The organism is Roseobacter sp. HKCCA0434, assembly GCF_032464675.1.
GTDB lineage: Bacteria > Pseudomonadota > Alphaproteobacteria > Rhodobacterales > Rhodobacteraceae > Pontivivens.
Genome location: NZ_JAWDKL010000010.1, coordinates 1 through 56,305, shown reverse-complemented (window position 1 = coordinate 56,305; position 56,305 = coordinate 1). Strand labels below are relative to the sequence as shown.

Annotated in this window: 52 protein-coding genes, 1 tRNA gene and 1 pseudogene (1 of these 54 cut by a window edge); 31 read left to right on the top strand and 23 right to left on the bottom strand. The window is 68.0% G+C overall.

Going from position 1 to position 56,305, the window contains the following annotated elements; all coding sequences use genetic code 11:
- The 6 genes from RX333_RS08100 to RX333_RS08075 all read left to right on the top strand — a co-directional run.
- Positions 1–743, top strand: partial view of a C4-dicarboxylate ABC transporter substrate-binding protein gene (locus RX333_RS08100; protein ID WP_316014423.1) — the 3' portion only. 283 nt of this gene lie to the left of the window's left edge; 743 of the gene's 1,026 nt are visible here — the last part of the coding sequence; its start codon lies beyond the left edge, outside the window; it ends in the stop codon at positions 741–743.
- Between the two features lie 175 nt (positions 744–918).
- The gene (gene topA, locus RX333_RS08095; protein WP_316014422.1) at positions 919–3,657 is read left to right on the top strand and encodes a type I DNA topoisomerase; all 2,739 of its coding nucleotides are present in this window, start codon (positions 919–921) and stop codon (positions 3,655–3,657) included.
- A gap of 62 nt (positions 3,658–3,719) precedes the next feature.
- Positions 3,720–4,451, top strand: coding sequence for a hypothetical protein (locus RX333_RS08090; protein WP_316014421.1), 732 nt, complete (start codon positions 3,720–3,722; stop codon positions 4,449–4,451).
- 99 nt (positions 4,452–4,550) lie between these two features.
- Positions 4,551–5,042 (top strand): ferritin-like domain-containing protein, encoded by a 492-nt coding sequence (locus RX333_RS08085; RefSeq protein ID WP_316014420.1) that lies wholly within the window; start codon positions 4,551–4,553, stop codon positions 5,040–5,042.
- Between the two features lie 93 nt (positions 5,043–5,135).
- The gene (gene rnr / locus RX333_RS08080; protein ID WP_316014419.1) at positions 5,136–7,364 is read left to right on the top strand and encodes a ribonuclease R; all 2,229 of its coding nucleotides are present in this window, start codon (positions 5,136–5,138) and stop codon (positions 7,362–7,364) included.
- Positions 7,365–7,428: 64 nt separating this feature from the next.
- Positions 7,429–8,358 (top strand): hypothetical protein, encoded by a 930-nt coding sequence (locus tag RX333_RS08075; RefSeq protein WP_316014418.1) that lies wholly within the window; start codon positions 7,429–7,431, stop codon positions 8,356–8,358.
- Here RX333_RS08075 and RX333_RS08070 read toward each other — a convergent pair.
- Positions 8,355–8,699, bottom strand: coding sequence for a DUF2794 domain-containing protein (locus RX333_RS08070; protein ID WP_316014417.1), 345 nt, complete (start codon positions 8,697–8,699; stop codon positions 8,355–8,357). The two genes, RX333_RS08075 and RX333_RS08070, sit on opposite strands and share 4 nt — an antisense overlap.
- A gap of 266 nt (positions 8,700–8,965) precedes the next feature.
- On the opposite strand from RX333_RS08070, the gene RX333_RS08065 reads away from it, so the two are divergent.
- Positions 8,966–10,534, top strand: a complete 1,569-nt coding sequence (locus RX333_RS08065; protein ID WP_316014416.1) for a gamma-glutamyltransferase family protein — start codon at positions 8,966–8,968, stop codon at positions 10,532–10,534.
- Here the strand turns inward: RX333_RS08065 and hspQ are convergent.
- A complete protein-coding gene (hspQ, locus tag RX333_RS08060) occupies positions 10,531–10,857 on the bottom strand; it encodes a heat shock protein HspQ (RefSeq protein ID WP_316014415.1) in 327 nt (108 codons plus the stop codon). The genes RX333_RS08065 and hspQ overlap by 4 nt on opposite strands.
- Positions 10,858–11,055: 198 nt before the next feature.
- Here hspQ and RX333_RS08055 point away from each other — a divergent pair, with 198 nt between their 5' ends.
- Positions 11,056–11,643, top strand: coding sequence for a transglycosylase SLT domain-containing protein (locus RX333_RS08055; protein WP_316014414.1), 588 nt, complete (start codon positions 11,056–11,058; stop codon positions 11,641–11,643).
- A gap of 65 nt (positions 11,644–11,708) precedes the next feature.
- Entirely contained in the window at positions 11,709–12,614 is a 906-nt protein-coding gene (locus RX333_RS08050; RefSeq protein WP_316014413.1) for a LysR family transcriptional regulator, read from the top strand.
- Here the strand turns inward: RX333_RS08050 and RX333_RS08045 are convergent, their stop codons facing one another.
- Complete coding sequence (locus tag RX333_RS08045; RefSeq protein ID WP_316014412.1) at positions 12,615–13,433, bottom strand: ABC transporter permease; 819 nt, start codon at positions 13,431–13,433, stop codon at positions 12,615–12,617. It lies immediately after the preceding gene.
- Between the two features lie 80 nt (positions 13,434–13,513).
- Between RX333_RS08045 and cysQ the strand changes: the two genes are divergently transcribed.
- From cysQ to RX333_RS08005, 8 genes are read left to right on the top strand one after another with little or no spacing between them, the layout of a single operon-like run.
- Positions 13,514–14,302, top strand: coding sequence for a 3'(2'),5'-bisphosphate nucleotidase CysQ (gene cysQ, locus RX333_RS08040; protein WP_316014411.1), 789 nt, complete (start codon positions 13,514–13,516; stop codon positions 14,300–14,302).
- The gene (locus RX333_RS08035; RefSeq protein WP_316014410.1) at positions 14,302–15,102 is read left to right on the top strand and encodes a manno-octulosonate cytidylyltransferase; all 801 of its coding nucleotides are present in this window, start codon (positions 14,302–14,304) and stop codon (positions 15,100–15,102) included. Before cysQ ends, RX333_RS08035 begins: the two co-directional genes overlap by 1 nt.
- Before the next feature lie 4 nt (positions 15,103–15,106).
- On the top strand, positions 15,107–16,345 hold the full coding sequence (locus RX333_RS08030) for a glycosyltransferase family 2 protein (protein ID WP_316014409.1): 1,239 nt from the start codon (positions 15,107–15,109) through the stop codon (positions 16,343–16,345).
- A gap of 51 nt (positions 16,346–16,396) precedes the next feature.
- Positions 16,397–17,302, top strand: a complete 906-nt coding sequence (gene galU, locus RX333_RS08025; RefSeq protein WP_316014408.1) for a UTP--glucose-1-phosphate uridylyltransferase GalU — start codon at positions 16,397–16,399, stop codon at positions 17,300–17,302.
- A 4-nt stretch (positions 17,303–17,306) separates the two neighbouring features.
- Positions 17,307–18,431 carry a glycosyltransferase gene (locus RX333_RS08020; protein WP_316014407.1) on the top strand — a complete coding sequence of 375 codons (1,125 nt, stop codon included), beginning with the start codon at positions 17,307–17,309 and terminating at the stop codon, positions 18,429–18,431.
- Complete coding sequence (locus RX333_RS08015) at positions 18,425–19,444, top strand: glycosyltransferase family 2 protein (protein WP_316014406.1); 1,020 nt, start codon at positions 18,425–18,427, stop codon at positions 19,442–19,444. Before RX333_RS08020 ends, RX333_RS08015 begins: the two co-directional genes overlap by 7 nt.
- Positions 19,445–19,475: 31 nt before the next feature.
- Positions 19,476–21,131: a beta-1,6-N-acetylglucosaminyltransferase gene (locus RX333_RS08010; RefSeq protein ID WP_316014405.1), complete on the top strand. Its 1,656-nt coding sequence runs from the start codon at positions 19,476–19,478 to the stop codon at positions 21,129–21,131.
- Positions 21,131–22,630, top strand: a complete 1,500-nt coding sequence (locus RX333_RS08005; RefSeq protein ID WP_316014404.1) for a nodulation protein NodH — start codon at positions 21,131–21,133, stop codon at positions 22,628–22,630. The genes RX333_RS08010 and RX333_RS08005 overlap by 1 nt, the downstream gene beginning before the upstream one ends.
- Here RX333_RS08005 and ptsN read toward each other — a convergent pair.
- The 9 genes from ptsN to RX333_RS07960 all read right to left on the bottom strand — a co-directional run bounded on the left by ptsN (position 22,588) and on the right by RX333_RS07960 (position 28,722).
- A complete protein-coding gene (gene ptsN, locus RX333_RS08000; protein ID WP_316014403.1) occupies positions 22,588–23,055 on the bottom strand; it encodes a PTS IIA-like nitrogen regulatory protein PtsN in 468 nt (155 codons plus the stop codon). The two genes, RX333_RS08005 and ptsN, sit on opposite strands and share 43 nt — an antisense overlap.
- 33 nt (positions 23,056–23,088) lie before the next feature.
- Positions 23,089–23,664 (bottom strand): ribosome hibernation-promoting factor, HPF/YfiA family, encoded by a 576-nt coding sequence (gene hpf / locus RX333_RS07995; RefSeq protein WP_316014402.1) that lies wholly within the window; start codon positions 23,662–23,664, stop codon positions 23,089–23,091.
- A 103-nt stretch (positions 23,665–23,767) separates the two neighbouring features.
- Positions 23,768–25,081 (bottom strand): RNA polymerase factor sigma-54, encoded by a 1,314-nt coding sequence (gene rpoN, locus RX333_RS07990; RefSeq protein WP_316014401.1) that lies wholly within the window; start codon positions 25,079–25,081, stop codon positions 23,768–23,770.
- Between the two features lie 33 nt (positions 25,082–25,114).
- Entirely contained in the window at positions 25,115–25,858 is a 744-nt protein-coding gene (gene lptB, locus RX333_RS07985; RefSeq protein WP_316014400.1) for an LPS export ABC transporter ATP-binding protein, read from the bottom strand.
- Between the two features lie 6 nt (positions 25,859–25,864).
- Complete coding sequence (gene lptA / locus RX333_RS07980) at positions 25,865–26,347, bottom strand: lipopolysaccharide transport periplasmic protein LptA (protein ID WP_316014399.1); 483 nt, start codon at positions 26,345–26,347, stop codon at positions 25,865–25,867.
- A gap of 14 nt (positions 26,348–26,361) precedes the next feature.
- On the bottom strand, positions 26,362–26,946 hold the full coding sequence (locus RX333_RS07975) for a hypothetical protein (RefSeq protein ID WP_316014398.1): 585 nt from the start codon (positions 26,944–26,946) through the stop codon (positions 26,362–26,364).
- A gap of 3 nt (positions 26,947–26,949) precedes the next feature.
- Positions 26,950–27,903 carry a KpsF/GutQ family sugar-phosphate isomerase gene (locus RX333_RS07970; protein WP_316014473.1) on the bottom strand — a complete coding sequence of 318 codons (954 nt, stop codon included), beginning with the start codon at positions 27,901–27,903 and terminating at the stop codon, positions 26,950–26,952.
- Between the two features lie 37 nt (positions 27,904–27,940).
- Complete coding sequence (locus RX333_RS07965) at positions 27,941–28,552, bottom strand: ribonuclease D (RefSeq protein WP_316014397.1); 612 nt, start codon at positions 28,550–28,552, stop codon at positions 27,941–27,943.
- A gap of 83 nt (positions 28,553–28,635) precedes the next feature.
- A tRNA-Leu gene (locus RX333_RS07960) sits at positions 28,636–28,722 on the bottom strand.
- A gap of 173 nt (positions 28,723–28,895) precedes the next feature.
- Here RX333_RS07960 and RX333_RS07955 point away from each other — a divergent pair.
- Both RX333_RS07955 and RX333_RS07950 read left to right on the top strand, forming a co-directional pair.
- Positions 28,896–29,495, top strand: coding sequence for a LysE/ArgO family amino acid transporter (locus tag RX333_RS07955; RefSeq protein WP_316014396.1), 600 nt, complete (start codon positions 28,896–28,898; stop codon positions 29,493–29,495).
- Positions 29,496–29,584: 89 nt separating this feature from the next.
- Positions 29,585–30,583 (top strand): complex I NDUFA9 subunit family protein, encoded by a 999-nt coding sequence (locus RX333_RS07950; RefSeq protein WP_316014395.1) that lies wholly within the window; start codon positions 29,585–29,587, stop codon positions 30,581–30,583.
- Here the strand turns inward: RX333_RS07950 and RX333_RS07945 are convergent.
- Positions 30,574–31,371, bottom strand: coding sequence for an undecaprenyl-diphosphate phosphatase (locus RX333_RS07945; RefSeq protein ID WP_316014394.1), 798 nt, complete (start codon positions 31,369–31,371; stop codon positions 30,574–30,576). The two genes, RX333_RS07950 and RX333_RS07945, sit on opposite strands and share 10 nt — an antisense overlap.
- A gap of 272 nt (positions 31,372–31,643) precedes the next feature.
- Between RX333_RS07945 and RX333_RS07940 the strand changes: the two genes are divergently transcribed.
- The 4 genes from RX333_RS07940 (at position 31,644) to gltB (ending at position 38,668) form a co-directional block, all read left to right on the top strand.
- Entirely contained in the window at positions 31,644–33,086 is a 1,443-nt protein-coding gene (locus tag RX333_RS07940; protein WP_316014393.1) for an NAD(P)-dependent oxidoreductase, read from the top strand.
- A 187-nt stretch (positions 33,087–33,273) separates the two neighbouring features.
- Entirely contained in the window at positions 33,274–33,693 is a 420-nt protein-coding gene (locus tag RX333_RS07935) for a GFA family protein (protein WP_316014392.1), read from the top strand.
- On the top strand, positions 33,690–34,142 hold the full coding sequence (locus tag RX333_RS07930) for a GFA family protein (protein ID WP_316014391.1): 453 nt from the start codon (positions 33,690–33,692) through the stop codon (positions 34,140–34,142). Before RX333_RS07935 ends, RX333_RS07930 begins: the two co-directional genes overlap by 4 nt.
- Positions 34,142–38,668, top strand: coding sequence for a glutamate synthase large subunit (gltB, locus tag RX333_RS07925; protein ID WP_316014390.1), 4,527 nt, complete (start codon positions 34,142–34,144; stop codon positions 38,666–38,668). The genes RX333_RS07930 and gltB overlap by 1 nt, the downstream gene beginning before the upstream one ends.
- A gap of 34 nt (positions 38,669–38,702) precedes the next feature.
- Here the strand turns inward: gltB and RX333_RS07920 are convergent, their stop codons facing one another.
- From RX333_RS07920 to RX333_RS07890, 7 genes are all read right to left on the bottom strand, one after another.
- A complete protein-coding gene (locus RX333_RS07920; RefSeq protein ID WP_316014389.1) occupies positions 38,703–39,089 on the bottom strand; it encodes a DUF1761 domain-containing protein in 387 nt (128 codons plus the stop codon).
- A gap of 70 nt (positions 39,090–39,159) precedes the next feature.
- Positions 39,160–40,413: a serine protease gene (locus RX333_RS07915; protein ID WP_316014388.1), complete on the bottom strand. Its 1,254-nt coding sequence runs from the start codon at positions 40,411–40,413 to the stop codon at positions 39,160–39,162.
- A gap of 48 nt (positions 40,414–40,461) precedes the next feature.
- Positions 40,462–40,881, bottom strand: coding sequence for an EVE domain-containing protein (locus RX333_RS07910; RefSeq protein WP_316014387.1), 420 nt, complete (start codon positions 40,879–40,881; stop codon positions 40,462–40,464).
- Positions 40,882–40,884: 3 nt separating this feature from the next.
- Entirely contained in the window at positions 40,885–41,160 is a 276-nt protein-coding gene (locus tag RX333_RS07905; RefSeq protein WP_316014386.1) for a YciI family protein, read from the bottom strand.
- A gap of 47 nt (positions 41,161–41,207) precedes the next feature.
- Entirely contained in the window at positions 41,208–42,290 is a 1,083-nt protein-coding gene (tsaD, locus tag RX333_RS07900) for a tRNA (adenosine(37)-N6)-threonylcarbamoyltransferase complex transferase subunit TsaD (protein WP_316014385.1), read from the bottom strand.
- Between the two features lie 76 nt (positions 42,291–42,366).
- Entirely contained in the window at positions 42,367–43,821 is a 1,455-nt protein-coding gene (locus tag RX333_RS07895; protein WP_316014384.1) for an NAD-dependent succinate-semialdehyde dehydrogenase, read from the bottom strand.
- 29 nt (positions 43,822–43,850) lie between these two features.
- Positions 43,851–44,036, bottom strand: a complete 186-nt coding sequence (locus RX333_RS07890; protein ID WP_316014383.1) for a DUF1674 domain-containing protein — start codon at positions 44,034–44,036, stop codon at positions 43,851–43,853.
- A 78-nt stretch (positions 44,037–44,114) separates the two neighbouring features.
- Between RX333_RS07890 and htpX the strand changes: the two genes are divergently transcribed.
- The 8 genes from htpX (at position 44,115) to RX333_RS07850 (ending at position 53,525) form a co-directional block, all read left to right on the top strand.
- Positions 44,115–45,050 carry a zinc metalloprotease HtpX gene (gene htpX / locus RX333_RS07885; RefSeq protein ID WP_316014382.1) on the top strand — a complete coding sequence of 312 codons (936 nt, stop codon included), beginning with the start codon at positions 44,115–44,117 and terminating at the stop codon, positions 45,048–45,050.
- Positions 45,047–46,312 carry an RsmB/NOP family class I SAM-dependent RNA methyltransferase gene (locus RX333_RS07880; protein WP_316014381.1) on the top strand — a complete coding sequence of 422 codons (1,266 nt, stop codon included), beginning with the start codon at positions 45,047–45,049 and terminating at the stop codon, positions 46,310–46,312. The genes htpX and RX333_RS07880 overlap by 4 nt, the downstream gene beginning before the upstream one ends.
- A 31-nt stretch (positions 46,313–46,343) precedes the next feature.
- Positions 46,344–48,059, top strand: coding sequence for a heparinase II/III family protein (locus RX333_RS07875; protein ID WP_316014380.1), 1,716 nt, complete (start codon positions 46,344–46,346; stop codon positions 48,057–48,059).
- A gap of 15 nt (positions 48,060–48,074) precedes the next feature.
- Positions 48,075–49,664: a bifunctional phosphoribosylaminoimidazolecarboxamide formyltransferase/IMP cyclohydrolase gene (gene purH, locus RX333_RS07870; protein ID WP_316014379.1), complete on the top strand. Its 1,590-nt coding sequence runs from the start codon at positions 48,075–48,077 to the stop codon at positions 49,662–49,664.
- 22 nt (positions 49,665–49,686) lie between these two features.
- Positions 49,687–50,184, top strand: coding sequence for a signal peptidase II (lspA, locus tag RX333_RS07865; protein WP_316014378.1), 498 nt, complete (start codon positions 49,687–49,689; stop codon positions 50,182–50,184).
- A 5-nt stretch (positions 50,185–50,189) separates the two neighbouring features.
- Positions 50,190–50,729 (top strand): DUF3035 domain-containing protein, encoded by a 540-nt coding sequence (locus RX333_RS07860; protein ID WP_316014377.1) that lies wholly within the window; start codon positions 50,190–50,192, stop codon positions 50,727–50,729.
- A 73-nt stretch (positions 50,730–50,802) separates the two neighbouring features.
- Positions 50,803–52,206 carry a pitrilysin family protein gene (locus RX333_RS07855; RefSeq protein ID WP_316014376.1) on the top strand — a complete coding sequence of 468 codons (1,404 nt, stop codon included), beginning with the start codon at positions 50,803–50,805 and terminating at the stop codon, positions 52,204–52,206.
- The gene (locus tag RX333_RS07850; RefSeq protein ID WP_316014375.1) at positions 52,203–53,525 is read left to right on the top strand and encodes a pitrilysin family protein; all 1,323 of its coding nucleotides are present in this window, start codon (positions 52,203–52,205) and stop codon (positions 53,523–53,525) included. Before RX333_RS07855 ends, RX333_RS07850 begins: the two co-directional genes overlap by 4 nt.
- On the opposite strand, the gene RX333_RS07845 is transcribed toward RX333_RS07850, so the two are convergent.
- The 3 genes and pseudogenes from RX333_RS07845 to RX333_RS07835 all read right to left on the bottom strand — a co-directional run.
- Entirely contained in the window at positions 53,509–54,060 is a 552-nt protein-coding gene (locus RX333_RS07845) for a sugar O-acetyltransferase (protein ID WP_316014374.1), read from the bottom strand. The genes RX333_RS07850 and RX333_RS07845 overlap by 17 nt on opposite strands.
- A 626-nt stretch (positions 54,061–54,686) precedes the next feature.
- Positions 54,687–55,640: a YihY/virulence factor BrkB family protein gene (locus RX333_RS07840; RefSeq protein ID WP_316014373.1), complete on the bottom strand. Its 954-nt coding sequence runs from the start codon at positions 55,638–55,640 to the stop codon at positions 54,687–54,689.
- A 67-nt stretch (positions 55,641–55,707) separates the two neighbouring features.
- Positions 55,708–56,305 (bottom strand): annotated as a pseudogene (locus RX333_RS07835) (hypothetical protein); the annotation flags it as partial.

The window sequence follows — 56,305 nt, the reverse complement described above, 5'->3', positions numbered from 1 at the left end:
AGAAGAACCGCGCGATCACGGCGCTGGAGCTGCCGTTCCTGGGCATCCGCACCCTGGAGGAGGAGTTGGCGGCGTCGCGCGCGCTCTACGCCCATCCGGCGGTGGAGGCGGAGATGGCGGAATGGAACGCGCGGCTGCTGATGCCCTCGCCCCTGCCGCAATACAACCTGGTCGGCGGTGGCGTTCCGCCGGAGGGTCTCGACTGGCTCGACGGACGTTCGATCCGGGCGACGGGCGGGATCGGGCGTGCACTGGCACTGTTCGGGGCGGAGCCGGTGTCGCTGACCGCGGATGAGACGCGCGCGGCGATGGAGGACGGCACGCTCGATGCGGTGGCCTTTGCGCAGCACGCGCATTTCAGCTTCGACACGATCTCGCTGGCGCGGTGGTGGACGACCAATCTGGATCCCGGTTCGGTCAACTGCCCCGTGGTGGTGAACGAGGATGCGCTTGCCGCGCTGAGCGAGGAACACCGCGCCGTTCTGCTCGATTCCGCAGACCGGGCGATGGATCACTACCTTGCCAACTATGGCGACCTGATCCTGAAGTGGAACGAGGTGCTGGAAGTGTTCGGCATCGAGCAGGTCGCCCTGCCCGAGGCGGAGCTGGAAAGGCTGGCCTCGGGCGCCGCGGATGTCCGCGCGCAATGGGTTGCCGACCGCACGGCCGAGGGCCTGCCCGCGCAAGAATTGCTGACCACGATCGAGGACGCGCTGAGGGATCATCGGACCGGCGGTTTCTGACCGCTCCCTCGCGCCGCGGCGGTGGGTCGGGGGGCCCGTCGCCGCAACCTGCCGGGGCGGCGGGGTGCTCTCCCCGCCTCGCCGTCCCGTCCGGCAGCCCCCGTTGACACTGGACGGAGCTGCACCCATTTTCCCCGCTCAACGCGGACATCCACGTCCTCGAGGGGGTTCACACATGCCAGTCGTAGTCGTCGAGAGCCCAGCCAAGGCCAAGACCATCAACAAGTATCTCGGCAACGACTTCACCGTCCTCGCCTCCTACGGCCATGTGCGCGACCTGCCGCCCAAGGACGGCTCGGTCGACCCGGACGACAATTTCGCGATGACCTGGGAGGTGGCGACCGCCTCGCAAAAACACGTGAAGGCGATCGCCGACGCGCTGAAGAGCGACGACAAGCTGATCCTCGCGACCGACCCCGACCGCGAGGGGGAGGCGATCTCCTGGCATTTGCAGGAGGCGCTGACCAAGCGGCGGGCGATCAAGAAAACGACGGCGGTGGAGCGGGTGGTCTTCAACGCCATCACCAAGTCCGCCGTGACCGAGGCGATGAAGAACCCCCGCCAGGTCGACATGGAACTGGTGGAAGCGTACCTGGCGCGGCGTGCGCTGGACTACCTCGTGGGCTTCAAGCTGTCGCCGGTGCTGTGGCGCCGCCTGCCGGGCGCGAAGTCGGCGGGCCGCGTGCAATCGGTCGCCCTGCGCATCATCGTCGAGCGGGAGATGGAGATCGAGGCGTTCCGGCCCCGCGAGTACTGGAGCGTCAAGGCGCTGCTGGAGACGCCGCGCGGGCAGACGTTCGAGGCACGGCTGACGGCGCTCGGCGGCAAGAAGCTCGACCGCTACGACATCGCCACCGGCGAGGCGGCGGAGCTGGCGGTGGCGGCGATCCAGAGCCGCGACCTGAAGGTCCAGAGCGTCGAGGCGAAGCCCGCGACGCGCAATCCGGCCGCCCCGTTCATGACCTCCACGCTTCAGCAGGAGGCGAGCCGCAAGTTCTCCTGGGGTGCGCGCCAGACCATGCAGGTGGCGCAGCGGCTCTATGAGGCGGGCTACATCACCTATATGCGGACGGACGGCATCGACATGGCGCCCGAGGCCGTGACAGCCGCGCGCGACGCGATCGGCGCGCGCTACGGCGCCGAGTACGTGCCGGGCGAGGCACGCATCTACAAGAACAAGGCGAAGAACGCGCAAGAGGCGCACGAATGCGTGCGACCCACCGAGATGACCCGCGCGGCGGACGACCTGCCGGGCGGCGTGGAGGCGGATCAGCGCAAGCTCTACGACCTGATCTGGAAGCGGACCATCGCGAGCCAGATGGCGAGCGCGCGGCTGGAGCGGACGGCGGTCGAGGTCGGTTCCCCAGACGGGGAGATCGTGCTGCGCGCGACGGGTCAGGTCGTGACCTTCGACGGGTTCCTGAAGGTTTACGAGGAGGGGCGCGACGACGTCGAGGACGAGGATTCGAAGCGCCTTCCCCAGATCATGGAAGGCGATATCATTGAGCATTGCATTGATGGGTTGCACGACGCCTTCGAGGCCCTGCACAAAGATGGCAAAGTTCATGAGATCGAAATTCTTGATGCACGGGGCGGTATGGCGCGTTCGCCTTATGCAGTCATCGACGTGCGGCACGCCATTATGGGCCAGCAGCATTTCACTCAGCCGCCGCCCCGGTATACCGAGGCCACTCTGGTCAAGCGGATGGAGGAGCTCGGCATCGGGCGGCCCTCGACCTATGCCAGCATCGTCACGACGATCCAGGACCGCGACTATGTCCGCAAGGAGAAGAACCGCCTGATCCCCGAGGACAAGGGGCGGCTGGTCACGGCCTTCCTCGAGAACTTCTTCCGGCGCTATGTCAGCTATGACTTCACGGCGAAGCTGGAGGAGGATCTCGACCACGTCTCGGCGGGAGATGCCGACTGGCACAAGCTGCTGGAGCGGTTCTGGCAGGACTTCAAGGTCGCGCTCGACGAGACGATGGACCTGTCGATCACCGAGGTGCTGGAGAAGATCAACGAGGTGCTCGAACCGCACCTGTTCCCCGCCAAGGAGGATGGCAGCGATCCGCGCCTGTGCCCGAACTGCGGGCAGGGGCGGCTGTCGATGCGCACCGCGCGGTCGGGCGGGGCGTTCATCGGCTGCTCCAACTATCCCGAGTGCCGCTACACCCGCCCGCTCGCCGGAGAGGTCGAGGGCGGCGACGTGGCGGGTCCGGACGGCAAGCTGCTGGGACATGATGACGAGGGCGTGCCGGTGACGCTGCGCACGGGCCGGTTCGGGCCCTACGTGCAGCTCGGTGAGCCAACCGAGGAAGCGCCGAAGCCCAAGCGGGCGAGCATCCCCAAGGACACCGACCTTGAGAAGGTCGACCTTGCGATGGCGCTGCCGCTGCTGGCCCTGCCGCGCTTCATCGGCAAGCACCCGGATGGTGGGGATATCGAGAGCAATATCGGCCGGTTCGGACCCTACGTGATGCTGACCGAGCCGCTGGCCGAGGACGCGCCCAAGAGCGCCAAGCCCAAGAAGGTCTATGCCAACCTCTCCGACCCCGAGGAGGTGCACACGATCGGCCTGAACCGCGCCGTCGACCTGATCGAGCACAAGAAGGCCAATCCCGGCCGCCGTGCCGCGGCGGCAGAGCCGCTGAAGGAACTGGGCGAGCATCCCGCGGGCGGGCCGGTCAACGTTATGAAGGGGCGCTACGGCCCTTACGTGAAATACGACAAGGTCAACGCGACCATCCCCAAGGACGTCGACCCGCAGGACGTGACGCTGGAACAGGCGCTGGTCTGGATCGAGGAGAAGGCCGCGACCAAGCCCAACAAGAAGGCCCCGGCGAAGAAGAAGCCCGCGGCCAAGAAGGCGACGGCGAAGAAGCCCGCCGCCAAAAAGAAGGCTGCCGACTAGAATCGGCGGGAAACCGCCGCATCTATGCCTTCGCGAAAGGCCAGCGAGTGGCCGGAGGGCACATGACCACGATCCAGATCGGCAAGGGGGCGTTCACCGTGCAGAACGCCGCGTATCGGCATGAGCCGGTGAGCCCGCTATTGCCGCAGCTTCAGGGCGAGGCCCTGGCGCGCGCCGTGCTGCACGTGCCGTTGCGCTTCGGCATGGGGGAGTGGGACTGCCGCGGCCTCGACGGGCGATCCGATGCGGAGAAGGGTCAGGCCATGCAGGCCTTCGCCCGGCGCGCGCGGGCGACGCATTGGCTGAAGCACCAAGCGGCGGTGCGCGGCGAGACAGGCATGGACCTCAGCCCCGGATCGGTCGAGGAGCTGTGGCGGCGGCTGGAACGCTTTACCGGATTGCCGCGCGAGGGCGTCGATCGCTGGCTGCACGCGACCTTCGGCACGCCGCGCCACCATCCCGACCTTGTGCCGTGGCTGGCAAGGCTGATGCCCGGCCACCGCTTCGGGCTGACCCTGGGGCTGATGCCGCTGGTCATCGCGCTGCGGCCCGAGGGTGACGACCTGCCCAAGGGCACGATGCTGGTCCTGACGGTGCTGGTCGATGCGCTCTACCACGCGGGCATCGCGGGACGCTGCGGAATCCCTGACCGGCCGGTGCCCGCATTGCTGCCGCTGCGTGGGCTTGCAGGCACCACCGCCGATGCGAAACGCTGGTCGCTGAACGTGGCGAAGCTGACTGCGCGTCACGACCCGCTGCTGAACCGCGCGATCGCGATCCTGCGGCGCGGCTGAGGGAATGTGCGACATCCTGTCGACGTCACGGAACCGTGAAGCGGTCCAGCCGTTGATCGCACCTAAGGCATTTAAGCTTGAAAGGATTTCATCATGGCCATGTCGAGCCTCAAAGACATCTACATCGACCAGATGCAGGACATCTACAGCGCCTGCAAGCAGTCGAAAGACGCGACCCAGAAGCTGCACGACGCGGCGACCGATTCCGAACTGAAATCGGCCCTCAAGGCCGGTGTCGAAGGGATCGAGCAGGGCATGTCGACCCTCAGCGAGATCATCAAGGGTCACGGCGAAGATCCGACCGACGAATTCTGCAAGGGCATGGAAGGCCTGGTCAAGGAAGTGCATGCGCACGTCCTCGACACGGACTTCACCGATGACGACGTGCGCGACGCGATGATCATCACGCAGTATCAGCGCATGGCGCACTACGCGATCGCCGGCTACGGCTGCTGCAAGGCCTTCGGCAAGCGCCTGGGCCAGGACGACGACGTGACGAAGCTCGACAAGTGCCTCGACGCTTCCTACGACGGCGACAAGCACATGACCGAGATCGCGACACACGGCATCAACAAGGCCGCTGCCGCGTAAGGACCATCATGGTCCAAGTCTTCGCGCCCCGTTCGCCATCCGGCGGGCGGGGCGCACTCGTGTCCGGGTGACGGGCGTGCTAGAGCAGTCGGTATGAAAGATTTTCCCAGTAAAGAGCAGATCCTCGACTTCATCCGCGAGAACCCCAATGCCTCGGGCAAGCGGGAGATCGGGCGCGCCTTCGGCATCAAGGGCTCCGCCCGCGTGGAGTTGAAGCGCGTGCTGCGCGAGATGGCCGAGGAAGGCCTGATCGAGAAGGGCCGCAAGCAGTTCCGCAAAGCGGGCGAACTGCCGCCCGTCACCGTGCTGCGCGTGCTGGAGCCCGATGCCGATGGCGACCTGTGGGCCGAGCCGCAGGTCTGGGAGAGCGACGAGTTGATCCCGCGCGTCTCGATCGCTCCGGGCAAGGGCGAACATGCCGTGGGTCCTGGTGATCGGGCGCTGGTCAAGATCGACCGGGGCGCGCAGGGCTATTACGGCAAGGTGATCCGCAAGCTCGGCTCCGGCCCCGCGAAGATCATCGGCATCTTCCGCCAGGCCGATTTCGGCGGGCGCATAAGCCCGGTGGACAAGAAGGCGGATCGCGACTGGATCGTGGCGCCGGGCGACCGCGCGGGTGCGCGCGACGGAGAGCTGGTCGAGGCCGAGCAGATCGGGCGCGGCGGGCGGCAGGGGCTGCCCAAGGCGAAGATCGTGGCGCGGCTGGGCGATCCTGCCGCCCCGCGTGCCGTCAGCCTGATCGCGATCCACGAGCACGGCATCCCCGACGCCTTTCCCGACGAGGTGGTCAAGCAGGCGATCAAGGCGAAGCCGGTCAGCCTCGGCACCCGCGAGGACCTGCGGCACCTGCCGCTGATCACCATCGACCCCTCTGACGCGCGCGACCACGACGATGCCGTGGCGGCGGAGGCGGATACCGACCCGGCCAATCCGGGCGGGCATATCGTCTGGGTCGCCATCGCCGATGTCGCCCATTACGTCACCCCCGGCTCGCCGCTGGATCAGGAGGCGCGCAAGCGCGGCAACTCCACCTATTTTCCCGACCGCGTGGTGCCGATGCTGCCCGAGGAGCTGTCGGGCGACCTGTGCTCGCTGCACGAAGGGGTCGACCGGCCCTGCATCGCGCTGCGTATGGTGCTGGGCGCAGATGGGCAGCGGCGCGGCCATCGCTTCACCCGCGCGCTGATGCGCTCGCCCGCGTCCCTGTCCTACGAGGAGGCGCAGGCCGCCATCGACGGCGAGGTGTCGGAGCGGACGGACCCATTGCTCGACTGGGTGCTGCGCCCGCTCTGGTCCGCCTATGCCGCCGCGCGCCGCGCGCGAGAGGTGCGCGCGCCGCTGGAACTGGATCTGCCGGAGCGCAAGATCGTGCTGGACGAGGCGGGACAGGTCACCTCCGTCGCCTTCCGCGACCGGTTCGACGCGCACAAGCTGATCGAGGAGTTCATGATCCTCTCCAATGTCTGCGCCGCCGAGACGCTGGAAAAGAAACGCCGGCCCTTCCTCTACCGAGTGCACGAGGAGCCGTCCCCGGCCAAGCTCGATGCGCTGCGCGAGGTCGTGGACAGCGTCGGCATGGTGCTGGCCAAGGGGCAGGTCCTGAAGACCCGGCATCTCAACGCGCTCTTGGAACAGAGCGCGGGGCAGGATCATGCGGAGATGATCAACCTGTCGGTGCTGCGCTCGATGATGCAGGCCTATTACTCGGCCGAGAATTACGGGCATTTCGGGCTGGGGCTGGCCCGTTACGCGCATTTCACCTCGCCCATCCGCCGCTATGCAGACCTGATCGTGCACCGCGCGCTGATCTCGGCGCATGGCTGGGGCGATGACGGGCTGTCGCCGCAGGACGTGGAGCGGCTGGAGCAGACGGCGGAGCATATCTCGACCACGGAGCGCCGCTCGATGCTGGCCGAGCGGGACACGACGGACCGCTACCTCGCCGCCTACCTGTCGGAGCGGGTGGGGTCGGAATTCGACGCCCGCATCTCCGGCGTCGCGCGGTTCGGGCTGTTCGCGAAGCTGGAGGAGACGGGCGCGGACGGCCTGATTCCGATCAGTCGGCTGGGGCAGGAATATTGGCGGCACGATGCGGAGGCGCAGACGCTGACCGGCGATCGCTCGGGCCGGGTGATCGGGCTGGGAATGGAGGTCCGCGTGCGGCTGGAGGAGGCGGTTCCCGTGACGGGCGGGCTGATGTTCGAGCTGCTGTCGGTCGAGGATCGCGCCATGCCGCAAGGCCGCACAGGCCCGCGCAAGGGCAGCCCGAAGCGCAAGCAGGTGAAAGGCCGGATCAAGCGCAACAAGAGCCGTCGCGGCTGAGACGCTTGCCTCGGCGGGCAGGCTGGGCCACCAAGGGTCGGCCCCTGCTTCGAGGAGTTGCACGATGACCACCACCACGCCGCCCGGTGTTCCGAAGCCTGCGGGCATGGGTGTGATCTACGGCGCGCTCGGTGCGGTGCTGCTGCTGATCGGCGCGGTGGTCGTTCTGGTGGAGAGCGCGGCACCGGGTGTGGAAGGGCGGCCTTCGCCCGCGGTGGCGAATCGACAGGTGATCGAGGCGGATGGCGAGCATACCGATCCGGCCCCCGCGCCCGAGGCGACACCGCGCGCGGAAGCGGAGGCCGAACTAGCGCAGGCGGGCGCTTCCGAAACGGTCTCCGTCGGCGAGGTCATTGCGCCCCCTGTCGTCGATCAAACCGAAATCGAACCGGACGATCGGGCCGCGGCGCCGCAGACTGCCTTCGTTCCGCGCAGCGCTGTCCCTCGGCCCGAATTCATCTTGCCGTCACAGAGTGGAATGCTCGTCGCGATCGGCGCTTGGAACCTGCTTCTGATCGGGACCGAAGCGGAGACGTTGAGCGCGATCACCCTGCCGGACGGGACCGGGCTGGTCGAATGTTCGAACGGTACGCATCCGGGGATGCTGCTCCTCACCGATCCATCGGCGCGGTTGCATCAGGCCGGACTGTGCTCGCGGCTGGCGGCGCTGACCCGACCGGAAGAGATGCGCGCGCGGTTCAGTGCGATGCGCGACCGCGCCATCGCACAGCATCTGATCGAAGCGATGCGACCCGACGCGGCCGATGGGTTGATCGGACTGCTGGGCAGCGACCGGGATGTGAACGAGGTCGTGGCGATCCTGGACGAACGGGTCGAGGCCGGGCAAATGCAATTGAATCATGCGCAGGGTTATATCCGGCTGTTCGCGGCCAGTGTCGGCGTGGGCGGCGACGCGATGGCGAACCGGATCGAGGGCGGCGGCGCGCTGCCGCTGGGCCTGCGCCAGGCGCTGCGCGACCCGGTCGGCTACTAGTCCTTTACCGCGCGGATCAGCTTGCGCTCCAGCACGCGCAGGACGGATTTCAGGTCGTGGCCGCGTTTCAGGATGCGACCATCCATGCCGATGACGGCGTATTGCCCCTGCGCCCGCGCCAGCTTGGGCCGCTTCTCGATACGGTAGAGCGGATGTTCCGCCGTGCGGCGGAAGATCGAGAAGATGGCGACCTCCCGCAGGTTGGACATGCCGTAGTCGCGCCATTCGCCCGCGGCGACCATGCGGCCATAGAGCGAGAGGATCACCGCAAGCTCGGTCCGGTGAAAGGCCACGATCTCGGTCGAGGGGCGGGCGGCGCCGATGGGGGTCACGATCGTCATGCCTGCGAGTGTGCCGCGACAGCGCCGGGCGGGCAAGTCGCGCATGATTGTGGCGGCCCTGCCCCGATCTTTCCCAGCCTCTGCCGCAATTCGGACCCAACGCGGCCATCATGGTGGGCGACAAGGGACCTGCATCGCACGGGGCGGTCCACATTCATGCCCCCAAACTGAATTCGGGACGAACCGGGCGATGCACCCCTCCCCCTCATTGGCAAGCCTTCGCGCAGGCGCTACCCCTTCTCGGGACAGACATGCGAGGAGAGATCATGCGCGACTTTCACCTGCCCGGCCGCTCCGCCGTCTTCGCCACGAACGGTATGTGCGCGACCTCCCACCCGCTGGCCGCGCAGATCGCGGTCGAGACGCTGAAACGCGGCGGCAATGCGGTCGATGCCGCGATCGCGGGCGCGGTTCTGCTGGGCGTGTGCGAGCCGCAGATGACCGGCCTGGGCGGTGACATGTTCGCGCTGGTGTCGCAAGGGGACGAGGTGCACGGGCTCAACGCGTCGGGGCGGGCGCCTGCGGGGTTCGATGCCGCTGCGCTGCGCGAAGCCGGGCACGACGCGGTGCCGGTCTATTCCGCCCATGCGGTCACGCTACCCGGTGCGGTCGATGGCTTCGCCACGTTGGCGGAGCGGTTCGGCAAGCTGGGGCTGGGTGACGCGCTGGGGCCGGTCATCCCCTATTTCGAGGACGGTGTGCCGGTCGCACCGCGCGTGGCCGATGACTGGGCGAAGGCCAAGCACCTGTCGGGCGAGGGGCGACGGCACTTCCTCGTCGACGGCACGGCCCCGGCCTCCGGGACCCGCTTCGCGCTGCCCGGTCAGGCGGAGGTTCTGCGCCGGATCGTGGCGAACGGGCGCGCGGGCTTCTACGAAGGCGAAGTTGCCGAGGACATGGTCGCGTCCTTGAACGCGCTCGGTGCCTCGCACACGCTCGACGACTTCGCCGCGACGTCTTGCGACTGGGTGCAGCCGATCAGCGGCACCTATCGCGGGGTGGAACTGGTGGAGCTGCCGCCCAACGGGTCGGGTGCGACGGCGCTCCTGATCCTGAAGATGCTGGAGCGGTTCGACATCGCCGCGATGGACCCGCTGGGGGCCGATCGCGCGCATCTGGAGGCGGAGGCGGCGAAGCTCGCCTATGACGCGCGCAATCGCTTCATCGCCGACCCGGATCACACGACGCGGCTCGACCACATGCTGTCGGAGGAGTTGGCGGCGCCGCTCGCGGGCCTGATCGACATGGAGAAGGTGCTGCCCGCCCCCGCCCCGCTTGCGGAGGAGGTCCACAAGGACACGATCTACATCACGGTGGCGGATGGCGACGGCATGGCCGTCAGCCTGATCTACTCGGTCTTCCATTCCTTCGGCTCGGGCCTCGCGTCCACCCGGTTCGGGATCGGGTTCCAGAACCGCGGCGCGGGCTTCAACCTGACCGAGGGACATCCGAACGAGGCGGGGCCCGGAAAGCGGCCAATGCACACCATCATCCCCGCCATGCTGCGCCGGGAGGGCCGGGTGGAGATGCCCTTCGGCGTGATGGGCGGGGCCTACCAGCCCAACGGGCACGCGCGGGTCGTCAGCAACATGGTAGATTTCGGAATGCACCCGCAGGCCGCGATCGACACGGCCCGCAGCTTCGGCGCGCTGGGACCGATGGAACTGGAGAACGGCTACCCCTCCGCGGTGTGGGACGCGCTGCGCGCCAAGGGCCATGAGGTGAAGGAGCCCGAGACCGCCATCGGCGGCGCGCAGGCGATCCGCATCCGCGAGGACGGTGTTCTGGAAGGGGCGAGCGACCCGCGCAAGGACGGCTGCGCGCTGGGGTACTAGTGCGCGCCCAGCGCCAGCCGGTAGCGCCCGTTTTCGAGCGTGCCGAACATGTCGCCGATCTCTGGGTGATCCACCGGCTCGCCCGTTTCGTCGCGGAGCAGGTTCTGCTCCGACACGTAGGCGATGTAGTAGCTCGTCTCGTTCTCGGCGAAGAGGTGGTAGAACGGCTGATCCTTGGCCGGACGGTGATCCTCCGGGATCGACTGGTACCATTCCTCGGTATTGTCGAATTCGGGGTCCACGTCGAAGATCACGCCGCGAAACGGGTGGATTCGGTGTCGCACCACCTGACCGATCGAAAATTTCGCTTCTCTGACCTGCATTTGCGCCACCCTTTAACCTGTCTTGCGCTATAGGACGTGCCCCATGGCCTGTCCAGTCACGCTGCCCCTGTGATCGCGGTTGCGTGATTGGCGACAAATGGGCGGACAGGGGCCGGAAGTTGCGTTATCGTGACGCCCAAGACCCCAAAAACGGGCGAAACCGAGCAGCGACAGTCGATTACAGGTGACGATATGAGGATGACAGGACTGGTCCGTCTGGCGGGCGCGATCGCGCTATGCCTTCTGGCGGCATGTGGACGCAACGAGCCGGAGGTCGCGCGTCCCATCGGTAACGAGATCCCGCCCAGCAATACGCTCAACATCTGCGCGATCTTCGCGGAGAAGCCGCATTGGCGGCGCGACATGGAGGTCGCCTCGGCCAAATGGGGCACGCCCGTCGAGGTGATGATGGGCATCATGTGGCGCGAGAGCCGGTTCCGCCAGCATGCGAGCCCCGGAACATCGTCCGCCTATGGCTACAGCCAGGCGATCAACGGCACCTGGGCCTGGTATCAGGACGCGACCGGCAATCATGCGGGCGACCGGACGCGGTTCTCGGACGCCGCGGACTTCATCGGCTGGTACATGAACGAGACGCTGAAGCAGAACGGCCTGTCCTTCTACGACAGCTACGCGCAGTACCTCGCGTATCACGAGGGACATAACGGTTTCCGCCGCGGGACGTACTGGGAAAAGGACTTCCTGCTGCGCGCGGCAGGTGAGGTGCGCACGATGGTCGAGGTCTATCGCACGCAGCTCAACGCCTGCCCCAGCCGTATGGTCTGACCCGGCTTCGTTGACAATCGGCATCGGAATGACTTTCTGATGCGGGTTGGGAAACGGAGGAGCCGATGGATCGTCTGGCGGAAATGGAAGCCTTCATCGCGGTGGTAGACCAGGGCGGCTTCACCGATGCGGCGCGCAAGCTGGGAATATCCAAGAGCGCGATCTCCAAGCATGTGTCCTCGCTGGAGGCGCGGCTGGGCGCGCGCCTTCTGAACCGCACCACGCGGCGCGTCAGTCCGACCGAGATCGGCCTCGCCTATTACGACAAGGCGGGGCGCGTGCTGTCGGAGGCGGGGGACGCCGACGCGATGGTCACGTCGATGCAGTCGGAGCCGCGCGGGGAATTGCGCCTGTCGGTGCCCGTCGGCTTCGGCACCACGCATGTCTCGGAGGCGGTGGCCGAATTCCTGCTGCAATACCCCGAGGTCTCGATCCACATGGTCATGGACGACCGGTTCGTGGAACTGGTGTCCGAAGGCTTCGATCTTGCCATCCGCATCGGCAACCTGCCTGATAGCTCGCTTCGCGCGCGCAAGCTGGGGGATGCGACCGGGCTGCTGGTCGCTTCCCCCGACTACCTCGCGCGGCGGGGCACGCCCGAGTGCATCGAGGACCTCGCCGATCACGACCTCTTGCACTACTCCAACCTCTCGACCGGGAATTTCTGGCGGCTGACCACGGAGACCGGAGTGGAGAAGCAGGTGCGCGCGGGCGGCAAGCTGACCGCCAACAATGGTGAGGCGCTGCTGCGCGCGGTGGAGAACGGGCTGGGCATCAGTCATGTGCCGACATTCATCCTGCGCGACTCGATCGAGAAGGGGCGCACCGTCGAGGTCCTGCCGAAGATCCGCAAGCCGGAGCTCGGCATCTACGCCGTCTATCCGCCGGGCCGGTTCCCCCAGCCCAAGCTGCGCGCCTTCGTCGAGTTCATGGCCGCCCATTTCAAGAAACAGGGCGACATCATCTGGTGATCACTCGATCCCGTAGTTCTGGCGTGCGCGCATCGCGAACTCGACCGTGAAGCCGATTGCGAGTGCGGCGAGCGTGAAGTAGATCGGGTACTCGATGCTCGTCTTCTTTGGCAGGTAATTGATGAAGGCGTGCCCGCGCGCCTGGTCGATCGAGTGGAACAGCGGATTCCACGCGAAGAAGGGCAGGATCGCCGCTGGAATAGTATTGGCCACGAACATCTTGCCGCTCGTCACCATCTGAAGTCGGCGGTACACCTGAAACAGTTTCGGGATTACGCCCGGCGCGAAGGGCGTGAACGCCATGAACAGCAGCCCGACCGCCAGACCACTGGCCCAGGCCATGAAGAAGGGCAGGATCAGACCCGGCGGATTGTAGACCTCCAGATACCCGCGGATCAGGTAGGCGGTCGTCATGATGACGATCACGGACAGGATCACGATGTAGAGCTGGTTCAGCGCGGCCGACAGGATCGAGATGAGGGTCGAGGTCTTGGCGTAGAACATCATACCCGATGTCGCGTGGCCCGCCCCCTTAAGGTTGGTCACCGCCTGGATATGGGCGCGGTAGAGGAAGATCCCGGTCATCATGAACAGCAGGAAATCCCCACGGATCGCCGGCAGACGACCGAAAACCTCGAAGATCACGTAGAAGATGAAGAACAGGATCAGCGGCTGGATCAGCAGCGATACGAAGCCGAGCAGCGACCCGCCGGTATCGGTGCGGAACGACCTGACGATCGAGATGTAGATGATGTCGAGCAGCGACTGCAGCGACTCCCAGAAGGTCTGCGCCCTGTGATACCTCTGAAACTGCGGCACGGGTCGCCTCCCCGGACTGTTGTCACACGCTGTCCCATGACACATACACCATGCATGACCGCGTGCCATCGGAGAAGACCATGAACCACGAAAGCCTTGCCAACACCTTTCGCGACCTCGCGTTGCGGGCCGGTGCCCGGATCATGGAGATCTACGAGGCGGACGATTTCGATGTCCGCGCCAAGAGCGACGACAGCCCGGTCACGGCGGCTGACGAGGCCGCGGACGCGCTGATCTCGGATGGCCTGCGCGCGGCATTTCCCGATCTGCCGCTGGTGACCGAGGAACAGGCGGACACGCACGGGCAGGACGTCGACACGTTCCTGATCGTCGATCCGCTCGACGGCACCAAGGAATTCGTGCAGCGGCGCGGGCAGTTCACCGTCAATATCGCTCTGGTCGAGAACGGCGTGCCGGTGCGCGGCGTGGTCTATGCCCCCGCCATCGGGCGGCTGTTCTACACCCAGGCCGACGGCCAGGCGGTCGAGGAGACGGGGCCATTCGGGGACGCGCCCGGCGAGGTGACGCCGCTCTCAGTCGCGACGCCCGATGGCCCCTTGCGCGTCGTCGCGTCGAAATCGCACCGCTCGCCGGAGTTGGAGAGCTACATCGCGAAATACGACGTGGCCGACAGCGTGGCGGCAGGATCCTCGCTGAAGTTCTGTCTGGTCGCGACCGGGGAGGCGGACCTCTACCCCCGGCTGGGGCGCACGATGGAATGGGACACCGCCGCCGGCGACGCCGTGCTGCGCGGTGCGGGCGGAACCGTCGTCCGCTTCGACGATCACAGCCCGCTCGGCTACGGCAAGCCCGGATTCGAGAACCCCTACTTCATCGCGGCTGCTCCGAGCGTAAAGCTGGTCTCCTGATGTCCGTCACGATCCTCATACCCGCCCGCTACGCCTCGACGCGCTATCCGGGCAAACCGTTGGTGGAGTTGCGCGGGGCGGACGGCACGCCGCGCAGTCTGATCCGGCGGTCCTGGGACGCCGCATGCCGCGTCTCGGGCGCGGACCGGGTCTGCGTCGCCACGGATGACGCGCGCATCGCGGATCACGCGCGCGGCTTCGGGGCGGAGGTGGTGATGACCTCCAGCGCGGCGCGCAACGGAACCGAGCGCTGTGCCGAGGCCGTCGCGGCGATGAGCAATCGGCCCGAGATCGTCGTCAACCTGCAGGGCGACGCCCCCCTGACCCCGCCTTGGTTCGTCGAGGCGCTGATAGAGAGGATGGCTGCCGACCCGGACATGCAGGTCGCGACACCGGTACTGCGCACCGATGCCGCCGCCCTGCGGGGGTTCCGCGAGGACCGGCGCAATGACCGCGTCGGCGGCACCACCGCCGTGTTCGACCGGGCGGACCGGGCGATGTACTTCTCCAAGGAGGTCCTGCCCTATACCGGCCGCGACTTCGCGGAAGGCGAGGATAATCCAGTCTTTCACCATGTCGGCGTCTACGCCTACCGCCCCTCCGCGCTGGAGGCCTATGCGGGTTGGCCCGAAGGGCGGCTGGAGAGGTGGGAGGGGCTCGAACAGCTGCGCTTCATGGAGAACGGCGTGCCCGTGCATTGCGTCGAGGTGGATGCGCGCGGGCGCGGATTCTGGGAGTTGAACAACCCCGTCGACGTCGCGCGGATCGAGGCCATGCTGCGCGACCAGGGCCTCGACTGACGCGATGCCGTCGGTCAGCGCGATCGTCGTCAGCCGGGATCGCGCCGCCTCGCTCGACCGGACGATCGCGGCGCTGCGCCTGCAACGGCCCGTACAGCCCGAGATCGTCGTGGTAAGCAACGGCGCGCCGCCGGAGGGTGTCGATCGGCATGTGCGGTTCGATGACGCGAACGTTGCCGCCGCGCGCAATGCCGGGATCGCGGCTGCGGGCGGAGAGGTCCTCGCCTTCTGCGACGACGATGCGGTGCCGGAGCCGGACTGGCTCGACCGGTTGATGCCCGCTTTCGACGACCCGGCGGTCGCGGCGGCGGGGGGGCCGGTCCTGCGGCCCGATGGCATCGACATCGACTGGGGCGAGACCGGCTTCGACATGTTCGGCACCGACCGTCCCGACGGCGGATATCGCAAGCTGCACGGCGCCAATATAGCCTTTCGGCGGAATGCCCTGGCCCGGACCGGGGGTTTCGATACCGGCTTCGCCTACTATCTGGACGAGACGGAACTGCTGATCCGGCTGCACCACGCGGGCTGGACCATAGCATGGTGTCAGGACGCCGTGATGCATCACGCGCGGCTTCCCAACGCGGTTCGGGGCGGCGCGACCTCGCCCGAGGGGTTCCGGCGGCTGGGGCAGAGCAAGGCGCGTTTCGCGCGGCTGCATGCGACGGAGGACCCCGGCCCCGACCAAGCGCTGTTCCGCGCGGCCCAATGGCGTCGGCTGATGGCGCTGCACGATCTCGGCCGGCTCGACGGGGCGGGCGTCGTGGCGCGCATTGCGGCGCTCGAGGCAGGGTTGCGATCCCCGGCGGAGGGTGAGGTGTCCAGCGTCGATCCCGCGAGCGGCGCGGCAGGATGGTCGGCGCCAGCTCGGGCCCGTATCGCCCTGGCCCCGAGGATCGCGGGCCGACGCGCGGCGCGGCGCATGGCGGCCCGTTTGGCACGCGAGGGTCACGAGGTAACGCTCGTCATCCTCAGGTACACCGATCAGCCGATGCGCGTGCGGTTCGAGAACGGCCACTGGCTGCACATGGGCGGGCTGTTCAGAGAGCGTCGTTGCAGGGGATGGCAGGCGCAGCTGCGGCGGGAACTCGACCGCGTCGCGGACCGGCGCGCGTTCACGCATATCGCCGTGGGAACGCTCTTTGGCGGCTTCGTCGTCATGCGCCTTTCGGACGGCGTTCCTATACGTCTGCGCCCTGGTTCGGTGCACGAACTGTCCGGTATGTGTGCGATGCACCATTGATGCGCCACAATCGCGCACTAGAACAAAACGCGACTGATTTTCGGAGGACACATGAAGCGCAAGGTCACCAAAGCCGTCTTTCCCGTCGCTGGCATGGGGACACGGTTTCTGCCGGCGACGAAGTCGATCCCGAAGGAGATCATGACGCTCGTCGACCGGCCCCTCATCCAATACGCGATCGACGAGGCGCGGGAGGCGGGGATCCGCGACTTCATCTTCGTGACCGCGCGCGGCAAGCAAAGCCTCGAGGACTATTTCGACAGCGCGCCCGAGCTCGAGAAATCGCTGCGCCAGAAGGGCAAGAAGGACCTGTTGCAGGAGCTCAAGCGCACCGACATGGATTCTGGCGCCATCGCCTATGTCCGCCAGAAGGAGGCGCTCGGCCTCGGCCACGCGGTCTGGTGCGCGCGGCGTCTGATCGGCAACGAGCCTTTCGCGGTGGTCCTGCCCGATGACGTGATCCACGGTGGACGGGCGTGCCTCGCCGACATGGTCGAGACCCATCGCGAGACCGGCGGCAACGTCGTCGCCACGATGGAGGTCCCCAAGGAGAAGGTGTCGTCCTACGGCGTGCTGGGCTTCGACGAGGATGACGGCAGCCGCGTGCGCGCGACCTCGATGGTCGAGAAGCCGGCGGCGGAGGATGCGCCGTCCAACCTTGCCGTCATCGGGCGCTACGTGCTGACGCCTCAGGTCCTGCAGAACCTCAACCGCAAGGAGCGCGGGGCGGGCAACGAGATCCAGCTGACCGATGCGATCGCCAAGGAGATCGACGGCGAGACGGGGGTCTACGGCCAGCGATTCGAGGGGCAACGCTACGATTGCGGATCCAAGGCGGGCTATTTGCAGGCCACCATCGCCTTCGGCCTCGCCCGCGACGACTTGCGGGCCGAGCTGAGCGATTTCATCGCCAATCTGGACCTGAGTGCCGGGGCGGACGCGGCGGCCGATATCTGATCCGATGACCGGTGTGGTGGTCGATCTGACGCGCAGCTTCGCGCGGCTGGGTCGCACCGTCCCGACCGGAATCGACCGGGTCGAAGCGGGCCTGCATGCCGCGATCGGGCGCTTGCCGATCTATCGCGGCGCGGTGGTTCGCTCGGGTCGTTCGGCTTGGCACCTGCCCCCGTCGTCTGAGGGTGTCGGGCTTCCTTCCGCAGCGCCATCTATGGACCTGCCCGCACGGATGCAGCCCTGGCGCGATGCGTACAGGCGCCGGGCCGAGACCGCGCTGCGTCGCAGCCACGGACATCCGCAAGGCTTGGCCTCCGCGGCACAAGGCGAACGGGGCACCTGGCTTCTGAGCGCGGGGCACAACGTTCCCGCCGAGGCCGACCTCGCCGCTTGGCGGAGTGCGGGCGGCAGGTTCGCGGCGATCGTCCACGACCTCATCCCGCTGACGCATCCGCACTATTGTCGGGCCCGACCAACGCGGGCCTTCGGGAACGCCATGACGCGCGTGGCCCGCCATGCCGATCTGGTTGCGCATTTCACCCCGACGGGGCTGCAGAAGTGGCGGGACAGGTTCGCGGTGCCGGATGGACAGATCCACATTGTCACGCCGATGGGCGCGACGGACCTGCCCGTCATCTCCGCCGACAGGAGTGCGGAGCGAAGCTTCCTGATGGTCGGCACGGTGGAGCCGCGGAAAGGACATGACCGGATGGTCGCCCTGTGGCCACGGCTCGACCCTTCCGCCGTGCTGACCGTGATCGGGACGCGAGGCTGGGCCAACCCCGCGCTGCTCGAACGGCTGGGTTCGGGTGACCCGCGCATTCGTTTCAAACCGGATGCCGATGATCGGGAGCTGGCCCACGCCTACGCGACCAGTACGGCCCTGCTCTTCCCGTCACGGGCCGAGGGTTACGGGCTGCCGGTGATGGAGGCGCGTCGATGCGGCCTGCCGGTCATCTGCTCCGCCCTGCCCGAACTGCACGATCTGCACGGCGACGCGCTCATCTATTGCGAGACGGAGGACGACTGGGTTAGAGCCATCGACGCCGTGTCGCCGCGCCCGGCCCCCGTCCATTGGCCCGGCTGGGACGAGGCCGTCGGTCCCCTGCTCGATGCGATGTCACGATGTTGAAGCTGCGCCTGACACGGAAACTGCTGTTGCGGGCACGGCGACGCCGATTGCAACTGCGCGCCCTGCGCAAGTCGCGCGAACTGCGACCGGTCGCCGACCGAACCGATCGGATCGCGCCGCGCGATATCCTCGTCTTCGTGACCTTGCGAAACGAGATCGAGAGGCTGCCCTTCTTCCTCGACTTCTACCGCAATGTCGGCGTCCATCATTTCCTCGTCGTCGACAATGGCTCCACCGATGGCAGCGGAGACTATCTTCAGGCGCAACCGGATGTCTCGGTCTGGCACAGCACGGCGAGTTACCGGAAAGCCCGATTCGGGTGCGACTGGCTGAATGCCTTGCTGGCGCGTTACGCGGTGGGGCACTGGGCGCTGACCGTCGATGTGGACGAGTTCCTCGTCTACCCGCACGCGGATGTCCGCCCCATCAGCGCGCTGACCGACTGGCTCGATTCATCATCCATCAAGTCTTTCAGTGCAATGCTCGTCGACATGTACTCGCGCGAGCCGATCTCACAGCTGTCCTACCGACCGGGTCAGAACCCTTTCGATCTGCTGTCCTGGTTCGATCCGGGCAATTACCTGATCCGCCGCGATCGCAAGTTCGGGAACCTGTGGATCCAGGGCGGGCCGCGGATGCGCGATATCTTCGCCCACGACCCCGCGCTGGCCCCCGCACTGAACAAGATCCCGCTGGTCAAATGGCGGCGGGGCTACGTCTATGCCAGCTCCACGCACAACCTCCTGCCGCGCGGATTGAACCTCGTCTTCGACGAATGGGGCGGGGAAAAGCCATCGGGCTGCCTTCTTCACGCCAAGTTTCTGGATTTGTTGGATAGTAAGGCGAAGGAAGAGCAGCAACGTCGCGAACATTATGCTGGCGGGCGCGAATTCGACGCCTATAAACGAACCATCGCGACCGGCGAAACTTTCTGGACCGAGGCTTCGTTGGAATATGAGGGATGGCGACAGCTCGAGGAGCTCGGGTTGATGTCGTCGGGGGGATGGATCTGAAGGGACGCGTTTGACACTCGGTATCTGCATCATGGCTCACGTCCACCTTTACAGGGTGGCCGAACTGGCGCGATTCCTCGTGTCGGAAGGCTGCCGCGTGGTGGTGCATGTCGATGCCAAGACGCCGGACGCGGAGTTCACGGCCCTTGCCGCTGACCTCGCCGATACCGAAGTGGCCCTCGCGCCACGTCACGTCTGCGAATGGGGCATGTACTCCCTGCACGAAGCCGGGCTCGAAACCGCGCGCTACATGATGGAGCGGTTCGAGGATGTGAACCATGTCAGCCTGATCAGCGGCTCGTGCCTTCCCATCCGACCGATCGCCGAGCTTCGCGATCACCTGTCTCGGCATCCCGATTCGGATTTCGTCGAGAGCCGACTGCTGGGCCAGGATGACTGGGTGCAGAACGGGCTCTCCGACGAGCGGTTTACCCTCTATTTCCCGTTCAGCTGGCAACGGCAGCGCTGGCTGTTCGACAGGTTCGTCGACCTGCAGCGCCGTCTGCGGATCCGGCGGCGGATCCCCCAGCATCTTGACCTCGCGCTCGGGTCGCAGTGGTGGACACTGACGCGCGAGACGCTGAGGCGCATTCTGGACGATCCGCTGAAGGACGAGACCGACAGCTTCTTTCGCAAGTGCTGGATCGTCGACGAAGCCTACGTGCAGACGCTGGCGCGTCGACATTCACGTGACTTGAGATCCGAATCGCTCTGCTTGACCGAGTTCGACCCGCAGGGCAAACCGTTCACGTTCTACGACGACCACGCCCATCTTCTGACCGGCTCGGACAAGTTCTTCGCGCGCAAGGTCTGGCATGGGGCGAGCGGCCTCTACAACAAGTACCTCTACGGCGTCGATCCGCTGGCCATCGCGCGCCGCCCGCGTCGTGAGACTCTTGCAGACGTGATCGACATCGGGCGGACCAAGCGGTGCGTTGGGCGGCCCGGCCTGCTCAACCAGTCGCGGTTTCCCGTGCAGGCGTTCGAGCAGCAGCATGCGACCGCGCGGCCCTATCTCGTGCTCGACGGGTTCGACGAGCTCTACGTCGACATCGCGCGCTGGCAGAACGCGCAGGGTCTCGATCTGGCGCACGGGCGCGTCTTCCGACCCGAGCAGGTCGAATTCGCCGCGAACCAGCGTGTGCTTCCCGGCGGCATGATCGCCAATCCCAAGATCCGCGACTGGAACAGCCCGCAATTCCTGACCAACCTGATCTGGCACCAACGCGATCGTCAGCAAAGTTTCCTGTTCCACGTCTCCGACAGCACCCGGATGGCCTCGTTCATCCTCAAGGATCCCAACGCGCAGGTCCTGTTCATCGAAGGCGCGTGGATGCTCGGGGCCGCCATGTCCCCGGCGGAACAGCCCTCCGAATTCCGCCGACGCGTCATGCGGCTGAAACTGCTCGAGGCCAAGCACAAGGCGGAGATCGAAAGCGCATCGACCCGCGCCACCGTCCACCGGTGGAGCCTTCGCGACATCATGTCCAATCCGGCCAAGCCCCTTGAAACGCTCGCCGCCCTGATCGAAGATCGCGGACAGGCAGGGCTGGGGGCGCTTCCGGCGCTCAGAGCGGAGCATGGCATGGACGAACTGGTCTATCGGCTGGAAAGCGAAGGGGTCGAAACCGGCCTGCGCCGCGGTAGTCGTAGGCGATCCTCCACGATGCGATCCAACTCGGCCTGATGGCCGCAGGGCGCTTTCGCTATTTCTGCGTGCTGGGCGCGATGCGGACGGGCTCGAACCTGTTGCAGCGGACGCTCGACCAGTTTCCCGACATCAGCTGCCACGGGGAATTGTTCAATCCCGGCTTCATCGATCGGCGCGGGGTCGACGAGATGTTCGGCGTCACGCGGGTGGAACGCGATGCCGAGCCCGAGCGGCTGATCGATGCCATGATCGCCCAGGCGGGCGACGGCGTCCTGCCGGGCTTCCGGTTGTTCGAGGATCATGACCTGCGCGTGCGTGCCCGTGTCATCGGCGATCCGCGGGCGGCCAAGATCGTTCTGCGCCGCAACCCGCTCGACAGCTTCGTGTCGCTGAAGATCGCGCAGCAGACCGACCAATGGATGCTGACCCGCCTGCGTGCCCGCAAGACCGCCAAGATCCATTTCGATTTGGCCGAATATCGCGAATACGTCGAACGGCTGGACCGGTTTCACGAGAAGGTCTGCCTCGATTTGCGGGTCGGGGGCCAGACGGCCTTCACGATCGCCTATGACGAGGTGCAGAACTTCGACCTGATCAACGGGCTCGCGGCCTGGCTCGGCGTGGAAGGACGGCTCGACGAGATCGCGGAAACGCTTCAGCGACAGAATCCCGGACCGCTGGAGGAGAAGGTCGAGAACTACGCGCAGATGGTCGAGCAACTGCGCGACAGCGGATCCGTCGTCACCGGCCCAACCGGCTCGAACGCCCGCGCGAACGGCGTCCGCTTCCTCAACATCGCTGCCGCAGCACCGGTCCTCTACGCCGCGATCCCCGGTGGACCCAACGAGGCCATCCTAGACTGGTTGAGCCAACTCTCGGGGCACGAGGAGACGGTGACCGTTCCCACCAACCGCAAGGTCCTGACGGACTGGCAGAAGGCGCAGCCCGATCACCTTTGCTTCACGGCGCTGCGCCATCCTCTCCTGCGGGCCTATTCGGCCTTCATGGACAAAATATTCGGAATAGGGGACGACGGATTTCCGCATATCCGCGCCTATCTGGTAGATCACTTCGGCCTGATGCTGCCCGAAGCGGACATGACCGATCGCGAAGCGATGGCCGCCGTCGGCTATGACGCGCAGGCACATGCGCGTGCCTTCCTGTGTTTTCTGACCTTCTTGCGCGCGAACCTCGCAGGGCGCACGCCGATGCGGGTCGACGGGCTCTGGGCGCCGCAGCAGGATTTCGTCGAAGGGTTCTCCGGCACCGTGACGCTGAGCCTGATCCTGCGCGACGACGACCTTCTGACCGGGGCCGCCTATATCAAACGGCGGTTCAAGCTGCGGCAGGCGCGCAACGCGGTGCTGCGCACGCCGGATCCCGACCATGTATTCGCGCTGTCCGAGATCCACCAGCCCGAGATGGACGACTTGGCCCGTGCGGCCTATGCGCGCGATTTCATGCAGTTCGGGTTCCGCGACTGGGCCGAGTATCAGGCCGCGCGCGAGGCCATCGGTTCGGTGAGGATCGAGTAGAGCGCCGCGACATCCTCGGTCGAGCGCAGCTTCTCGCAGACCTGCGGATCCCTGAGGGTCCGCGACACGCGGGCGAGCGCGCGCAGATGTTCCGCGCCCGCTTCGAGCGGAGCGAGTAGCATGAACACCAGATCGACGGGCCGACCGTCGACCGCATCGAAATCGACCGGTTTTTCGAGGCGGGCGAAGAAGCCGACCACGCGGTCGAGACCGTCGAGGCGTGCATGGGGGATGGCGACGCCCGCCCCCATGCCGGTCGGCCCCAGCGCCTCACGCGCCTGCAGCGCGTCGAGGCAAGCGGTCGCGTCGACCTCGTCGAGACGCATCGCGGCGAAGCCGGACATTTCCTGCAGCAGGCGTTTCTTGCTGCCGATCTTCAGGGCAGCTTGCACGTTCTGCGCGCCAATAATATCCGACAGCTCCATTCGAGCGTACCTTCAATCCGTTCGCGTGATAACTCAGGACATCGTTCGGGGATCTATCCAGCCGACATTCCCATCGTCGCGGCTGTAAACCACATTCACGCCACCATGTGAAGTGTTGCGAAAGACAAGGAAATTGCGCTCCATCAGCTCCATCTGCATTACGGCCTCGCCGACCGAAAGTGTCATGACGGGCGTCTTGGTCTCGGCCACGATGACCGGCTGCAGGTCCTCGGGCTCATTATCTTCCGCGAAGTCGGGATTGGCGATGACATAGGAGGGCGCGCCGATCATCTCGATCGGGTCCTGACGGTCCTTGTGATGGTCCTTCAACCGCCGCTTGTAGCGGCGCAACTGCTTTTCCATCTTGTCGGCGGTCGAATCGAACGCGCCGTAGATCTCGTGCGCGCGGGCCGAAGCCTGCGTCGTCATCCCGGTCGACAGGTGGACGGTCGCGTCGCACTTGTACTCATGCGCATCCTTGGAAAGCGTGACGACGGCCTCGGTTGCGCGGCCGGCATACTTGCCCGCCAGTTCCTCGATCCGGTCCGAGACGTGCCCGCGCAGGGCGTCGCCGATGTCGATATGCTTTCCAGTGACCTGAATGCGCATGTAAGTCCCCTTTCTTGATGGAAGCGCCGCAAGACGCGCGACGCAATGGACATCCCTACATGATAGTGCGCGCGCGGGCGCTGCGTAGAGATTCGTGTTCACCTCATCGACCGGGTCGCGCCGCCAGCCTCCGACGCTGCATCGAGGACGGGATCCCCATCAGGTCGCGATATTTCGCCACCGTCCGGCGCGCGATCCGCACCCCGTCCTCGGTCAGCGCGCGCACGAGCGCATCGTCGCTGAGAGGCCGGCCGGGATCCTCGCCCTCGATCAGACGGCGCAGTCGGGCCTGCACGGCCGCTGGCGCGTAGCCGGATTTCTGCGTGGTGTCGGGCACGCCCTGCGCAAAGAAGCCGCGCAGGGGCCGCAGGCCGTGCGGCGTCGCCATGTACTTGTTGGCCACGGCGCGGCTGACGGTGGATTCGTGGATCCCGACCTCTGCTGCGAGCGTGGCCATGGACAGGGGCCTGAGCGCGATATCCCCCGTTTCGAAGAACGCGGTCTGGTGGCGCAGGATCGCGCGGGAGACCTTGAGCACCGTCCCCGCCCGCTGCTCCAACGCGCGGGTCAGCCAGCTCGCGTTCAGACGGCAGGTCGCGACGAAGCGTGCGGCGTCCTCGCCCGTCGCCGCGACCTCGGCGGCATAGGTTTCGTTCACAAGGACCCTGGGCAGCGTGTCGGGGTTCAGCGTGATGCGCCAGACGTCCTTCGCCTTCGTCACCAGCACGTCCGGCGCGACGATCGGCGCGGTCGCCTCCGCCGAATAGGCAAACCCCGGTTGGGGATCGAGCGTGCGCAGGATGGCGAGCCGCTCGTCCAGTGCCTCGGGCGCGAGGCCGGTCGCGGCGATCAGCCCGGCCCGGTCGCCGCGTGTCAGCCGCGCGAGATTCTCGCACAGCGTTCGGAATGGCGGATCGAGCAGTCCCCGGTCGTCGAGTTGGAGGGCGAAGCACTCACCCAGGCTGCGCGCGCCGACCCCCGTGGGATCGCAGGCCTGGACCAGCGCCAACCCCGCGGCCGCCTGGCCGGGACGCAGATCGTAGCGGCGCGTCAATTCGTCGAGACCGACCGGCAGGCGACCGTCGGGCGACAACTCGTCGACGATCAGCTCGGCGACGGCGCGCACGGCGGCACGTGCGCGCATCCCGCCGATCTGCGACAGCAGGTGCCCGCGCAGCGTCACCTGTTCCGCGATGCTGGCGGCCCGGTCGAAATCCTCGCCGCCCGACATCATCGAGGGACCGGAAGCGGGCCTCGGGCGTTCCATCTCCAGGATCGGGTTGCGATCGACCTCCTCGGCCACCCGGTCGTGCAGATCGGTGGCAGACAGCTGCAACAGGGCAATGGCCTGGGCGAGCTGCGGCGTCAGGCGAAGCTGCTGGCTCTGCGTGAGGTCGAGACGTTGCGACAGCGACATGCCGGTCAGCCTAGCACGAAACGTGCTAGGCCGTCACAGCCGGAATCCCTCGCCAAGGTAAACGCGGCGCACATCCGCATTGCCGATCACCTCCTCCGGCGTGCCGCTCATCAGCACGGTGCCGTCATGCAGGATGTAGGCACGGTCCACGATTTCGAGCGTCTCGCGCACGTTGTGATCGGTGATCAGCACGCCGAGGCCACGCTCACGCAGCTGGCTGACGAGGCCGCGGATCTCGCCCACCGCGATCGGGTCGACCCCGGCGAAGGGTTCGTCGAGCAGCACATAGGAGGGCCGCGCCGCCAGACAGCGCGCGATCTCGGCCCGGCGCCGCTCTCCCCCCGACAGGGCCACGGCGGGCGTGCGTCGCAGGTGGGTGATCGAGAACTCCGCCAGCAGCTCGTCCAGCTGCTGTTCACGCCGGTCGCGCTTGGGCTCGGTCAGTTCCAGGATCGCGCGGATGTTGTCCTCGACCGACAGGCCGCGGAAGATCGACGCCTCCTGCGGAAGGTATCCCACGCCCAGTCGCGCCCGGCGGTACATCGGCAGGCGCGTCGCGTCGGTGCCGTCGATCGTGATGGTCCCCGCGTCCGGCATCACCAGACCCGTCACGGAATAGAAGCAGGTGGTCTTGCCCGCCCCATTGGGACCGAGCAGCGCGATCACCTCACCGCGTTTGAGATCGAGGCTGATGTCGCGCAGCACCGGGCGCTTGCGATACGCCTTGCCGAGATTACGGACCTGAAGGCCGCCCGTGTCGGGCGTGTCGTCGAGCATCCGCGGTCACTCGCCGCCGGGGACGAAGACGGTCCGCACGCGCCCCTCGAACTCGCCCGTTCCCGCGTTGAGGTCGATGCGCATGGATTGAGAGCTGAGCGCGCTCTGCCCCTGGGTCAGCAGCACGTCGCCCTGCATGGTCAGGATGCCGCTGTCCACGTCGTAGACCGCCTGCTGGCCCTCGGCCGCTTCCGTCCCGCTGGACAGAAGGACGTTGCCATCTGCCTCCAGCCGGGAAACGTCGCCGCTCGCCTCGTCGTAGCGGACGGTCATGCGGTCGGCCTGGAGGGTCAACGTGCCCTGGATCACCTCGACATTGCCCTCGAACCGCGCGGTCTGCGCCTGCTGGCTGACGCCGAGACGGTCGGACGCAATCTCGATGGGTTGGGAGGAGTCGTGGCGGAAGGTCGAGAAGGGCTGCGACTGCTGCGCGACCGCGGCGGTTCCGGCGAGCGCCAGCAAGGCAAGGGCGAGGGCGTGGCGCATCATCGGTCGGGCTCCTGTCAGTCTGCGTTTGGCTGGATGCTTATCCGAACATCGCCCTCGAACCAAATCATATCCGCCTCCGCACCGTCACCTGTGCGTGCGCTGTCGGCGCGCAATTCACCGCCCTCGAAACGGACCTCCACATCCTCCGGCAGAAGGAGCGAGCGGTCCGCTAAACCGATGCGGGCAATGCTGGTCGAGATCGAATTGCCCGACCCCGTGCGCAGGTCGATGCCGCCGGAGAGCTCCAGCAGATCCGTATCGGGATCGAACGCCCCCTCGCCAGCCGTCAGCTCGACCGGATCGTCCACCCGCTCCAGCCGGCCGGAGATATCCTGCAGGCGGTAGGCACCTTCGGACGGCAAGGCGAACTCGGCCTCGAAGGCATAGGGCGTGCCGTCCGAGGTGGTCCCGGCCAGCCGGGGGCTGAGTACACCCTCATCGAAATCGACCCCTTCGGGCACCGCGCCCAGCAACCCCTCGTCGAAGTCGATGCGATCCTGGTCGATCAGGAAGATCGTGCTGAGAAGCACCACGGCGGCCAATGGCAGGAGGATCTTCGACCAGCGGACGAAGCGCGTATATCCCGGCCCGCGCCGCATGGCTCAGATCACCCCGGCCCGCAGCAGGTCGTGGATGTGCACGATGCCGACGGGGCGGCGGCCCTCGGTCACGAACAGGGTGGTGATTCGGCCCGACATCTGCGCCAGCGCGGCCTCGGCCAGTTCACCTGCGGCAATGGTCCTGGGACCTTCGGTCATCACCTCGCCCGCGCGGCGGTCGAGCAGGCCGTCCATGTTCCGCCGCAGGTCGCCATCGGTGATGACCCCGACCAGATCCTCGCCATCGGCGACGCCCGCGACGCCGAACCCCTTTTGCGTGATGGTCAGAAGCGTCTCGGACATCGGCGTGTCGCGCGCGACCAGCGGCAGGTCGTCACCGGTGTGCATGAGGTCCCCGACCTTGACCAGCCGGGCACCGAGCTTGCCGCCCGGATGGAACACCCGGAAATTCTCGGAAGAAAAGTCGCGTAGCTTCATCAACGCCACCGCCAGCGCGTCGCCAAGTGCCAGCGTCAGCGTGGTCGAGGTCGTCGGCGCGAGACCGTTCGGGCAGGCCTCGGGCGCCTTTGGCAGGACGATCGCCACGTCGGACTGGCGCAGCAGCGTCGAATCGGCCCGGCCCGCCACACCGATCAGCGGAATGGTGAAGCGCCGCGAATGCGCGATGATGTCGCCCAGCTCCGGCGTCTCGCCGGAATTGCTCAGCACGATCAGGCTGTCGGCGGGCGTGACCATGCCGAGATCGCCGTGGCTCGCCTCGCCGGGATGCACGAATTGCGCGGGGGCGCCCGTGGATGCGAAGGTCGCGGCCATCTTGCGCGCGATATGCCCCGATTTCCCCATGCCGGAGATCACGATCCGGCCCTGGGTGGCCAGCAGCACCCGCACCGCCTCGGCGAAGCTCTCGTTCAGCGAGTCCGCGAAGTCGGAGACGGCCGCGCTCTCGATCCGCAAGACGTCGCGACCGGCCTCTATGATGGTTGCGCTATCTCTCATGGCGCTCATCTAGCGTCTCCCCTGCCCGCGGCCAATCTCAGTGCGAGAAGATGTCGACCTCGGGCCAACCGGCCAGATCGAGCGCGGCACGCGTCGGCAGGAAGTCGAAGCAGGCCTGCGCCATGTCCGTCCGTCCCTCGCGCGCCAGTCGCCGGTCCAGTTCCTCGCGCAGCTGGTGGAGGTAGAGCACATCCGACGCGGCATAGGCCACCTGCGCGTCGGTCAATTGGTCGGCGCCCCAGTCGCTCGACTGCTGCTGCTTGGAGATGTCGACGCCCAGAAGCTCGTGCAGAAGGTTCTTGAGCCCATGCCGGTCGGTATAGGTGCGCACCAGCTTGGACGCGATCTTGGTGCAATAGACCGGCGCCGTCATCGCGCCGAACCGGTGCAGCATCACCGCTATGTCGAAGCGGCCGTAGTGGAACAGCTTGAGCACATCCGGGTCGGTCAGCAGGCGCACCAGGTTCGGCGCCTCCGTCTGATCCTGCGTGATCTGCACCAGATGCGCGTCGCCGTCGCCCGCCGACAGCTGCACCACGCACAGACGGTCGCGATGCGGGATCAGCCCCATCGTCTCGCTGTCGATGGCCACCACCGGCCCGAGGTCGAGCCCGTCGGGCAGGTCGTTGCGATGCACATGGTTGGTCACGGACGTCTCTCCTTCGGCACGGGATGCGCTCCCCTACACCAAGCGGGCGGGGCGTACATCGAAAAACGGTGCTCGGGGAAGAGTGGTGCCCAGGAGAGGACTCGAACCTCCACGTCCTTTCGGACACTGGCACCTGAAGCCAGCGCGTCTACCAATTCCGCCACCTGGGCAGGTGTCGTGGAGACGGCGTTTAGACCCGCTCGCGGGGGGTGTCAACGGGATTTGCGGGGAAATTCGAGGACGATCCATCGCGGGCAGGCCTGGGCCCTCGGATCGCCCATTTGGCAGTTCCGCCAAGCCGCAGCTTCGGTTAGGTCCGGGCAACGGAAAGGGAGGTGACGGCATGATCGAGGCCATTCTCTCGGGATTCGGCGTCGGGCTGGGTCTGATCCTCGCCATCGGCGCGCAAAATGCCTTTGTCCTGCGTCAGGGCCTGCGCGGCGAGCACGTCTTCTTCGTGGCCCTGACCTGCGCCGCCTCCGACGCATTGCTGATCGCGGCCGGGGTCGCGGGCTTCGGCGCGATCGCCGAGGCGGTGCCCTGGCTGGAGGGCGTGTTCCGCTGGGGCGGCGCGCTGTTCCTGTTCCTCTACGGTCTGCGCAGCTTTCACGCCGCGCTGACGGCGACCGGGGCGCTGACGCCTGCCGATGCGGCCCCGGTGCGGCTGTGGCCGGTGCTGGCTACCTGCCTGGCCCTCACCTGGCTGAACCCGCATGTCTACCTCGACACGCTGGTGCTGGTCGGGTCGGTCTCGACAGAGTTCGGGGACTCGCGCTGGTGGTTCGGAGCTGGCGCGATCTCGGCCTCCTTCGTGTTCTTCTTCTCGCTGGCTTACGGCGCACGACTTCTGCGCCCGATCTTCGCCCGTCCGTCGGCGTGGCGCGTTCTCGACGCGTTCGTCGGCGGGCTTATGTGGGTGATTGCGGCGAGCCTGGTTCTCTAGCTCCTCTCGCCCGCCCCCTCTTGCCCGATGCGCCCGCGCCCGGTATTTCGGGCGCGACCCGCCATGAGCCTGCCCGAGGAGCGCGCCCCATGACCATGACCCAACCCCTCGCCACCGTGTTCGGCGGATCGGGCTTCGTCGGCCGCTACATCGTGCAGGCGCTAGCCCATTCCGGCTGGCGCGTACGGGTGGCCGTGCGCCGTCCGAACGAGGCGATGTTCACCATGACCTACGGCACGACCGGTCAGGTGCAGCCCGTGCAGGCCAATATTCGCGACGAGGCTTCGACCCGCGCCGCGTTGATGGGGGCCGATCTGGTCGTGAACTGCGTCGGAATCCTGTTCCCCGACGGCAAGCAGAAATTCGATGCGGTGCAGACCGAGGGGGCCGCGCGCATCGCCCGGCTCGCCGCGGCGGAGGGTGTTTCGCGGATGGTCCATATCTCGGCCATCGGGGCGGACATCAATTCCGGCAGCGACTATGCCGTGTCCAAGGCCGAGGGCGAGGCCGCGGTGCTCGAGCATATGCCCGACGCCTATATCCTGCGCCCCTCGATCGTGTTCGGCCCGGAGGACGGGTTCTTCAACCGCTTCGGCAACATGGCCGCGCGGCTCCCCGTCGTCCCCGTGGTGGGTGGGGACACGCGGTTCCAGCCGGTCTATGTCGACGACGTTGCCGATGCGGCGGTCGCCTGCGCCGAGGGCCGTGCGACGCCGGGTGTCTACGAACTCGGTGGCCCGGATATCGAGACCTTCCGCACGTTGATGGAGCGGATCAAGCGCGTGACGCTGCGCCCGCGCCGCGTGTTGATGGGTGTGCCCTTCTGGCTGGCCGGGCTGCAGGGCCGGATGCTCGATCTGCTGCCGACGCTGACCTTCGGCGTCGTGCCGAACTCCATCCTGACCCGCGATCAGGTGCGACTGCTGCGCCATGACAACGTGGTGGGCGAGGACGCGATAGGTTTCGCCGATCTGGGCATCGTCCCGCGCGACATGGACGGGATCCTCGAAAGCTATCTCTGGCGCTTCCGGCCGAACGGACAATATGCGGAGATGCTGGGTTCGGCCAAGAACCTGCGTCACGAATAGGCGATACCCAGCAGGATGACGCCGAGGATCACCCGGTAGATCACGTAGGGCGTGTAGCTGACACGCTCCAGAAACCGCATCATCACCGCGAGCGCCGCCAGTGCGGCGAGCCCTGCCAAGACGGCGGCGATCGCCGCGTCGCGCCACAGATCCGCATCCGCTGCGGGAATGTCCGCACCGATCACGACGGCGGACGCGAGGATCGTCGGGATCGACATCAGCATCGCGATCCGTGCCGCCGGGATGCGGTCATAGCCCAGGAACCGCGCGCCGGTGATCGTGATGCCCGAGCGCGAGGTGCCGGGGATCAGCGCCAGCGCCTGCCACAGGCCCATGATCAGCGCATGTTTCAGCGTCCAGTCGGCGACCTCCCGCCCTCGCTTGCCGATATGGTCGGCGATGTAGAGCAGGATGCCGAAGCCCAGCATCGTCCAGCCGATCACTGTGATCGAACGCATCCCGTCGCTGAGGCCGGACAGCTTCAGGAACAGACCGAACACGATCACGGGGATCGTCGCGATCGCGAGACCGAGCGCGAGGCGACGGGCGGGCGTGTGCCGCCCTCGCAGCAGGTCCGCCGTGCCGCGCAGGGCTTCGGCCACGTCCGCCCGGAAATAGAGGATGACGGCGACCAGCGTGCCGACATGCACGGCGACGTCGAGCGCGACGCCCTGATCTTCGCCGCCCGTCAGCGCGGGCAGCAGAATCAGGTGCCCGGAGGAGGAGATCGGCAGGAATTCGGTGATCCCCTGGATCAGGGCGAGGATCAGCAGGTCGAGAAGGGGCATGAGGGGTCCGGAACCACCGTTAGGACCGGATCGGCCCTAAATACGTGTCAAAAATCGCGCCAATTCCGCGCAGGGAGCCAAATTTATCCGCAATAGGTCAGTCATACTGACTTTATGACGGCAGAGCTCTAGTGTAACAGCCTTTTGGTGGGATGGGGAAGGCTGGAAAGCTCGGCTTTGCGGTCTTGGACCCGTCGGGCCGGATCAGGGCGATCGAACCGGAAGCAGGCGAATCGGGCCGTCCGTGCCGAGCAGTATAGGGGACGAGGGTTATGGCGAAGCAAACGATGCTGAAATTCACCGACGTGCCGCGGCTGATGCCGGAGAAGCGCGCGGCAGAGGCCCGCACGGACGATTTCGACGAGATCTATCGCGAGTTCGCCGACGAGAAGGCCAAGGAGCAGTCCTCGCGCTGTTCGCAATGCGGCGTGCCGTTCTGCCAGTCGCATTGCCCCTTGCACAACAACATCCCCGACTGGCTGAAGCTGACCGCCGAGGGGCGGCTGCGCGAGGCCTACGAGATCAGCCAGGCGACCAACACCTTCCCCGAGATCTGCGGTCGCATCTGCCCGCAGGACCGGCTGTGCGAGGGCAACTGCGTCATCGAGCAGTCGGGCCACGGCACCGTCACCATCGGCTCGATCGAGAAATACATCACCGACACCGCGTGGGAGAAGGGCTGGGTCAAGCCGATCGCACCGAGCACCGAGCGGCCCGAGAGCGTCGGCATCATCGGCGCGGGGCCGGGTGGGCTGGCCGCCGCCGACATGCTGCGCCGCGCGGGCGTGCAGGTGACGGTCTATGACCGCTACGACCGCGCGGGCGGGCTGATGGTCTACGGCATTCCCGGCTTCAAGCTGGAAAAGCACGTCACCGAGCGGCGCAACCAGCAGCTGACCGATGGCGGGGTCGAGCTTCGGCTGAACTGCAATGTGGGCGAGGATATCTCCTTCGAGGAGATCCGCGACACGCACGACGCAGTGCTGATCGCCACCGGCGTCTACAAGAGCCGCGACCTGCGCGCCCCGAACGCGGAGCTGGGCGGGATCGTGCGGGCGATCGACTTCCTGACCGCCTCGAACAAGACGGGTTTCGGGGACCATGTGCCCGAATTCGAGAGTGGCGAGCTGAACGCCGCGGGCAAGAAGGTCGTGGTGATCGGCGGCGGCGACACGGCGATGGACTGCCTGCGCACCTCGATCCGGCAGGGTGCCGAGAGCGTGAAATGCCTCTACCGCCGTGATCGGGCCAACATGCCCGGCTCGCAGCGCGAAACCGCCAATGCCGAGGAGGAGGGCGTCGAGTTCGTCTGGCTGAGCGCGCCCAAGGGCTTCACCGGCGACGAGGGCCAGGTGACGGGCGTGCGCGTCGCGAAGATGCGCCTGGGCGCCCCCGACGCGACCGGACGTCAGAGCCCCGAGGAGATTGAGGGCGCGGACTATACCGAGGATGCGGATCTGGTCATCAAGGCGCTCGGTTTCGAGCCGGAGGACCTGCCGACCTTGTGGAACCAGCCGGAGCTGGAGGTCACGCGCTGGGGCACGATCAAGGCGGATTACCGCACCCACGCGACCGCCATGGACGGGGTATATGCGGTGGGCGACATCGTGCGGGGTGCGAGCCTGGTCGTCTGGGCCATCCGGGACGGGCGCGAGGCGGCGGAGGCGATCCTCGCCCGGTTCGACAACGCGGCGGCGAGCATCGCGGCCGAGTAAAATTTTCTGAACCGAAGCGGCGGGCGATCCGCCGCATCGGGCGGTCTGCGATGCGTATGGCACGCGTATGGCATGCGTATGGCAGATCGGCGGGCACGGGGCCTGTGGCGGGACGGCGACAGGTCAGGCAGGCAGACCTTGTTTTGGCAACGCGATCTTAATGGATCGTCAGGAGAGGGAGGACGACATGACGATCGGCACATGTCTTTGCGGCGCAGTCACCGTGACCGTCACCCCGGCGGAGGCCAGCCTGCATGCCTGCCATTGCGAAATGTGCCGCCGCTGGACGGGATCGGCGCTGCTCGCCTTCGCCGTCGCGTCCGACGGTCTGACGAGCGACGGGCCGGTTCGGACCCGCGCGAGCTCCGATTGGGCGGAGCGGGCCTGGTGCGACGAATGCGGATCGAACCTGTGGTATCGCGTGACCGCGCAAGGGCCGCATGAGGGCGACCATCATGTCTCGGCCGGACTGTTCGACGATCTCGAAGCGCTGCCGCTGACCAGCGAGATCTTCCACGACTGCAAGCCGTCGGGCTGGTCCTATGCGCAGGACACCGAAAAGAGGACGCGGGCCGAAGTGCTGGCCGCGTTCGGGGACGGGGCATGAGCTGGATCGACGCCCATCGCACGAGCGGACGGCTGGACGGGCGCTGCCTGTGCGGCGCGGTGCGCATCGTCGTGGACGGGTCGCATGTCGCGGCGGTCAGCGTGTGCCATTGCGGGATGTGCCAGCGGTCGACCGGCTATGCCTATGGTTCTTTCGTGGCCGATGCGGAGGCGGTCACGGTCGAGGGCGCGGTCGCGACCTATGCCTCCACCCCGTTTTCCTCGCGCAGCTTCTGCCCGACATGCGGCTCGCATCTGTGGCTGCGCGACAATGAGGCCGGGGAGTACGAGCTGTTCCCCGGCCTGTTCCCGGCGGCGGCGGAGTTTCCGCTCGTCTCCGAAATCTACACCGATCGCCGCCCGGCCTATGTGCCGCTGGCCGGCGATCACCGCACGAAAACGCAGGCCGAGTACGAGGCCGACAATCCCCATGTCGAAGGAGATGCGTGATGACCAAGTTCGATGAAGCCTGGGTCGAGGGCTACGAGGCGCGCGCCGCGCATCTGGCCGAGAACGGCATGTACCTGCCGGAAGAAGAGAAGGCGAATTGCGGCGTCGGGCTCGTCGTCTCGATCGACGGGAAGCCCTCGCGCCAGGTGGTGCAGAACGGCATCGACGCGCTGAAGGCGATCTGGCACCGGGGGGCGGTGGACGCGGACGGCAAGACCGGCGACGGCGCGGGCATCCACGTGCAGATCCCCGTCTCCTTCTTCCAGGATCAGATCGAGCGGACCGGCCACACCCACAAGGGCGAGCTGATCGCGGTCGGCCAGGTCTTCCTGCCGCGCACCGATTTCGGGGCACAGGAACGCTGCCGCACGATCGTCGAGACCGAAGTCCTGCGCATGGGCTACACCATCTATGGCTGGCGGCACGTGCCGGTGGACATCACCGTGCTGGGCGAGAAGGCGAACGCCACCCGGCCCGAGATCGAGCAGATCCTGATCTCGAACGCCAAGGGCGCCACGGAGGAGGAGTTCGAGCGCGAGCTCTACGTCATCCGCCGCCGCATCGAGAAGGCCGCGGCGAGCGCGCAGGTCAAGGACCTCTACATCTGTTCGCTGTCGTGCCGGTCGATCATCTACAAGGGCATGATGCTGGCCGAGCAGGTGGCGGAGTTCTATCCCGACCTCAAGGACGAACGGTTCGAGAGCGCCTTCGCGATCTATCACCAGCGCTATTCGACCAACACCTTCCCGCAATGGTGGCTGGCGCAGCCGTTCCGGATGCTCGCCCATAACGGCGAGATCAACACGCTGAAGGGCAACCTCAACTGGCTGAAGAGCCACGAGATCCGCATGGCGTCGGCCTATTTCGGGGAGATGGCCGAGGACATCAAGCCGATCGTGGCGCAGGGCGCGTCGGATTCGGCGGCGCTCGACGCGGTGTTCGAGGTGATGGTGCGCGCGGGGCGCAACGCGCCGATGGCCAAGACCATGCTGGTGCCCGAGGCGTGGTCCAAGACCGCGACCAAGATGCCCGAGGCGTGGGAGCAGATGTACGCCTATTCCAACTCGGTGATGGAGCCGTGGGACGGGCCGGCGGCGCTGGCCATGACCGACGGGCGCTGGGTGTGCGCGGGGCTGGACCGCAACGGTCTGCGGCCCATGCGCTATGTCGTGACGGGCGACGGGCTGGTCATCGCGGGCTCGGAGGCCGGGATGGTGCCGGTGGACGAGCTGAACGTGGTGGAGAAGGGCGCGCTCGGCCCCGGTCAGATGCTGGGCGTCGACATGGCCGAGGGGCGGCTGCTGCACGACAAGGAGCTGAAGGACGAGCTGGCGGCCTCGCAGCCGTTTGGCGAGTGGGTCGGGCGGATCACCGATCTCGACGCCATCGCGGCCTCCCAGACCGAGGCGGTGCTGCTGCGCGGCGAGGAGCTGCGCAAGCGGCAGATCTCGGCGGGCTACGATATCGAGCTGCTGGAGCAGATCCTGCACCCGATGGTCGAGGACGGGAAGGAGGCCATCGGCTCGATGGGCGACGACACGCCCCAGGCCGTGCTGTCGAGCCAGTACCGGCCGCTGAGCCACTACTTCCGCCAGAACTTCAGCCAGGTCACGAACCCGCCGATCGACAGCTTGCGCGAGCATCGGGTGATGAGCCTCAAGACCCGGTTCGGCAACCTCAAGAACGTGCTGGACCAGACCGGTGCGCAGACCGAGATCCTGACGCTGGACAGCCCCGTGCTGACCAATGCCCGCTGGGCGCGGATGCTCGACTATTTCGGCGAGAGCTCCGCGGTGATCGACTGCTCCTACGCGAAGGGCGAGCAGATGCGCCCCGCGCTCGACCGGCTGCGCGAAGAGGCCGAGCAGGCGGTGCGCGCCGGCGCGAACCACGTGATCCTGACCGATGAGCATGTCGGCCCGGACCGGATCGGCCTGCCGATGATCCTCGCCACCTCGGCGGTGCACAGCTGGCTGACCTCCAAGGGTCTGCGGACCTTCTGCTCGGTCAACGTGCGCTCGGCCGAATGCGTCGATCCGCATTACTTCGCCGTGCTGATCGGCGCGGGGGCCACCACGGTCAACGCCTGGCTGGCGCAGGATTCGGTCGCCGACCGGATCGAGCGCGGGCTGATGGACGGCCCGCTGTCGGCGGCGATGGACCGCTTCGTCGAGGCGATCAATCAGGGCCTGCTGAAGATCATGGCGAAGATGGGGATCAGCGTGATCTCCTCCTATCGCGGGGGTCTGAACTTCGAGGCGGTGGGGCTGAGCCGGGCGATGTGCGCTGAATTCTTCCCCGGCATGCCGTCGCGCATCTCGGGCATCGGGGTCAGCGGTATCCAGAAGGCGACCACGGCGATCCATGCGCGCGCCTATGCCAGCGGCACCGACGTGCTGCCGGTCGGCGGCTTCTACAAGGCGCGCCGCTCGGGCGAGAGCCATGCCTGGGAAGCGCAGCTGATGCACATGATGCAGGCGGCTTGCGACCGGGGCAGCTACAAGATCTGGCAGGAATACTCGGCCGCGATGCAGGCGCGCCAGCCGATCCATCTGCGCGATCTTCTGGGCTTCAAGCCCGATCGCCAGCCGATCAACGTGGAGGAGGTGGAAAGCATCACCTCGATCCGCAAGAGGTTCGTGACGCCGGGCATGAGCCTGGGCGCGCTGTCGCCCGAGGCGCACAAGACGCTGAACGTCGCGATGAACCGCATCGGCGCGAAGTCGGATTCGGGCGAGGGCGGCGAGGATCCCAAGCACTTCCAGCCCGAGCCGAACGGCGACAACCCGTCGGCGAAGATCAAGCAGGTCGCCTCCGGTCGCTTCGGCGTGACGGCGGAATACCTCAACAACTGCCAGGAGCTGGAGATCAAGGTCGCGCAGGGTGCCAAGCCCGGCGAGGGCGGGCAACTGCCCGGCTTCAAGGTCACGGAGATGATCGCCAAGCTGCGGCATTCGACGCCGGGCGTCACGCTGATCTCGCCGCCGCCGCATCACGACATCTATTCGATCGAGGATCTGGCGCAGCTGATCTACGACCTCAAGCAGATCAACCCCGACGCGAAGGTCTGCGTGAAGCTGGTCGCCCAGACCGGCGTGGGCACCATCGCGGCGGGCGTGGCGAAGGCGAAGGCGGACGTCATCCTGATCTCGGGCCACAACGGTGGCACCGGCGCGTCGCCGCAGACCTCAATCAAACATGCGGGTTTGCCCTGGGAGATGGGGGTGAGCGAGGCGCATCAGGTGCTGAGCCTCAACAACCTGCGGGGCCGGGTCACGCTGCGCACCGACGGCGGCCTGCGCACGGGCCGCGACATCGTGATCGCGGCCATGATGGGGGCCGAGGAATACGGCATCGGCACCGCGGCGCTGATCGCGATGGGATGCATCATGGTGCGCCAGTGCCAGTCGAACACCTGCCCGGTCGGTGTGTGCACGCAGGATCAGGCGCTGCGCGACAAGTTCACCGGCAACGCGGACAAGGTGGTGAACCTCATCACCTTCTACGCGCAAGAGGTGCGCGAGGTGCTGGCGAGCATTGGGGCACGCAGCCTCGACGAGGTGATCGGGCGCGCGGATCTGCTGACGCAGGTCAGCCGCGGGTCGGCGCATCTCGACGATCTCGACCTCAACCCGATGCTGATCGCCGTGGATGAGGAGCGCGACACGGTCTACGACCGCGACAAGCCGCGTCAGGCCGTGCTCGACACGCTCGACGCGAAGATCGTGCGCGACGCCCAGCCCTTCTTCAAGGACGGGGAGAAGATGCAGCTGAGCTATTCGGTCGAGAATACCGACCGGACGGTGGGCACGCGGGTGTCGAGCCATATCGTGCGCCGCTTCGGCATGCGCAACGAGCTGCGGCCGGGGCATCTGACGGTGAAGCTGGAAGGCTCCGCCGGGCAGTCGCTGGGCGCCTTCGCGGCACCGGGGCTGAAGCTGGAGGTCGCGGGCGATGCCAACGACTATGTCGGCAAGGGCCTGTCGGGCGGCGAGATCGTGGTGAAGCCGGTGCTGGGCAGCCCGCTCGATGCCGCGTCGAACACGATCATCGGGAACACCGTGCTCTACGGGGCGACCGCGGGCGCGCTGTTCGCCAACGGGCGCGCGGGGGAGCGGTTCTGCGTGCGCAACTCGGGCGCTGAGGTGGTGGTCGAGGGCTGCGGCTCGAACGGATGCGAGTACATGACCGGCGGCGTCGCGGTGATCCTGGGCTGGGTCGGCGACAATTTCGGCGCCGGGATGACGGGCGGCATGGCCTATGTCTACGACGAGACGGGCGATTTCGACCTGCGCATGAACGACGAGAGCATCGTCGCCGTGCCGGTGGAAAGCGCGCATTGGGAAGCGCAGCTGCGCGGGCTGGTGGAGCGGCACCTGGCCGAGACCGGGTCGCGCAAGGCGGAAGGCATCCTGCGGCACTGGTCGGACGAGGTGACGAAGTTCCGCCAGATCTGCCCCAAGGAGATGCTGAACCGCCTGCCCGCGCCGCTGAGCGACCGGGAAGCGGCGATCCCGGCGGAGTGATGAAAAGGGGCCCGGAGCGATCCGGGCCCTTTCTCTATCCCAGCCAGCCCAGCACCGCGCCGCCCGCCGCGATGCCGAGCACGGCATAGGCCCCGTCGATCAGGGTGAGCATTACCGGGCGGCCGGTATAGAGGTTGTTGAGCGCGATCCAGGGCGTGACGAAGAAGCCGCCGATCATCGCGCCGGTGGTCAGCCCCTCGCCCGTGCCCCGCACGTCGGCGAGGTAGAACATCCACTGCGCGAAACCCATGACGACGAGGATGCAGGCGAAACCGAGCAGGTAGATCACCCTCGGCATCGCCCGCGCCTCCTCCGCCGTGACGCCGGACGCGGCCTGCCAGGGGCGGGCCATCGCGCCGTACCAGGCGGCGCCGACGCCCCAGGTGACGACGGAGGCGATCAGGACGGCGAGACCTCCCATGACGGGCTCCTTCATCGGGTGCGACGCGACGCACTGTGCCGTCCCGCCCCGGTGACTGGCAAGCGCCGGTTCAGTCGAGGCAGGTCACGCCCACCACGGCAGCGGAGGAGGACGGCGCGTTGAAGCTGTCATGCGCGATGTCGCGGGCGTCGAGCAGCTCGTCGATCTCGTCGAGCGTCAGGATAGAGCGCCGCGCGTCGAGGCTGCGCACCATGCCGACCACGCGGTCGTCCGCATCGACCAGCGGCGCGCCGATCAGGCCGTCGAACCCGTCGAAGCGGGCGCGGCCGCGGCCCTCGCCCAGATCGGCGGCCACGGCCTGCACCCGTCCGCCATCCGTCGGACGTCCGATGGCCCGCAGCGCATCGCGGCGGGCCGGCGCGTCGGGCGAGATGGCGAGCCAGGCCGGGGAGTCGTCGCGCGTCTCCAGCACGGCGATCCCGCGGTCCGATCCAGCATGGCGCAGCGTCGCGCGGGTGCCGTCGACGGCGATCCTCTCGCAGCGGCGGGGCAGCAGGGCGCTGGTCAGCACGGTGCGCGGGCCGACATGGAAGCCGCTTTGGGCGCGCGGCACCTCGTCCAGCGTCTCGCGCACCTGCGGCAGGCTGGTCTCGGTCGTGCGGCGCCGGGGCGGGGCCGCGTTGCCCGCGATCCTGCGCAGCGCGCTGTCGCGCCCGATGCCGATCTCGGGCATCTGACCGTAATAGATGCTGCCCGCCAGCGCGTTCATGATGTCGGCATCCGCGCCGCGCACCTGGATCCGCACCGAGACGAGGCTGGTGCCGTCGTCTTGCGTGCGCAGGTAGACGATGTCGCCAGTGTCCAGCGTGGCGGTGGTGATCAGCCGGTTGGACCGGCGCACGGTGTAGGGATCGGCCTCGACCGCGCGGTCGAGCAGGCGGCGATGCGCCCGGTCGGCCTGCGCCTGTGTGGGCCGGGTCAACTCGACCGAGATGCCGCTATCCGAGCCGAAGCGCCCCGCGCCTTCGTTGCGCATCAGCCCCCAGGGCAGGCCCAGCGCCACGTTGGAATTGCCGATGCGCCGGATGTCCCAGTCGCCCAGCACCCGCAGCGCGTCCCATTCCGACACGAAGCGCGCCGCCGATGGCGCGTCGATCACCCGGCGGCCCGTCGCCGCCTCCAGCGAACGGCGGGTGTTCGGGCCCCAGTCGCCGTCGACGAGGCCGTTATATTCGCCCGAATAGGCCAGCAGGGTCTGCACGGCGCGCAGCTCCTCGCGCGGCAGGTCGGCGGGGTCGAGGGTCTGCGCGTTGAGCGGCAGCAATCCCATCAGAAGCATCAGGATCGGGGCGAGCAGGCGCATGGGAACCTCCAAATCTCAAGGGCTTGGGGTTCACCTAGCGCCGTTGCCTCAGGGGTCCACGCCGCCCATCGCGCACAGGATGCGCCATTCCTCGTCCCGCACCGGCTGGACCGAGAGGCGGGAGTTGTTGACGAGCACCATCTCGGACAGGCGCGGCTCGTTCTTGCAGTCGTCGAGCGTGACGGGGGTCGCGAAGGGGGCGATGGCCTTGATGTCCACGCATTCCCAGCGGTCGTCATCGGACTTGGAGTCCGGGTGGGCCTCGGCGATCACCTCGACGATGCCGACGATCCGCTTCTCGTTGACCGAATGGTAGAAGAAGCCGCGTTCGCCGACCTTCATCGCGCGCATGTTGTTGCGGGCCTGGTAGTTGCGCACGCCGTCCCATTCCTCGCCCGCGTCGCCCTTCGCGACCTGGTCGTCCCAGCTCCAGGTGTTGGGTTCGGATTTGAAGAGCCAGTAGGCCATCGCTCAGCCTCCGATCACGCGATTCCAGGGGTGGATATCGACCGAGGCGAAGAGCCCGGCCTGCGCGTAGGGGTCGGCGACGGCCCACTGGCGCGCGGCCTCCATGTCTGCCACGTCGAGGATGACGAGCGATCCTGCCATCTCGCCCGTGTCGCCCAGCAGCGGTCCGGCCTGCGCGACGACGCCTGTCTCGGCGATATAGGCGAGGTGGGCGTCGCGGTTGGCCTTGCGGGTCTCGATCTCGCCCGGTTTGTCATGGGCGATCAGGGCATAGAACATGGCGGGTCTCCTGTTGAGGGCTGCGTATTTGCGAGGAAGATGAAGGGTCAGGCCTTCGCCCCCTTGCGGCCCGATCCCAGCATGGGCGCGGCCGCGCTGTCGAGCGGCCAGCGCGGGCGGGCGGCGAGGGTCAGGTCGTCGGACTGGCCGAGGCGGTGCCGCTCGTACCCCGCCCAGGCGATCATGGCGCCGTTGTCGGTGCAGAGCTTCAGTGGTGGGGCGGTGAAGGCGAAGCCGGCGGCGGCAGCGGCGCGGGCGAGGCCATCGCGGATGGCCGCGTTTGCGGCGACGCCGCCCGCGACGGCGATGGTGGTGGCGCCGTGCTCGGCGGCGAAGGTGGTCAGCGCGCGGGCGGTCTTTTGCGCCAGGACGTCCGCCACCGCAGCCTGGAACCCGGCGCAGAGGTCGGCGCGGTCCTGCACGGTGAGCCCGCCCTGCGTCTCGATCAGCTGGTCGCGCGCGCGGCGCAGCGCGGTCTTGAGGCCGGAGAAACTCATGTCGCAGCCGGGGCGGTCCAGCAGCGGACGCGGGAAGGCGAAGCGGGCGGGGTCGCCCGTGGCCGCCTCCGCCTCCACCAGCGGGCCGCCGGGCTGGGGCAGGCCCAGGAGCTTCGCGGTCTTGTCGAAGGCCTCGCCCGGTGCGTCGTCGATCGTGCCGCCGAGCCGCTGGAAGCTGTCGGGGCCGGTGACGGCCAGGAACTGGCAATGCCCGCCGGAGACGAGCAGCATCAGGTAGGGAAAGGGCAGGTCGTCGGTCAGGCGGGGGGTCAGCGCGTGGCCGGCGAGGTGGTTCACGCCGATCAGCGGCAGGCCCGCGCCCGCGGCCAGGCCCTTCGCGAACATCACGCCCGAAAGCACGCCGCCGATCAGGCCTGGCCCTGCCGTGGCGGCGATCAGCGAGATGTCGGAAAGGTCCACGCCCGCCTCGCCCAGCGCGGCTTCGGCCACGAGGTCGAGCCGTTCGGCATGGGCGCGGGCCGCGATCTCCGGCACGATGCCGCCGAAATCGGCGTGCAGGTCGGATTGGGAGAACACCCGGTTCGACAGGATCGTGCGGTCCGACGCGACGACGGCAACCGCCGTGTCGTCGCAGCTCGATTCGATGCCGAGGGTGAGGGTGCGCGCGCTCATGGCCCGCCTTCTAGCGGGCGCGGACCGGGGGGTCCATCGCGCCCGCCTTCAGCTTCCTTCAAATACGCAAAACCCGTCAGATGCCACCCATGCAGAGGTATTTGATTTCGAGATACTCCTCGATCCCGTACTTGGAGCCCTCGCGGCCCAGACCCGATTGCTTGACGCCGCCGAAGGGGGCGACCTCGGTGGAGATCAGGCCGGTGTTCAGGCCGACGATGCCGTATTCCAGCCCCTCGCCCACGCGCCAGACGCGGCCGATGTCGCGGGTGTAGTAATAGGCGGCGAGGCCGAACACCGTGTCGTTGGCGAGGCGGATGCCCTCCTCCTCGGTCTCGAACTTGAAGAGCGGGGCGACGGGGCCGAAGGTTTCCTCCTGCGCGACCTGCATCTCCTGCGTCATGCCTGTGACCACGGTGGGGGTGAAGTAGAGCGCACCCGCGTCGCTGTCGCCGCCGCCCTGGATGACCTCGGCGCCTTTCGACTTCGCGTCCTCAAGGTGGTCGTGCACCTTCTTCAGCCCGGCCTCGGAGATCAGGGGGCCGATATCGGTGCCTTCCTCGAAGCCGTTGCCGACCTTCAGTTCGGCGACCGCCTTCGACAGCTTCTCGGCGAAGGCGTCGTAGACGCCCGCCTGAACGTAGATGCGGTTGGCGCAGACGCAGGTTTGCCCCGCATTGCGGAACTTGCACACGATCGCGCCCTCGACCGCCGCGTCGAGATCGGCGTCGTCGAAGACGAGAAAGGGCGCGTTGCCGCCGAGCTCCAGGCTGAGCTTCTTGATGGTGCCTGCGCACTGCTCCATCAGAATCGAACCGACGCGGGTGGAGCCGGTGAAGGTGATCTTGCGGACCTTGTCGTTCTCGCACAGCTCCTTGCCGATGGCCGAGCTGTCGGAGCCGGTGACGACGTTGAACACGCCCTTGGGGAACCCGGCTTCATGCGCGAGCTGCGCCAGCGCCAGGGCGGTGAGCGGCGTCAGCTCGGCGGGGCGGGCGACCACGGTGCAGCCCGCGGCGAGGCCCGGTGCCAGCTTGCGCGTGATCATGGCGAGCGGGAAGTTCCACGGCGTGATCGAGCCGACCACGCCCACCGGCTGCTTGACCACGACGATGCGCTTGTCGGCCTGGTGCTGGGGGATGGTGTCGCCGTAGATGCGCTTGGCCTCCTCGGCGAACCACTGGATGAAGCTGGCGCCATAGGCGACCTCGCCCCGCGATTCCTTGAGCGGCTTGCCCATCTCGCGGGTGATGATCTTCGCCAGGTCTTCCTGATTGGCCATGATGAGGTCGTACCACTTCATCAGGATGCCGTGCCGTTCGGAGGCGAGCTTTGCCGCCCACCCGGCCTGCGCCGCGTCCGCCGCGTCGATGGCGCGCGCCACTTCCGCGCGGCCCAGATCGGCCACGTCGGCCACGTGGTCGCCGGTGGCGGGGTCGATCACGTCGAAGGTTTCACCGCTGTCGCCATCGACCCACTGGCCGTCGATATAGGACTTGGTCTTCCACAGGTCGGCATTGTCGAGCTGCATGGCGTCTCTCCCCGTCAGTTTCGTATCGTTCAGAAGTCGGATGTCAGGCCCTTGCGCTCCCAATCGCCGAAGCGGATGGGCTCGGGCCCGTCGCGGCCGCCCAGCTCCTCGGGCAGGTCGAGCGGTTTGGCCTTGGCGCGGCGCTCGGCGGCCTCGGCCAGTGCGCGGGCCGCGGCCTCGGCCAGGCGGGCGGACTTTTCGCGATCGTCGGGCATCATATATCTCCCATCAACGGATGCGGGACCTGCCCTTGGGATATGTCCCGCCGGATGCGGCGCGCAAGGGGTCGGAGCATGAACACGGTCAAGACGGGAATGCTGCTGGCGGCGATGACGGCGCTGTTCATGGGCGTCGGATACCTGCTGGGCGGGCAGACGGGGATGCTGATCGCGCTGGGCTTCGCGGTGGTCACGAACGCCACGGCCTACTGGAATTCCGACAAACTGATGCTGAGGATGCACAATGCCCAGCCCGTGACGCGCGAGAGCGTGCCGGAGCTTTACGGCATAGTGCAGGAGCTGGCGCGTAATGCCGACCTGCCGATGCCGAAGATCTACCTGATCGAGGAGGATCAGCCCAACGCCTTCGCCACCGGCCGGAACCCCGAGAACGCGGCGGTGGCGGCGACGACGGGGATCCTGCGGCTCTTGAGCTACGAGGAGTTGCGCGGCGTGATGGCGCACGAGCTGGCGCATGTGAAGAACCGCGACACGCTGACCATGACGGTGGCGGCGACCGTGGGCGGCGCGATCTCGATGCTGGCGCAGTTCGGGCTGTTCTTCGGTCACGGGCGCGACCGGGGGCCGTTCGGGGCGATCGGGATGCTGCTCGCCGTGTTCCTCGCGCCCATCGCGGCGGTGATGATCCAGGCGCTGATCAGCCGGACGCGGGAATATTCCGCCGACCGCATGGGGGCGGAGATCGCGCGCGACCCGGTGGGGCTGGCCAGCGCGCTGCGAAAGATCTCGGGCATGGCCGCATCGCGCGAGATGGAGACGGCGGAGCGCAATCCGGCGACCGCGCACATGTTCATCGTCAATCCGCTGTCTGGACGCGGGGTGGACAATCTGTTTTCCACCCATCCGAACCCCGCATCCCGGATCGAGGAACTGATGAAGCTCGCCAACGACCCCACCTTCCCCCGCGGCGGTGGTGCCCGCCCCGCCGGCACCGCGGCCCCCGTGCAGCAGCGCCGCAGCTCGATCCCCACGATCCGGCGGCGGCGGTGAGCGCGCCGGGATTGCCCGCGCGCCTCGCGGCGGCGGAGCTGCTGATCGGCGTGCTGAGCGACGGGCAGATGCTGGGCGACCTGGTGGAGAAGCTGCCGCGCGACCTGCCGCCGCCCGCGCGGGCGCGGGCGCAGAGCCTCGCCGCGATGGTGCTGCGCAATCTGGAGCCGATCGACACGGTGCTGGAGCAGTTCCTGCGCAAGAAGCCGCCGGCGCGCGCCATGCAGGCGCTGCGCATCGCCGCGGCCGAGATGCTGATCGACGACATCGCGCCCCATGCCGCGGTCGATGCCGCCGTGCGCGCGGCGCGCGAGGATCGCAAGTCGGCGCATCTGTCGGGCCTGGTCAACGCGGTGGCGCGCAATGTCAGTCGCGAGGGCTACGACATCTGGGCGGAGATGGAGCCGCAGCGGATGCCGCACTGGCTGCGCGTGCCGCTGGTGCGCGCCTATGGCGAGGAGGCGGTGGACGCGATGGAGCGGGTGCATGCGGGGGGCGCGCCGCTCGACCTGACCCTGCGCGGCGACCGGCCCGAGGCGCTGGAGGGGGAGGAGGCGCCGACCGGCTCCATCCGCCGGTTCGAGGCGGGACAGGTCAGCGCGTTGCCGGGTTACGCCGAAGGGGCGTTCTGGGTGCAGGACGCCGCCGCCGCCCTGCCCGCGCGCGTGCTGGGGGCGCGAGACGGGGAGCGGGTGCTCGACCTGTGTGCCGCGCCGGGCGGCAAGACGCTGCAACTGGCGGCGGCGGGGGCGCGGGTCACGGCGCTCGACATCTCCTCCAAGCGGCTGGAGCGGGTGCGCGAGAACCTCGCCCGCACGGGGCTGGAGGCGGAGATCGTGCGCGCCGACGCGCTGCAATGGCAGCCCGACGCGCCCTTCGACGCGGTGCTGCTCGACGCACCTTGCACGGCGACGGGCACGATCCGGCGGCATCCCGACCTGCCCTTCGTCAAGACCGGGGAGGAGAACAAAGCGCTGGTCGCGCTGCAACGCGATCTGCTGGCCCGCGCGGCGGAGTGGGTGCGCCCCGGCGGGCGGCTGGTGTTCTGCACCTGCTCGCTGCTGCCCTCGGAGGGCGAGGTGCCGGTGGCGAAGTTCCTGGACGCGCATGACGACTGGACGCTCGACCCGATCGACGCGGAAGCTCTGGGCGGCGAGTCGCACTGGGCCGTGGACGGCGCGCTGCGGCTGCGGCCCGATTACTGGGCCCCGCAGGGCGGGATGGACGGGTTCTACATCGCGCGATTGCAGCGGAAGGCGTGACGGGACCGCGCGCGCGCGGTAGGGAAGCATCATGGCACGGTCCACCCTCTCCACCCGCGCGCGCAGCGCCGACAACAGGCTTCAGGCCTGGCGTTCCGCCTTCGGGGGGAAGGTCACGGGCATCGCCGCCCAGCCGCAGCCGTGGAGCCTCGGCACGGTCGCGGGCGCACGGGCGCTGCAGTCGGGCGAGTTCCGCTTCGCGGGCGAGCTGGTCGAGGCGCCCGCCACCGGCATTTGGGACGTCCCCTCCCCGCATGAGGCGTTCACCTGCGCGGTGCAGGGCTTCGGCTGGCTGGACGACCTGGCGGCGGCGGGCGATGCCACCGCGCGGATGCTGGCGCAGGACTGGCTGTGGCAGTGGATCGAGCGGTTCGGCGCCGCGCGTGGGCCGGGCTGGTATCCCGACCTGACCGGGCGGCGGCTGATGCGCTGGATCGTGCATGCGCCCTTCGTGCTGAAGGGGCAGGACGCCGCGGCGCGGCATGCCTTCTTCAAGAGCCTCGGCCGGCAGGTCAGCTATCTCGCCCATGCCTGGCCGGACGCGGCCCCCGGCCTGCCCCGCTTCGAGGCGCTGATCGGCCTGATCCATGCCGCCGTCGCATTGGAGGGGGCGGAGGGTCTGCTGAAGCCCGCGCGGCGAGGGCTCGCGAAGCTGTGCGAGGGGATCGGCCCCGATGGCGGTCTGCGCAGCCGCAATCCCGAGGAATTGCTGGAGGTCTTCGCCCTGCTGATCCAGGCGGACCGCGCCCAGCGCGCGGCGGGTCATCCCGGCGACGCGGCGGTCGAGGAGGCGATCGCCCGGATCGCGCCGACCTTGCGCGCGCTGCGGCTGGGCGACGGCGCGCTGGGGCGGTTCAACGGCGGCGCGCGCGGGGCCGAGGGGCTGATCGACCGCAGCCTTGCCGAAAGCGGCGTGCGCACCCCGCCGCAGGGCGAGGCGGCGATGGGCTATGCAAGGATGCGGGCCGGGCGGACGGTGCTGCTGATGGATGCGGGCGCGACCCCGGCGGGGATCGGTGGGCTGCGCGCGCATGCGGGCGCGCTCTCCTTCGAAATGTCGGCGGGGCGGCGGCCCCTGATCGTGAACCAGGGGCCGGGCGACGCGTTCGGCCCCGACTGGCGCCGCCACGCGCGCGAGACCGGCGCCCACTCCACAGTGCAGATCGGCGAGGCCTCGATGGCCCGCTTCGCGCCCGCCAGCGTGTTCGGCTGCCTCGATACCGAGACGCTGGAGGACGGCCCGAAGGCGGTGACGCTGGAACGCGCGGTCGACCGCTCGGGTCACTGGCTGCTGGCGAGCCATGACGGTTGGGTCGCGAGCCACGGCCTGACGCATGAGCGTCGCCTGTTCATGACCCCCGACGGGGCCGAGCTGCGCGGCGAGGACACGCTGTCGGCGCAGTCGACCCGCGAACGCGCCCGCTTTGCCCGGATGCGAGAGGGGGCGGCGATCGACTGGTGCGCCCGGTTCCACCTGCACCCGGACGTGGAGGCGGAGCTCGATCCGGGCGGCGAGGCCGTGCGCCTCTCCCTGCGGTCGGGCGAGGTCTGGATCTTCCGCCAGTCGGGCGGCGCGCTGTCGCTGGAGCCGTCGACCTATCTCGACGGGCGGCGGCTGAACCCGCGTCTGACGCAACAAATCGTGGTCAGGACCGCCGCGATGGATTATGCGAGCCGCATCAACTGGGTGGTGGGCCGCGCGGGTGCGCAGGCGCGCGCCATCCGCGACCTCGAAGACGCATCCTGAAGGGACTTGCCTGACATGACCTCCGATCTCGCGCCGGTGCGGCGCGCGCTGCTCTCCGTTTCCGACAAGACCGGCCTTCTGGAACTGGGTCAGGCGCTGGCCGCGATGGAGGTCGAGCTGGTCTCGACCGGCGGCACGGCGAAGGCGCTGCGCGAGGCGGGGCTGGAGGTGCGCGACGTAAGCGAGCTGACCGGCTTCCCCGAGATGATGGACGGGCGAGTCAAGACGCTGCATCCCAAGGTGCATGGCGGGCTCTTGGCCCTGCGCGGCGACGACGACCACGTCGCGGCGATGGAGGAGCACGGCATCGCGCCGATCGACCTGCTGGTCGTGAACCTCTACCCTTTCGAGCAGACGGTCGCGGCGGGGGCGGACTACGACACCTGCGTCGAGAACATCGATATCGGCGGGCCGGCGATGATCCGCGCGGCGGCCAAGAACCACGGCGACGTGACGGTGATCGTCGATCCCGAGAGCTATGACGACCTCCTGGGCGAGATGCAGGCGAACGGGCGCGCGACGGGCCGCGGCTTCCGCCAGGCGATGGCGGCACGGGCCTATGCGCGCACGGCGGCCTATGATGCCGCCGTGTCGGGCTGGATGGCCGATGCAGTCGGCGACACCGCGCCGCATCGCCGCAGCAGCGCGGGCACCCTGCGCCAGACGCTGCGCTATGGCGAGAACCCGCACCAGTCCGCCGCGTTCTACGTGACGGGCGAGGCGCGGCCGGGGGTGGCGACGGCGACCCAGCTTCAGGGCAAGGAGCTGAGCTACAACAACATCAACGACACCGACGCGGCGGTCGAGCTGGTCGCCGAGTTCGACCGCGATCGCCCGGCGGTGGCGATCATCAAGCATGCCAATCCCTGCGGCGTGGCGACCGGCGACAGCATGGAGACCGCCTATCGCAGGGCCTTCGACTGCGACCGGACTTCGGCCTTCGGCGGGATCGTGGCGCTGAACCAGCCGCTCGACGCCGCGACGGCGCGGGCGATCGCCGAGATCTTCACCGAGGTGGTGATCGCGCCGGGCGCGGATGCCGAGGCGCAGGACATCTTCGCCGCGAAGAAGAACCTTCGCCTCCTGCTGACCGACGGCCTGCCCGATCCGGCGGCGGCGGGGCGGATGTGGAAGCAGGTCGCGGGCGGCTGGCTGGTGCAGGACCGCGACGCGGGCCGCATCGGCATGGACGACCTGAAGGTGGTGACGAAGCGCGCGCCCACGGATGCGGAGCTGGCGGATGCGCTCTTTGCCTGGCGGGTGGCCAAGCACGTGAAGTCCAACGCCATCGTCTATGCCAAGGACGGTGCCACGGTCGGCGTCGGCGCGGGCCAGATGAGCCGCGTGGACAGCGCCCGCATCGCCGCGCGCAAGAGCATCGACATGGCCGAGGCGATGGGCCTGAGCGTGCCCCCGACGCAAGGCTCGGTCGTCGCCTCGGACGCGTTCTTCCCCTTCGCGGACGGGCTGCTGACCGCGGCGGAGGCAGGGGCGACCTGCGTGATCCAGCCCGGCGGCTCGATGCGCGACGACGAGGTGATCGCCGCGGCGGACGAGGCGGGGCTGGCGATGGTCCTGACCGGCATGCGCCATTTCCGGCACTGAGGCCGATACCGAGGGAGATGACATGCCCCTGACCCGTATCCTGATCTGGGCGCTCGCCGCCTTCGGGCTCGACCGGCTGTCGAAGCTGTGGATCGTCGAGTGGCTGAATCTCAAGGAGATCGGCTATATCGAGGTGCTGCCGCCCTATCTCAACTTCGCGATGGGCTGGAACCGGGGCGTGAATTTCGGTCTGCTGGCCGGGCACGAAGAATGGACCCGTTGGGGCCTGATCGTGCTGGCGGTGGTCATCAGCATCTGGGTGGTGTGGTGGGGGCGCAGGCAGGTGAGCAGCTGGATGCATGTCGCCGCGGGCCTCGTCGTGGGCGGGGCCATCGGCAACGTGTGGGACCGCGTGCAGTACGGCGCGGTCGCCGATTACCTGAACATGAGTTGTTGCGGCATCCGCAATCCGTATACATTCAACGTCGCGGACATCTTCATCTTCGCCGGCGCCGGTCTGCTGATCGTGCTGTCGGGGCGGGAAGAGAAGGCCCGCAAGGCACGGGGCGAGGGGGAGTGAGCGCCATGAGCAAGCAGACGGCACGGTGGGTCGGGCTCGGCCTGATCGCGATGCTCGGCCTTTCGGGATGCGGGGACGACCTCGACGAGCAGCGCAGCCTGCTGGAGCGGGCGCAGGTGCGCCAGGGCGGGCCGGATCCGTTCTTGGTAGTCGAACGCCGCCCGCTGGAGATTCCTCCCGATCTGGGCGCGCTGCCGCCGCCGCGTCCGGGCGAGATCAGCCGCACCGAGATCCAGCCCGACCTTCTGGTGGCGAGCGCGCTGGGCAGCGCGCCCGCGACGAGCGCCGCCGCGCCCGCGGCCGGAGAGCAGCAGCTGCTCGCCGCGCTGGGAGCCGGGTCCGTCCCCGGCGACATCCGCGCGCAGATCGCGGCGGATCACCGAGCCACGCTGAACGGGGCCGATACCGGCCCGCTGACGCGCCTGATGCCGGGGCAGTTCAACCCCTACCGCGCGCAGCAGCTCGACCCGGTGGAGGAGGTCGTGCGGCTGCGCGCCCGCTACCCGGACGCGGTCACGCCGAACGCACCGCTCACGGACGAGTAACGCATATGTCGCCTTGCCCTCATGGGCGGGGCGACTAGGCTCTGACCGGAATGTATCCTGTCGGAGTAGTCGATTGCCCAAGCTTGCCCGCCGCGCCGCAGCCGCGCTGATCGCGCTCGCCTCGCCCCTTGCCGCCGAGGTGCAGGTGGAGACACACACCCTCGACAACGGAATGGAGATCGTGGTGATCCCCGATCACCGCGCGCCCGTCGTCACGCATATGGTTTGGTACAGGGTGGGCGCTGCGGACGAGCCTGCGGGCAAGTCGGGCATCGCCCACTACCTTGAACACCTGATGTTCAAGGGCACGGACGACATCCCCGTCGGGCAGTTCAGCCAGATCGTCGCGGCCAATGGCGGACAGGACAACGCTTTCACCTCCTGGGATTACACGGGCTATTTCCAGCGCATCGCCGCCGACCGGTTGGACCTGGTGATGGAGATGGAGGCCGATAGGATGACCGACCTCGTCATCTCGGAGGAGGTCTGGCAGCCCGAGCGCGCGGTGATCCTGGAGGAACGGCGCAGCCGGATCGACGCCAACCCGTCGGCCATCCTCAGCGAGCAGCGGGACGCGGCGCTCTACCTCAACCACCCCTACGGCACACCGATCATCGGGTGGGAGCATGAGATGCAGGCGCTGACGCGGCAGGACGCGCTCGATTTCTATGCACAGTACTATGCCCCCAATAACGCCATCCTCATCGTGGCGGGCGACGTGACGCTGGACGAGGTGGTGACGCTGGCCGAGGAGCATTACGGCCCGAAGGCGCCGTCCGACACCCTGCCCGAGCGGGTGCGCCCGCAGGAGCCCGTCGCGCTGGCCCCGCGCCGCCTGTCCTACGAGGATCCGCGCGTGCAGCAGCCCTTCACCATCCGCAGCTATCTCGCCGAGGAACGCGACGCGGGCGCGCAGGAGGAGGCGGCGGCGCTGACCATCCTGGCGGAGATCCTGGGCGGCGGGCCGACCTCGGTGCTCTACCGCGCGCTGGTGGTGGAGCAGGGCCTCGCCGTGTCGGCGGGAGCGTTCTATGGCGCGACACGGCTCGACGACACCAGCTTCGGCGTGTTCGTGGTGCCCGGCGCGGACGTGTCGCTGGAGGAAGCCGAGGCGGCGATGGACGCGGCGCTTGCGCAGTTCATGGAGGAGGGGCCGGAGCCCGAGCATCTTGAGCGGATCCTGACGCAGGTGCGCGCCTCGGAAATCTTCTCGCGCGACAGTCAGGAAGGGCTGGCGCGGGCCTATGGCGCGGCGCTGACCTCCGGTCTGACGGTGGAGGACGTGGCGGCGTGGCCGGACGTGCTGGCCGCCGTGACGGAAGAGGACGTCATGGCGGCGGCGGAGCGGGTGTTCGACCTGCGCCGCTCGGTCACGGCTCAGCTGCGGCGCGAGACGGCGCCCCCTGCCCCGGTGGCCGCGGAAATTCCCCCCGCCGTGGCGGAAGAGGCGATCGAGACCGACGAGGTGATCCAATGATCCGCACCCTGATCTGCGCCGCGACGCTGACGCTCGCCGCGCCCGCCCTCGCCCAGACCGAGATCGAGGAGGTCGTAACGCCCGGCGGCGTCACCTTCTGGCTGTCGAGCGAGCCGAGCATCCCGATCGTCAGCATGGAGTTCGTGTTCCGCGGCGGCGCGCGGCTGGACCCGGACGGGCTGCCGGGCACCGTCACGATGATGTCGGGCCTGCTGAACGAGGGCGCGGGCGAGCTCGACGCGCTCGAATACGCGCAGGAGGTCGAGAGCCTCGCCGCGCGCTTCGGCTTCGACGCGAGCCGGGACCTGTTCACGGTCAGCGCCTCGATGCTGCGCGAGAACCGGGTCGAGGCGGTGGAGCTGCTGCGCCTCGCGCTTCAGGAGCCGCGCTTCGACGAGGATGCGGTGGCGCGGGTGCGCGCGCAGATGGCGAGCGTCGTACGCTCCAACCAGACGGATGCGGGCACGCTCGCCTCGCAGACGCTGTTCAAGATCGCCTATCCCGACCATCCCTATGCCACCCCCGTGGACGGCACGCCCGAAAGCGTCGCGGCGATCACTGTGGGAGATTTGCGCGCCGCGCGCGAGGACGTGCTGGTGCGCGACCGGGCCTTCGTGTCGGTGGTCGGCGACGTGAGCGCCGAGGAGGCGTCGGAACTGGTCGATATCGTGATGGAGGGCCTGCCGCAGAGCGGCCCGGACCTGCCCGGCGATGTCGATGTGGCCTTGAGCGGAGGCGTGGCGGTCGTGCCCCTGCCCGGCGGGCAGAGCCAGGCGCTGTTCGGGCATGCGGGGATCGCGCGCGACGATCCCGACTTCATGGCGGCCTTCGTGCTGAACCACATCCTCGGCGGCGGCGGTTTCACCTCGCGCCTGACCGAGGAGGTGCGGGTGAAGCGCGGGCTGACCTACGGGATCGGCAGCTTCCTCTCCACCCCCGATCACGGGCCGCTGATGCTCGGCTCGGTCGCGTCGGCCAACGGCACCGTGGCCGAGGCGCTCGACGTCGTGCGCGCGGAGTGGGCGCGGATGCTGGAGGACGGCGTAACGCAGGAGGAGCTGGACGATGCCAAGCGCTTCCTGACCGGGGCGTATCCGCTGCGCTTCGACACCAATGCGAAGATCGCGAACATCCTCGTCGGCGTGCAGGAGGCGGAGCTGGGCATCGACTACACCCAGCGGCGCAACGCGCTGATCGAGGCGGTGACGGTCGAGGACGTGAACCGCATGGCCGAGCGGCTGTTGCAGCCCGAGGCCCTGACCGTGGTGGTGGTGGGCGAGCCCGAGGGGTTGGAGCCGACGCTCAGCGTGCCGGAATAGGGCGCGCCGGATTGCCCGCGACGGTGGCCCCCGCGGCCACGTCGCGGGTGACGACGCTGCCCGCGCCGATATTGGCCCCGTCGCCGATGGTCACACCGGGCAGGATGATTGCGTGCCCGCCGATCCAGACGTCGCGGCCGATGCGCACGGGCTTGCCGTTCTCCAGCCCTCGCGCGCGGATCGCCGCGTCGCGCGGGTGGTCGGCGGCATAGATCTGCGTGCCCGGCCCGATCTGGGTCCCGTCGCCGATCTCGATCCGGCAGATGTCGAGCAGGACGCAGCCATAGTTGAGGAAGACGCCCTCGCCGACATGGATGTTGTAGCCGTAATCCACGAAGAACGGCGTGCGGATCGCGCCGCGCGGGCCGAGGGAGCCGAGCAGCTCGTTCAGGATCGCGCGCCGCTCGGCCGCGTCGTCGAGCGTGGTGACGTTGTAGCGGGCCATCAGACGCTGTGCCCGCGCGCGGTCGGCGGCGAGGTCCGGGTCACCGGGGTCGTAGAGCGCGCCGGAGGTCATCTTCTCGCGTTCGGTCATCGGGTCCTCCTTCGGGGTCGGACCAAGGATAACGCGCGCCGGGGTGGCCGCGATAGGTCAGCGATGCTGAACATTTCCCCGCGGGGAAACGAGGCACGCAGGCGCAGCATCGTGCATCGCGCGGGTTTGCGCCGGGCGATGCCTTCCCCGCAGGGAAAGGTTAACGGGCGTTAACCTTTTTCGGAGGGCGGGGGGAGACGCGGCCCCGGCTCGGGGGCCGGGGCGTTGCAGTGGTCGGGACCGGATTGGGGTGGACGATGAGGGCCGGCTCAAGGGGTATTCACCATCGTTAAGAGGCGTCGCGGCGTTCTTTTTCGAGGGCGCATCCGATCGGTGCCGGGGTTCAGACCTTGAACTCTCGTTGGCGACCCGAGTCGAAAGCCGTGACCTTGCTCGTGTATGACGGGCAGTTCGGTGGATCGTGTCCGGGATCTGGACCTGATCGAGCGACATCCGTTCCGGCATGGCCATCCGTCGTTCCGACCGCAGCGACGGTGATCGTCCCGCGGGCAGGTCCGGGCATCTGGAACACCGTGTGTGAGCCTGACGGCAGGCGGACAGCGGCAAGGTCGAGAGCTGCCGACCTCTCGGTCGGATGATCAAGCAGCCCCCTGCCGTGCCCGTCGTCAGGCCTTGGTCTCGCCCAGGTGATCGGCCTTCTGCGCGCCGCGCTCGCCCATCGGGGCATCCGGGCCGACCGTGGTGTCGTGGCGGGTCTGAGCCTCCATCTCGGCGTTCAGTTCGGCCCCGGCCAAAACGATATAGGCCGAGAGCCACAGCCAGGTCAGCAGGACGATCACGCCGCCGAGCGAGCCGAAGCTTTCGTTGTAGCTGCCGAAATTCGCGGCGTAGAAGGCGAAGCCGATCGAGGCCACGACCCACAGGCCCGTCGCCACCAGCGCGCCGGGGGTCAGCCAGCGCCATTCGGCCCGGTCGCGCGACGGGCCGACGCCGTATATCAGGGCGAGGCCGAAGATCATCAGAGCGATCATCACCAGCCAGCCCAGCCCGATGGCGAGCCATTCGGTCACGGCGCCGAGATTGACCACGGCCATGACGGCGGGGATGCCCATCACGACGACGAGGGCCACGATGACCCCGAGGATCAGGCCGACGGTCAGCATCAGCGTGACGGCCTTGAGCCAGAAGAAGCCGCGCTTCTCCTCCTCGTCATAAGCGACGTTCAGCCCTTCCATCAGGCTGCCCATCCCCTTCGACGCGGAATAGAGCGCGAGCAGGATGCCGAACACCGCGGCGAGGCCGAGGCCCCCCTCGCGCGAGCCCGCGACCTCCTGCGCCTGGCCCAGGATGATCTCCGCCGCTTCGCGCGGCATGATCGCAGCGAGGCGTTCGAGCTGTCCGACGAGGTCGCTGGGCTCGATCAGCAGGCCGGATATGGCCAGCAGGGCGGTGACGGCGGGGAAGAGCGCCAGCAGCGCGTAGAACGCGACCCCGGCAGCGATCAGGCCGACATGGTCGGTGGTGATCTCGTCCTTCACGCGCAGGGCGATGTCCTTCCAGCCCTTGGCGGGAATGGCAGTCGGGGTTTCGGCCCTGCGGCCGCGGGCGTCGCCGCTCATCTGACTCTCCGAAATCTCGATAGAAAAGGGGCGGCACCGATGTGGCGCCGCCCCGATCTGCAGGGGATCAGTCCTTCTTGAGACTGTCGCCGAGGTTCTGGCGGTCCGCCTCGTCCTTGGCTGCGGTCTTGACGCGGTCGGCGGCTTCCTTGGCGGCATCGGCGGTGCTTTGCGCCGCGCTCTTGTCGCCGGGGGTCCGGGCGTCGGCCTCGGCCTTGGCCTCGCCGACCATGTCGCTCGCCTCCTTCAGCGCGGCGTTGGCCACGCTTTCGGCGCGCGCGCGCTCGGTCTCGAAGATCCGCTCGGCCTCGTCGTAGAGGTCGTCGGAATACTGGCCGAGATACTCGTCCTCGATCCGCGTGCGCGGCAGGGCGCCGCCCAGGGCCGCACCGGCAGCGAAGGCGACGGCCCCTGCGACGAGCGGATGCTCCTCGTAGAAATCCGCGGCCTTGTCGCCCCCGCGGCGCAGGCGGCGGGCCGCCTCGTCACGGGCCACGACGGCGCGTTCGCGCGCGGCGACGACGCGGGCGCGGGCTTCTTCCGAGAGGTTCTCGGTGCCCTGGGACAGACGCTCGCGCATCAGGCGGGCGCGGGCGGAGGCGTCGTGATAGGCCCCGCGGGCGGCGCGACCGGTGCGGCGGGCGCCCGAGGCGACACCGTCGCGG

Excerpts from the sequence above, each read along its gene's own strand:
- topA (WP_316014422.1), top strand. The coding sequence starts at position 919 with ATGCCAGTCGTAGTCGTCGAGAGCCCAGCCAAGGCCAAGACCATCAAC.
- RX333_RS08090 (WP_316014421.1), top strand. The coding sequence starts at position 3,720 with ATGACCACGATCCAGATCGGCAAGGGGGCGTTCACCGTGCAGAACGCC.
- RX333_RS08085 (WP_316014420.1), top strand. The coding sequence starts at position 4,551 with ATGTCGAGCCTCAAAGACATCTACATCGACCAGATGCAGGACATCTAC.
- rnr (WP_316014419.1), top strand. The coding sequence starts at position 5,136 with ATGAAAGATTTTCCCAGTAAAGAGCAGATCCTCGACTTCATCCGCGAG.
- RX333_RS08075 (WP_316014418.1), top strand. The coding sequence starts at position 7,429 with ATGACCACCACCACGCCGCCCGGTGTTCCGAAGCCTGCGGGCATGGGT.
- RX333_RS08070 (WP_316014417.1), bottom strand. The coding sequence starts at position 8,699 with ATGACGATCGTGACCCCCATCGGCGCCGCCCGCCCCTCGACCGAGATC.
- RX333_RS08065 (WP_316014416.1), top strand. The coding sequence starts at position 8,966 with ATGCGCGACTTTCACCTGCCCGGCCGCTCCGCCGTCTTCGCCACGAAC.
- hspQ (WP_316014415.1), bottom strand. The coding sequence starts at position 10,857 with ATGCAGGTCAGAGAAGCGAAATTTTCGATCGGTCAGGTGGTGCGACAC.
- RX333_RS08055 (WP_316014414.1), top strand. The coding sequence starts at position 11,056 with ATGACAGGACTGGTCCGTCTGGCGGGCGCGATCGCGCTATGCCTTCTG.
- RX333_RS08050 (WP_316014413.1), top strand. The coding sequence starts at position 11,709 with ATGGATCGTCTGGCGGAAATGGAAGCCTTCATCGCGGTGGTAGACCAG.
- cysQ (WP_316014411.1), top strand. The coding sequence starts at position 13,514 with ATGAACCACGAAAGCCTTGCCAACACCTTTCGCGACCTCGCGTTGCGG.
- RX333_RS08035 (WP_316014410.1), top strand. The coding sequence starts at position 14,302 with ATGTCCGTCACGATCCTCATACCCGCCCGCTACGCCTCGACGCGCTAT.
- RX333_RS08030 (WP_316014409.1), top strand. The coding sequence starts at position 15,107 with ATGCCGTCGGTCAGCGCGATCGTCGTCAGCCGGGATCGCGCCGCCTCG.
- galU (WP_316014408.1), top strand. The coding sequence starts at position 16,397 with ATGAAGCGCAAGGTCACCAAAGCCGTCTTTCCCGTCGCTGGCATGGGG.
- RX333_RS08020 (WP_316014407.1), top strand. The coding sequence starts at position 17,307 with ATGACCGGTGTGGTGGTCGATCTGACGCGCAGCTTCGCGCGGCTGGGT.
- RX333_RS08015 (WP_316014406.1), top strand. The coding sequence starts at position 18,425 with ATGTTGAAGCTGCGCCTGACACGGAAACTGCTGTTGCGGGCACGGCGA.
- RX333_RS08010 (WP_316014405.1), top strand. The coding sequence starts at position 19,476 with ATGGCTCACGTCCACCTTTACAGGGTGGCCGAACTGGCGCGATTCCTC.
- RX333_RS08005 (WP_316014404.1), top strand. The coding sequence starts at position 21,131 with ATGGCCGCAGGGCGCTTTCGCTATTTCTGCGTGCTGGGCGCGATGCGG.
- ptsN (WP_316014403.1), bottom strand. The coding sequence starts at position 23,055 with ATGGAGCTGTCGGATATTATTGGCGCGCAGAACGTGCAAGCTGCCCTG.
- hpf (WP_316014402.1), bottom strand. The coding sequence starts at position 23,664 with ATGCGCATTCAGGTCACTGGAAAGCATATCGACATCGGCGACGCCCTG.
- rpoN (WP_316014401.1), bottom strand. The coding sequence starts at position 25,081 with ATGTCGCTGTCGCAACGTCTCGACCTCACGCAGAGCCAGCAGCTTCGC.
- lptB (WP_316014400.1), bottom strand. The coding sequence starts at position 25,858 with ATGCTCGACGACACGCCCGACACGGGCGGCCTTCAGGTCCGTAATCTC.
- lptA (WP_316014399.1), bottom strand. The coding sequence starts at position 26,347 with ATGATGCGCCACGCCCTCGCCCTTGCCTTGCTGGCGCTCGCCGGAACC.
- RX333_RS07975 (WP_316014398.1), bottom strand. The coding sequence starts at position 26,946 with ATGCGGCGCGGGCCGGGATATACGCGCTTCGTCCGCTGGTCGAAGATC.
- RX333_RS07970 (WP_316014473.1), bottom strand. The coding sequence starts at position 27,903 with ATGAGAGATAGCGCAACCATCATAGAGGCCGGTCGCGACGTCTTGCGG.
- RX333_RS07955 (WP_316014396.1), top strand. The coding sequence starts at position 28,896 with ATGATCGAGGCCATTCTCTCGGGATTCGGCGTCGGGCTGGGTCTGATC.
- RX333_RS07950 (WP_316014395.1), top strand. The coding sequence starts at position 29,585 with ATGACCATGACCCAACCCCTCGCCACCGTGTTCGGCGGATCGGGCTTC.
- RX333_RS07945 (WP_316014394.1), bottom strand. The coding sequence starts at position 31,371 with ATGCCCCTTCTCGACCTGCTGATCCTCGCCCTGATCCAGGGGATCACC.
- RX333_RS07940 (WP_316014393.1), top strand. The coding sequence starts at position 31,644 with ATGGCGAAGCAAACGATGCTGAAATTCACCGACGTGCCGCGGCTGATG.
- RX333_RS07935 (WP_316014392.1), top strand. The coding sequence starts at position 33,274 with ATGACGATCGGCACATGTCTTTGCGGCGCAGTCACCGTGACCGTCACC.
- RX333_RS07930 (WP_316014391.1), top strand. The coding sequence starts at position 33,690 with ATGAGCTGGATCGACGCCCATCGCACGAGCGGACGGCTGGACGGGCGC.
- gltB (WP_316014390.1), top strand. The coding sequence starts at position 34,142 with ATGACCAAGTTCGATGAAGCCTGGGTCGAGGGCTACGAGGCGCGCGCC.
- RX333_RS07920 (WP_316014389.1), bottom strand. The coding sequence starts at position 39,089 with ATGGGAGGTCTCGCCGTCCTGATCGCCTCCGTCGTCACCTGGGGCGTC.
- RX333_RS07915 (WP_316014388.1), bottom strand. The coding sequence starts at position 40,413 with ATGCGCCTGCTCGCCCCGATCCTGATGCTTCTGATGGGATTGCTGCCG.
- RX333_RS07910 (WP_316014387.1), bottom strand. The coding sequence starts at position 40,881 with ATGGCCTACTGGCTCTTCAAATCCGAACCCAACACCTGGAGCTGGGAC.
- RX333_RS07905 (WP_316014386.1), bottom strand. The coding sequence starts at position 41,160 with ATGTTCTATGCCCTGATCGCCCATGACAAACCGGGCGAGATCGAGACC.
- tsaD (WP_316014385.1), bottom strand. The coding sequence starts at position 42,290 with ATGAGCGCGCGCACCCTCACCCTCGGCATCGAATCGAGCTGCGACGAC.
- RX333_RS07895 (WP_316014384.1), bottom strand. The coding sequence starts at position 43,821 with ATGCAGCTCGACAATGCCGACCTGTGGAAGACCAAGTCCTATATCGAC.
- RX333_RS07890 (WP_316014383.1), bottom strand. The coding sequence starts at position 44,036 with ATGCCCGACGATCGCGAAAAGTCCGCCCGCCTGGCCGAGGCCGCGGCC.
- htpX (WP_316014382.1), top strand. The coding sequence starts at position 44,115 with ATGAACACGGTCAAGACGGGAATGCTGCTGGCGGCGATGACGGCGCTG.
- RX333_RS07875 (WP_316014380.1), top strand. The coding sequence starts at position 46,344 with ATGGCACGGTCCACCCTCTCCACCCGCGCGCGCAGCGCCGACAACAGG.
- purH (WP_316014379.1), top strand. The coding sequence starts at position 48,075 with ATGACCTCCGATCTCGCGCCGGTGCGGCGCGCGCTGCTCTCCGTTTCC.
- lspA (WP_316014378.1), top strand. The coding sequence starts at position 49,687 with ATGCCCCTGACCCGTATCCTGATCTGGGCGCTCGCCGCCTTCGGGCTC.
- RX333_RS07860 (WP_316014377.1), top strand. The coding sequence starts at position 50,190 with ATGAGCAAGCAGACGGCACGGTGGGTCGGGCTCGGCCTGATCGCGATG.
- RX333_RS07850 (WP_316014375.1), top strand. The coding sequence starts at position 52,203 with ATGATCCGCACCCTGATCTGCGCCGCGACGCTGACGCTCGCCGCGCCC.
- RX333_RS07845 (WP_316014374.1), bottom strand. The coding sequence starts at position 54,060 with ATGACCGAACGCGAGAAGATGACCTCCGGCGCGCTCTACGACCCCGGT.
- RX333_RS07840 (WP_316014373.1), bottom strand. The coding sequence starts at position 55,640 with ATGAGCGGCGACGCCCGCGGCCGCAGGGCCGAAACCCCGACTGCCATT.